Here is a 57,671-nt window from a genome sequence, read left to right on the forward strand (position 1 = left end):
TCATTGTAAAAAACCGGAGCCACCAAAACTCCATCACATCCTTCTTTTAAAATCTGCTTTGCATTATATGTAAAACTTACTTCTTTGAATGAGTTAAACAAATAAATACTCACATTGATGCCCAAAGAGGAAAGCTCATCAATTGTCTTTTCAACACCATCAATAGCTCTTTTCCAATACATATCTTCAGATCCATCAGGCACCAGAACGGCAATTTTAAACAACTCACCTTTTCGTAATGATCGTGCAACCAAATTGGGTTGATATTCAATTTTATCCAGGATCAACTTAATTTTATCGGAAGTTTCTTTTGACACAACACCACGCCCATGAATAACTCTTCCTACTGTCGCTCTTGAAACTCCTGCCATTTCGGCAATATCTTTTAAAGTATAATTTGATTTCGATTTCATTACGTAATCCCCGGATGCAATATTTATTTAGACAAATCTCTGTAAAAAAATCCAGAATTGGCAATATAGAATTGAAACAAATTTAGTTTAAGCGACATAATTGACTCATACAGCATTATGTCGGCGGCATTTCACTTAATATATGAGATACTAATAACCTGTTTTTTGTAACGTCCCAACCCTAATAGCGTCATAAACACAAAACCATTTTAAATTATATTGATTTATGAAGACTTTAATTTTCGTACTTGTTGCAACTATTATGGCAAACTATTCTTTTCAAAACAACAAAACATTAGAAAAAATTCTAGATTCCTCGCTCAGGGTTTACCAAATATCTGGATACCGCGGCCCCAAAATCGATATCAAGCAAGATAGTCTCGCGCAGTTTCTAACTGCCCTTCATTATAACATTCCGCTTTCTGAAATTGAAAATGAATTGAAATGGAGTACCGAAACAACAAAGAAAAACATCAATGCCCTTATTGAAAACAAGTTGCTTACAAAAAAGGGGAATTACTATCAACCAACTCTTGGAATACTCACTTTGGAACGAGGGAATTTATTAGAAGAAAAATCTCAAAAAGTGGCAAATGAAATAGCAGACAGTATATGCAACTGGTTACCCAAAATAAAAGATATACATAAGCAAACAAATATTTCTCAGCAATATGATTTCCACGAATTGTCTCTTTTTTATCTGAGCAATGTAATACTCGATAATTTTCAAATCCAACGGATGGAAGAAGAATTCCTAAACAAAGAGCGACCTTTGAGAAATGGAAGCCGATATTACCTTGCCATTGTTGAAGATAATCAAGCAAACAAAACCGAACCTTTCGGAATTTATGGCAACCGCGGGCTGCTTTGGAATGACTCAATAGGCGTTTGCGTATATGGCAATAAACGAATCAAATCAAACGTAGGTTGGGATAATTATGAAACCAAGAATATTCATGTCTTTGATAAAAATGATACTCAGTTGATAACCCAAAAAATGCCGGAAATATTTTTCCAATGCCTGCTCGACATCCTGAACAAAAACAAACCATATTTTGAAGCAACATACCACGACCTATATTTTGACAAGGAAGTTTCCTTTGAAGAATTCTTTATCTTTTGGTACCATTTTATTTATACAGAAACGACTGACATTCTCATTGCAAAAAACATTGTTGAGAAACCGCAAAATGAAATGTTTTATTATCAGATTGCGGTGAATTTTTGAACAAATTGATTTTGAAATAATTTCACAAAGAAATAAACACTTCCGATTTCAATACTTAACCTAAAAAAGCTGCCAGGAAAAGGGGAAATGGGTATCTTTTATGATAAAAATCCAAGATCATAGAATGCTTAATATACATTTTTATATATCCCGAAAAATGTCCGTTTTTTGCACCTTGTCCGGCACGTGTATCCGCACATCCAATCAAAACTAAAAACTCGATTGTAAATAAATAACAACGAAAGTTTGGTCTATCGGAAAGATTAAGTTGAAAAAAGCTTGAGGCTGGGAGTAAAACACTCCAGCCTTTTTAGCTACTCCCATTATCCGCCATATCCAATTGTTGCTGCGTGTTAGAAATCAGATTCTGGCATTACATATCATAAATATCCACTCAGTAAACCAACACATATTTATTTAGTAAACCGGTATAAAAACTGGCTCTATTTAATAAACTATCTAACAATACATTACCCACAACAAGTGTAAAATTAACTTTTAAGATTTGCATATAACAAAGCTTACCGCTACATTTGAATTGTACAAAACGAGTTCATTGAGAGAGAAAAAATATTTTCCGCATTGATCATTAAATTGGTAAACTCAACAGAAAAAAATTAACCGAGTAAGCTCTTTATGGTTGTAAAAACAGGCCTTGTAGTCCCGATTTATCGGGGTGAGTCTTCGGACCAGTGGAAGTTTGATCAGCCGGGCGCTCAAATCCTGTTATACAGGGGTTTTACACAATGGATTAATGCGGATTTTTTTTGTCCTTACGTGAACCGCTTCACAAACACCATCAACACCATCAATACACTTATAAAAACAGCAGATCGGGCAATAAAATCGCCATGTTTTACATAGTATGTAAGCGTTTTATTTTTATTAATTTCTCCGGTAATTGCAGCTTCTTCCCACCACCTGGTTGCTTGTAAAACGTCACCACGCTGAGTTATAAAACATGAAGTCCCTGTGTTTGCCGACCGTGCAATACTCCTTCGGGTTTCAATGGCCCGCAATTGCGAAAACAATAAATGTTGTTTGTAACCACGCGAGTTCTTCCACCAGCCATCGTTGGTGATCACAAAAATAAGTTCTGCTCCCTTTTTTACATATTCAGTTACGTATTCGCCAAATACTGATTCGAAGCAAATTACCGGTGAAATTACCGCGTTTTGTGCTATCAGATTTGAGGCTTCCTGCTGGCGGCCCAATGATCCGGATGCACCTCCCAAATCAATGTAGTTGTTTTTCAGGAAGGAGAAATACTTTTGAAATGGCACCTTTTCAACTCCGGCAACCAATTTCGATTTATGGTAAACCTGTATTTCACCGGCTTTTGTAAAAAGCATTGCCGTGTTGTAGCGGTCGTAAGTTACGTTATTGTTATGCTGTGCCGTGTACGTAACATCCGCTTTGTTTTCGTACACTTCGATAGACGATACCCCAAAAACCATATCCGCCTTTTCATACTGCTGAAGAAAGTTTTGTAAACGTTTTAAAAATACGTTAGAATCAGGTGTTGCCTCATTCCAAAGGGTCTGATGTTCGAACAAGGTTTCCGGGCCAACAATAAAGTCGGTACTGTCGGTTGTTACTTCGGCGGCCAAACGCAGAAAATCATCCAGTTTTTGTGTTTCTGCTTCCATGTCAAACTTTTCATTATACGGATCAACATTGGGCTGTACGATGGCAACGTTTATTGGATTTTCTTTTTCCTTGTATGAAGAATACAGCTGAAATGAAATGATTAACGGAACGACTAACAACACCAGTAAAACTGTTGAACTGGGAATCGTTTTTTTCAATGGGCTTTTTTGCTGAATATTTCGAAAAACCTGAAACAGCAAAATATTCAGCAGGAGTACCCACAGCGTTCCGCCAAAAGTTCCGGTGTATTCGTACCATTGAATGATCTTTACTTTATTGGCTAATACACTTCCCAGTTGCAAACAGGGCCATTCAATATCCCATTTAAATTGCAGGTATTCTAATGAAACTATAAAAACAACCAGTGAAATATAACCCAGCTGCGATGAAAAATTTCTTCGGATGGAATGTGCGGCCCACCACACCAGCGACATTAAAAAGGCGTTGAAAATCATAGCCGCCCCCACTCCCACCAGTGCAACTTTCGCCATCCACCACGAAGCCAGAACATTCCAAATTATTGCGGCAAGAAAAACATGCCCCCACAACGAAACGGCAGGAAAACCTTCTTTATGGTTAAAAAAGAAATTCTCGAGGTAGAGTAAGGGAACGAAAGCAAAAAACAGCACCCACCCGGGAAATCCCAGCCAGGACAAACTCAACAACGCTCCTGCACTAACAGAAAGTAATAGCCTGTGAAATCGTTTCATAGGCAGCGGTTATTATAGCAAGTCGGAATAAACAGCTTTTTTATTCCTTTTTGATTTTTCAAAAACAAAATCAACCTTCCCAACCACAAGACCGCCCCACCAGGCCTGGTTTACAATTACGGGCTGTCCGAGCTTGTTCTTTTCTTCCAGTGGCTTTTCCAGATACGAATGCGTGTGTCCTCCAATTATCAGGTCGGTGTGAGAAGTTTCTGCGGCAAGATTCATGTCGCTTACTTTATCATGCCGGTATCGTAATCCTAGGTGAGATAGACAAATTACAAGATCGCAGTTCTTATCGTTTTTTAGGAAACTTTCCATTTCGCGAGCAACAAGCAGTGGGTCGTTGTATACGGTTTCACCATAGTTAACTTTACCAACCAGGTTTTCCAGTTCGATACCCAGACCGTAAAGACCAATTTTAATTCCTGAGCGTTTAAAAATCTTAAACTTTGGGAAACTTCCTGCTAAAATGGTATCCGAAAAATCATAATTCGATGTTATTAACGGAAACTCAGCATTTGGTAACGGATCCTTAATTCCCTGTAAACCGTTATCAAATTCATGGTTGCCAATGGTACTTGCATCATAACCGGCCTCACTCATTACCTGTAACATCAACTCGCCTTTAAAGTAATTAAAATAGGGTGTTCCCTGGAACATATCGCCGGCATCAAGTAACAATGTGTTTGGATTGTGTTGCCTCTGCAGATCTGCAAGCCTGGCAATTCGGGCCAAACCACCTTTGTTGGCATAACGCTCATTCGTTCCGGTAAATGGCTCTATATGGCAGTGTATATCGTTGGTATGCAGAATAGATATCGTAGTAAAATCTTCGTGTGCAAATAATTCGTAGGGCACAGCACCTAATGATATTCCTGCGGTACCAGCCGCCACATTTCTAATAAATCGTCTTCTATCCATACAATTAAAGTTGCTTATTTATATGATATTGCAAGGAACTATTACTAATATTTCCATTCATTATAGGAAACTTACAGGCTAGTTTCATAACTTATCCTCCCATCCAATTGCGGGGCAACATGCTGCTTTTTATTACCCAGGTCTTCCAGGTAAGCAATTATTGCATCACGTATTTTCTCACCACTGTTTATGTACTGCTGATTTTCTTCTAACATCTCAAGGCCATCGCCACCCGCTGCCACATAATCGTTAGTTACCAAGCAGTAATTTCTATTATAATCTATTTTCTCTCCACCTATTTTTACCTCGGTTGCTTTATCGTTAGCTATAATCATTTTCACTCCGCCTACACTTCCTCCGCCATGATTGGCTATATAATCCAGAAATGCCTGCATCTGTTCTCCTTTTAGTTCCAGCAAAACCATTTCATTCTCAAAAGGCATTAACTCAAAAATATTTCCAACGGTAATTTCTCCTTTTGGAAGTGTCGATCGTATTCCCCCATAATTAAAGAAAGATACATCGGGAGTAAGCTTCAGGTTCTGATCCCTCGCAACATTTGCTCCCTGCTCAAGTAATAAATCAGCCAAAAAGTTAGTTAGCAGACTTTCCGGCTTATCTTTTACCAACTCATTGTCAGAAATTACAAGTACCCGATTCATATCTTTTTCAAGGATCTTTTTGTAAGGAGCGTAAAGCTTAACAATTGTACTATCCATTGCTCCAACTTCTTCAGATACAGGAACATTATCAGTTTCATAACTTTTTTGAACAAACTGTGTTTTACATGAAAAAACGAAGATTGCACAAGTTATTAACAACACATAGCTGATAGATTGTCGCATAAATAAATTATAATTTTTTTCGTTAATCCTATTTTAGCATTATTGTTGTATAAGCAAACAAAATAGTATTAAACATGTTCGTGTCAAACTTACATATAAAATCAGTTATCAAAATAATTTTAATATTTTTTTTAGTAACATTTCTGCTTCCCGTAAACAGCTGGTCGCAATCAAAAGAAGTTGTTGCACTAAAGGGGGATGGAATTTACCGTTTACTCACCCGGCACGGCTTGTCGTCGGTTGAATATATGGATGATTTTATTGCCTTAAACAAAAGCAGTCTGGGAAGGAATAATTCCTTGCTGGCTGGTGTAAAATACAAACTTCCTGATTCAGAGGATTCAAGCGGAATGACCAAATCAGCAGCGGCACCATCAAAAGGCACCGGAAAAATAATGCATTACAACATATTTGGAAATAATTATGCTGATGTTGAGATTGAAAGCAATGACCTGAAAGGAGCTGTATATTACATTGTAGGAGGCCATGGAGGTCCTGATCCTGGTGCTGTTGGGAAATACAACGGACAAATAGTTTGTGAAGATGAATATGCCTACGATGTTTCATTACGCCTTGCACGTAATTTAATTGCGCAAGGCGCCACTGTTTACCTGATTACCCGCGATAAAAATGATGGCATTCGCGATGCTTTAAACCTGAAAGCCGATAAAGACGAAGTTTGTTATCCGAACCTAACAATCCCACTAAACCAAACAAGACGTCTTCGGCAACGGACAGATGCAGTCAATCAGTTATACAAAAAACACAAAGGTTCTTTTCAACGCATGATAGCTTTGCATATTGATTCCAGGAGCAAAAGAGAAAATATCGATATATTTTTCTATCACGACAGACGAAGTAAAACGGGAGAAAAAGCATCAGAGATACTTCGGAATACCATTGAAGCAAAATACCGCGAGAATCAACCCAGCCGGGGCTACACTGGTACTGTTTCGTCAAGAAATTTATATATTGTTCGAAACACCTGGCCTACTGCAATATTTATTGAGTTAGGGAACATGAATCACCAGCGCGATGTAAAACGTTTGGTGATTCCCAATAACAGGCAGGCCGTAGCCAACTGGTTAACACTTGGTTTAAAAACCGATTTCAAAACAAATAAATAGCCCACGCCTTATTCGCTCAACCTAAAACCACACCGTTTGTTATGCTTGTGTGAAACAAAAACAAATGATAATACTTTTTGATGGTGTTTGTAATCTCTGCAATTCTGCCGTTGATCTTATACTAAAAAAAGCGCGTGAGAGCGATTTTAAGCTTATTGCTCTGCAATCGAAAGAAGGTCAAAAGCTATTAAAAGAATTTGATTTGCAGCTTCAGGTAAACACCGTACTACTCATTCAAAACAATCAGGTATTAGCTGAATCTGATGCGATTCTTGAAATCTGCAAACACCTTCGCCCACCATGGAGCTGGCTGAGGATATTTAAAATTCTACCGAAAACAGTCCGAGACTCACTGTATCGTTGGGTAGCAAATAACCGCTACAAATGGTTTGGCAAAAGAACGACCTGTCGTAGCTTTTAAAACCTCCCTTTATCAAGTATTCACCTACGAGCTACTAATATTTATATACGAGTAGGGATTATTTTGCACTCGCAAGTGCTTTTTACCACCTCGCAGCTATATATCTATGGTAGCATCAATAAAAATCACAGAGAGGGTATCTGGAAAATCATATCTGACCGAAAACAAAGTTTTGGAGAGTTAGGCTAAATCTTGACTAGAAGACGAAATCGCCACTTTCAAAATCACGGTACAGTTTCGACAGATCGCCCAGCCATTTGCTAATGCGCTTTATGGCTTCGAGGGTGTCAACAGATATTTCTTTTTGTTGCATTTTAAGCAGCAGAAATCCATAAACGGCAGTAATGCCCACGTCTACATCGTTTTTGGCCTCCGGATTTTTTTCTTTCAACTCCATTACCAACCCTGCAACAGTTTTGTAAGTTTGCACATACATACCGTCTTTCGAGGTTTCCATCAGCTTTAAATGAAAATCGTTTACATCCGCAACCAGGTTCGTTAGAAATTGGAAATGCCCTTTTTCCCGAATTTGCTCTTTATCCATCATCAGTACCAAATTAGCATACCAATCGGTAATGGCTGCTTTTGTTGTATCATCAGCCTGATAACCGGAAACTAAACGCTCTTCAATAAGCTCCATGTCCAGTTTAAAAGCCCTAATCATATCTTCAATTTGATACAAATACAGGATGTATTCAGCAATATTCTCTTTTCGTTTTTGTTTTGCTACAAGCATATTTTCTGTTTTATGTTTTCTTCTCAGTGAAAGGGAAATTCAAGTCAAACGGAATAGTTACAAATTCGATCTCAAACTCAATCTTGCTTCAATCTCGAAGTCTCGCCCTCTCAGTGCTCACATTCTGTCACATAATCCTTCAATCTTCCGTCACTCATTCTACCAATCGAAAAAGTCATCCAAATCGCGTCGGTCTTTTTTGGTCGGTCGCCCGGTACCTTTTTCTCTTGCACTCCAGCGCATGTGTTTTTGCATCTCGAGCAACTCAATCTCTTCCAGTGGTGTTACATCCTCCAAAAAATCGGATACCAATTTGGCGCCCATCCTTTTACCTGACAGCGCCAGCACTTTAAAACTCTTGGTAATGGGTGATTTCCGTACTTTTATTACCTCCCCAACATGAACTTCGCGAGAGGCTTTTACTGCCACGTCATCGATAGTTATGTGGCCTTTTTTACAAGCTTCGGTAGCCTGACTGCGGGTCTTAAAAATCCGCACGACCCACAACCATTTATCTATGCGAACTCCCTGTGTCATCTATCGTTTGTTATGAAAATTCATGGTACGGTCGACACCAATTGTACCAAAACTTTTTATAATCTCAATAGAATCGTCAATCTTAAAAGGCAATTCCTTTTGCTCAACTTTTGACCACTCGCCTAGTACATAATTTACCTGGTGCCCTTTATGGAATTCGTCGCCAATGCCAAAACGCAAGCGTGCATAATCGTTTCGTCCCAGCACCTGGTTAATGTTTTCAAGCCCGTTATGACCGCCAGCTCCACCTTTTGCACGTACTCTGAGCGTACCAAATGGCAATGCCAGGTCGTCAACCAGAACCAGCATGTTTTTAACGTCGATCTTTTCTTTTTGCAACCAGTAATTTACTGCCCGCCCACTCAGATTCATGTAGGTGGTTGGCTTGAGTAAAATAAACGTTCGGCCTTTGAATTTATATTCGGCAACAAAACCGTAACGCTTATCGCTAAAACTAATATTGGACGCCTCAGCGAGTGCGTCCAATATTTGAAAGCCAATATTATGGCGAGTATTTTTATATTCTGGTCCTATATTACCGAGTCCGGCAATTAAGTATTTCATACGATCTATTTTATGATTATGGTATCGTATGAAATTCGCCTTGCTTAAACAAGACGTATTTCATTTGAATATAATTTATTCTTCAGTTGATTCTGATGCTTCAGCTTCAGCTCCTTCTTCTCCTTCTCCTTCTCCTTCTCCTTCTTCTTCAGCACCACCTGCAGCAGATTTTGCTGCCCTGGTAATACTTACGCTAACAATAACATTCGATTTAGGGTCTAAGAGCTCAACTCCCGGTAGATTTAAATCTCCTACTTTAATCGTTTCACCGATATCGAGTTTTGTTACATCAATATCAATTGTATCAGGCAAATTCGCTGCCAATGCTCTTACACTAAGACGACGAAGCGTAGTATTTAACTTACCACCTTTCTTTATACCTTTTGCAAAACCTTCAACTTTTACAGGAACATTGATTTTGATCGATTTATCATCATTAATTTGAAGAAAATCTACATGAAGTACAACCTCATCAACCGGGTGCCATTGAATGTCCTGCATAAGTGCTTTATATACAGTTCCGTCAATGTCAAGGTCAATCAGGTATACACTTGGGGTATAAACCAATTGTCTTAACTCGGCAAAAGAAACCGAAAAGTGAACCGGCTCATCACTACCATACAATACTGCAGGTGCTTTTTCTTCTAAGCGAAGTTTTTTAGCATCCTTCTTTCCAAGAGATTTTCTTAACTCTCCTTTAATTACTACTGATTTCATTTTAAATAATTTACGTTAATAAATATGGTACTCAGTCCTCCCTTCCTTTTTGGTCGGGCAAACAGCATGCACATTATTACTGCGTCTGCTTATGGAAAAAGCGGTGCAAAAATAGAAATTATTTATAATATAACGAACTTATTGACTGATTTTTATATACCCTGCGAATGGCTTCGCCAAAAGCCTCGGCTGTAGAGATGTATTTAATTTTATCGCAGCCCGTTTTTGGCTTTATCGAATCAGTAAAATACACTTCTTCCAATTCCGATTTTTCAATCCTTTCCACTGCCGGCCCCGACAATACACCGTGTGCAGCAAAAGCACGAACACTTCTAGCTCCCTTTTTCTTCATCAGGTTGGCAGCTTTAGTTATTGTTCCCGCCGTATCAATCATATCGTCAACTATAATCACGTCTTTATTTTCTACATCACCAATAACAGTCATGTTACCCACTTCATTCGGACGCGCTCTTGTTTTATGGCAAATTACAATACCGGTATTCAACATTTTTGCATAAGTATTGGCACGTTTTGTCCCCCCCACATCGGGCGATGCAATAATCACATTGTCCAGCCCCATTTTTTCTATGAACGGAACAAAAAGTGTTGACGCATATAAATGGTCAACCGGAACATTAAAGAATCCCTGAATCTGATCAGCGTGTAAATCCATAGTAATAAGTCGATCAACTCCGGAAACTGAAAGCAGGTCAGCAATCAGTTTGGCACCTATTGAAACCCTGGGTTTATCTTTACGATCCTGACGCGCATAACCAAAATAAGGTATTACTGCGATTACTTTATAAGCACTGGCACGTTTTGCTGCATCAACCATAAGCAGCAGCTCCAAAAGGTTATCGGCCGATGGAGGTGTTGATTGCACAATAAAAATATGCGAGCCACGAATGGTCTCTTCGTAGCATGGTTCAAATTCGCCATCAGCAAAAACCGGGCACGAAGAATGCCCCAGATCAACGTCCAGACTATCGCAAATTTTTTCAGTTAAATATCTGGTTGCCCGTCCGGTAAAAATTTTAAGTGGGTTCGTTTTCATCTCCATTTATTTAATTATTTTTATTTCGACACAATGATTTGGAGGGTACATGGCGAAATTGCGGGTGTATTTTTCAGTAGTAAAATTCAGCATTACTTTGTGTTTCGCCATTTTTGTTTCATTGAATATTACAGATATACCGCAAAGTTAACAACTTTACAGGTATCTTAAATTATTGTGGCTTATTTACGTTGTTCAAATCAACGAAAAATCATTCTCCTTTATTCACATCGGCTATCAAACCAAGAATTTCGTCTTTACCAGTTCCCTTTTCAGCCGAAGATATAAAATAACCGGGCATCGTTTCCCAAATTGCAAACATCTTTTCTTCGTATGCTTTTAATTTATTTTCCAGTTCTTTTGGTTTCAGCTTATCGGTTTTTGTAAAAACAATATTGAAGGGAATTTCACTAATACCCAGCCATTCCATAAATTCAAGATCTACTTTTTGTGCTTCATGGCGCGAGTCGATTAACACAAACAGGCAGTACAGGTTTTCTCTTTTCAGAATATAGTTCTTGAGCATTTTCTCCCATTTCAATCGTTCGGCTTTAGGCACTTGTGCATAACCATAACCAGGCAAATCAACCAGGTACCATTCTTTGTTAATTAGAAAATGATTGATTAAACGGGTTTTCCCGGGTCTGCCTGAAATTTTCGCCAACGATCTTTTGTTGGTGAGCATATTTATTAACGATGATTTGCCCACATTCGACCGGCCTATAAAAGCATACTCCGGCCGATCGGGTGCCGGACATTTATCAACTTCAGTATTGCTCATCACAAACTGAGCTTCCTTTATCTCCATAAAAGGTGCGTTTTTAGAATGATTTCTTAAGGTAAGAATTATTCTTTTATTTAATAAAAACCTCGAGTATTTTTACCGATTCACTTTTTGGTTTCAACTGAACTGACTCCAGACTGGCCGGCAAAAGAACCGTCTCTCCCATCGTCACTTTTTCTGTGCCACCTTCAGTTACAATTTCAAAATCGCCTTCCAACGTCATATAAATAACAAACGAATCGAGCTGGTTGTAATCTTTATCCAACTCTTTATTGAATTCGATAATATTGGTGGTGAAATACGGGCAGTTTACAATTTCTACCGCTTTATTTTCCTCGGTGCTATAGTCTGTTTTATACCGACTCGAGTACGAAAAATCAATGGCATCAAGTGCCAAATCGGTATGTAATTCCCGTTCGTTTCCTTTATCGTCTTTGCGGTTGTAATCGAAAATGCGGTATGTTACATCCGAAGTTTGCTGAATTTCGGCCACCAAACATCCTTTACCAATAGCATGAACACGACCTGCCGGGATAAAGTAAACATCACCCACTTCGGCCTCATCGTAATGCAGCAAATCAGTTAATTTTCCTGCATTAAGATATTCAAGGTATTTCTCGCGATCAACTTCCTGGTTAAAACCCGAATTAATAAGTGCGCCTTTTTCGGCTCCGGCCACATACCACATTTCTGTTTTCCCGTAGGCATTGTGCCTTTCTTTCGATAGATTATCATCGGGATGCACCTGAATAGACAAATCGTCCTGCGCATCGATAAACTTAATAAGCAGCGGAAATTCCTCTCCAAATTTTTTGTAGACCTTATCACCTACCAAATCTCCCATGTAGATTTCGATCAGTTCATTCAAGTCGTTGCCGGCCAAAAAACCGTTGCTCACCATCGAAATATTTCCATTTACTCCTGAAAGTTCCCAACTTTCGCCACAGTTAGGCATATCGCCAAAATCTTTGTTCAGAATGGTTTTCATTCGATTTCCACCCCAAATCTTTTCATGAAAGATTGGTTTAAACTTTATGGGATAAAGGTTACTCATAATTCGTACGGATTATCGATAAATATTTATAAAAATTAAAAGTTAAAATCTACAGCAGCACGAGCATCGGTAGTTTCGCCAATGCGTTTTACTACTTTTAAATGCTCGGGATGCACCCGATATACATCAAGGTCTTCAACACTTTCGAAATGCGAAAGCAAAGCCATATCGTAGCTTTTTGAATCTAATTCGTAATTTTCGCCTACTTCAATGTGCTTTAGTTCAGCGATTTTATCCTTTAAACCCAATAGCATTGCTTTTAGTTCGGCAATTATTTCCGTTTTTTCTTCGGACGGATAATCCTTCAATTTAAAAAGAACGACGTGATTAATCATTGCTGTCTATTTTTTGTAACTTGTGCTTTTATGGCTGCGAAAATAGTGTTTTCTTAGCGTTTAATTTTAATCTTCAATTATCATTTAACAAATAAATTGAACAGTATGCTGGTAATTGGCATTGCAGGCGGCACCGGATCGGGAAAAACCACAGTTGTAAATAAAATCAGCGAAAAGTTTTTTGATAACGAGGTTGCCATACTTTCGCACGACTCGTATTATTACGACAACAGTAACCTTTCGCTGGAAGAACGAAGGCAAAAAAATTTCGACCACCCCGATGCAATTGAATTTGATCTTATGATTGATCACGTGAAGAAACTAAAAAATGGTGACGCTATTAACGAACCTGTTTATTCGTTTATAAGTTGTACACGGCAAACTGAAACCAATAGTGTTGAGCCCAAAAAAGTATTAATTATTGAAGGAATATTGTGTCTTACAAATAAAATGCTTCGCGATTTAATGGACATAAAAGTTTATGTTGACTGCGACTCGGATGTTCGACTGGCACGAGTTATACAACGGGATATTCAAGAGCGCGGAAGAGACGTTGAGCAGGTACTTAAACGATACAATAAAACCGTTCGCCCTAGTCACATTCAGTTTATCGAGCCAACAAAACGTTTTGCCGATATTATAATCCCTCAGGGAGGTAAGAACAAAATTGCCATCCAGATTTTAACCAACCACATACTACAAACATTAAACAAAACCTGATGCTTAAAAATTTAAACATCGAAGAGATTCTTTTTCTCGACATTGAAACCGTGCCACTAGCACCGGAATATACCGAGTTAAATGAAAAATGGCAGCAACTTTGGGAGCGCAAAATGCAATTCCAGATTAACGATGGCAAGCTACCAGACGAGCTGTACGAGCGGGCAGGAATTTATGCAGAGTTTGGTAAAATAGCATGTATTTCTGCTGGTTACGTGGTCCAGAAAAAAGGAGAACCCTTTTTCCGTGTAAAATCGTTTTATGATGACGACGAAAAAACGTTGATCCAGAATTTCTTTAATGCGCTGGATGGTTTTGGTCGGGCCGGAAAACGCAGGTTATGTGCACATAATGGTCAAGAATTTGACTTCCCCTATATCTCAAGAAGAGCTTTAGTGAATAATTTAACGCTTCCCAAAGTACTCGACATTGCCGGAGCGAAACCCTGGGAAGTAAAAGATATTTTGATAGACACATTGCAGCTATGGAAATTTGGTGATTACAAACACTACACCTCTTTGTCGCTCCTGTGCGAACTGTTTAATATTCCCACTCCAAAAGACGACATTGACGGCAGCCAGGTTGCCAAAGTTTATTGGGAAGAAAATGATATCGACCGTATAGTAAAATACTGCGAAAAAGATACAATGGCTGTTGCCAACCTGCTGTTAAAATACAAAGGCGATAAGATTATTCCTTTTGAAAATTTGGAAAGTGTTTAGGTTGAGGAAGAGATGGCGAGCACTGAGATAGTTAGACATTGAGATTGAGGAAGATTGATTCTGACATTGAATCTGAAACTTTCTTTTGCTCCCGACGCTTCGGGCGGGATTTCGCCCAGCGTTGCTGTTCTCAACTTTCTACTTTTGCCTTGAGATTACGCGGCGTTAAAACTTCATCACCCGATCCATCTCGCGTTTGGCATCTTTGCTTTTTAGCGTCTCGCGTTTGTCGTATGTTTTTTTACCGCGGGCCAAAGCGATCTCCAGTTTTGCTAATCCGCGGTCATTCACAAACAATTTTGTGGGCACAATTGTAAGTCCCGATTCTTTTAACTTCTTATCGAGCTTTTCAATTTCTTTTTTGTTGAGTAATAACTTCCGGTCGCGTTTGGCGATATGGTTATTTACCGTACCCATTTCGTATTCAGCAATGTGCAGATTTATCACATACATTTCGCCTTTTATCAAGGTACAGAAAGAATCGGTAAGGTTAACCTTTCCGTTACGAATGGATTTAATTTCTGTTCCTACCAATTTTATTCCGGCCACAAAACGTTCGATAAGCTCATAGTTAAAAGAGGCTTTACGATTTTTAAGGCTAATATTTTGTTGTGGTTTGTGTGACATATTTCCGGTAAATGTATTAAAAACTGAGTAGTAGTTTCGATAAGAAAATACTTAAAAAACTAAATATAAAAAAGTTAACCACAATTGTGATTAAAATATAACTGTGCTCCTTGCCGTCGGGGAAAGTTAATAATTCCTTTGCGCCAATCCAAAACAGATAAAAACTGTACATCCCTATAATATCAACCACATACAAAAAAGGAAACAAACCGGTAATTACCGAAACCAAAAGCATTGGTGTCATCGAATAAACCACCAGTTTACGGGCAACATCAACATTCTTTTCAGTACCAAAAGTCTTCATCAACTCTTTGGTAAAAAATACGCTGATGAAGTATTGCAATACAAAAAGTAAAACTTCGCGGGAGGCTTTAAACAGCGGGAACTGAACAAAAAAATCGCTACGCTGAAAAAACTCGCCAATAAAAACAGCCACTGCCCCTGCCAATGCAATTGGCAATAAGTAGGTCAACCAAAGTTTTTGGTCGTCAGCCGTTTCCTTTTGCTCCACCCAAAATCCTTTCGGATTTACAATTATAAATTTGACTTCTCCAATAAGTTTTGAAAATGAAAACTCCATCACTCACAATTTTGCCGCAAAAATACACTTTTTTAAAGAACATACTATTTATGCTGGATGAGAGTTCCTTGTAAAAGTTATTAAACGAACAGGGAGGGTGAGACTGTGAGACTGTGAGATGGTGAGGCGGTGAGGCGGTGAGCGCTGAGACTTTGAGCACTGGGATTCTGAACTCCAAACTTTCACCGCGTTCCTAACGCTATTTTTTATTCTGCTTTCGTTCCTGGATAAGTGCTTGCAATGCAAACATCTCGTCTCGCAAACGGGCAGCCTCAATAAAATCGAGATCTTTAGCGGATGCCTGCATTTGTTTTTTCGTTTTTTCAACAGCTTTTTCCAATCCTTCAACACTCATGTATTGAACAACCGGATCTGCGGCAATATCGGGTTGGCCCATTCCTCCTTCATATTCCTTATTCTTATCGCTACGGTACTTGTATCCAATAATTTCGCGGGTTGGTTTTACAATTGCTGTTGGTACAATGTTGTGCTCTTCATTGTATTTCAGCTGCTTTTCGCGGCGGTAGTTGGTCGAGTCGATGGTTTTCTGCATGGATTTGGTAACTTTATCGGCATACATAATTACCATGCCGTTAAGATTACGTGCTGCCCTACCAGCCGTTTGTGTAAGCGATCGTTCAGAGCGTAAAAAACCTTCTTTATCAGCATCCAGAATTGCTACCAGCGACACTTCGGGTAAATCCAGCCCTTCCCGCAACAAGTTGATACCCACCAGCACATCAAAGTCTCCTCTTCGCAATTGCTCCATTATTTCCACACGCTCCATCGTATCTACATCAGAGTGAATATACCGGGTTTTTACGCCCATATTCACCAGGTATTTCGATAATTCTTCCGCCATTCTTTTGGTTAGCGTAGTAACTAATACCCGCTCGTTTTTATCAATCCGAATATGAATTTCGTGCAACAAATCATCGATTTGATTGGCACTTGGCCGTACATCAATTATTGGATCCAGCAATCCGGTTGGGCGAATAATCTGCTCAACCACAACTCCTTCGCATTTTTCCAGCTCATAATCGGACGGCGTGGCACTTACATAAACCACCTGATTTACGAGCTTCTCAAATTCTTCAAATTTTAGCGGGCGGTTATCAATAGCTGCGGGCAATCGAAATCCGTATTCTACCAGATTTACTTTCCTAGAGTTATCGCCACCATACATGGCTCTAATTTGTCCAATGGTAACATGGCTTTCGTCAATCACCACCAAAAAATCATCAGGAAAATAGTCCATCAAACAGAATGGTCTTGTTCCGGGTGAGCGCCCATCAAAATAACGCGAATAGTTTTCTACTCCCGGGCAATAGCCCAATTCACGCATCATTTCCATATCGTATTCGGTACGCTCCAAAATGCGTTTTGCTTCGAGGGGTTTTCCAATTTCTTTAAAAAACTCCACCTGTTTCACCAAATCATCCTGAATTTGATGAATGGCAGTTTTCATGCGGTCTTTTGTGGTAACAAAAATATTGGCCGGATAAATTACAATTTCATCCATTGTTTCAATCGTCAGGCCGTCTTCCGGATCAAAACTTGCCAGTTCTTCAATTTCATCGCCCCAAAAAGTAATCCGATAGGCCACATCTGCATAAGCCGGAAAAATATCAACCGTATCTCCTTTAACCCTAAAATTTCCTCGTTTGAACTCCACCTCACTCCTGCTGTACAGAGCTTCAACAAAACTGTACAGCAAGGCGTTTCGCGAAACTTCGTCGCCAACACTCACCTTTGTTACGTTTGCGTGAAAGTCCTCCGGGTTTCCAATTCCGTATAAACACGAAACTGAAGAAACCACCACAACATCGCGTCTTCCGGAAAGCAAAGCCGATGTCGTACTCAAGCGTAGTTTTTCAATATCCTCATTAATGGATAAGTCTTTTTCGATATAGGTATCGGTGGTTGGCAAATAAGCTTCCGGCTGGTAATAATCATAGTATGAAACAAAATACTCCACGGCGTTCTCCGGAAAAAACTGCTTCATTTCGCTGTACAATTGCGCAGCTAGTGTTTTATTATGGCTCAACACCAATGTGGGGCGTTGTACTTCTTTAATAACATTGGCCATGGTAAATGTTTTCCCCGAACCTGTTACGCCAAGCAAGGTTTGAAAACGCTCTCCACTCTTCACTCCTTCAGTTAGTTGCCTTATTGCCTCCGGCTGATCTCCGGTAGGTTTATAATCCGATACTACGTTAAAATCCATTAGGCTTTTCTAAGTATTATTCACTCCAAATTTAGTCCTAATATAACGACCTCCACCTACTTTTTTCCCTATTTTTGCCCGCGATCATTAAAAATTGGTGATTTGGTTGGACCCAAATTGCTTCATAACGTACTAAATATGAATTGGATAAAACACATGTGTTTCATTGTGCTTTTTTTTGGAATTTCTGCCTTAACATTAGCACAAAACGAAACTGTAACTCCAAGCTTCCAGACATCGAAACCCAATGGGCTATATATTGGCGGGCAAATCTCTACCAATGGATTTGGCGGAAATTTACGCTATGCGCTAAACGATAAGTTCTCGTTTAGAGCCGGATACGAAACCCTGTCGTTAAGCTATGATTTTAATTTTGACGAAAACGACATTAGTTACAATGCTAATATGGATTTTAAAACCGGAGGCCTGCTTGCCCTGGTAGATTTTGCCTATACAAAGAACCTCTATATTTCGGCAGGAGCCGTATTCAGCTCGTTCAACACGGAAGTTACAGGTTACGCGATTAGCGACTTTGAATATGGAGATATTATTATTCCATCGGAAGAAATTGGAGATTTTTTAATTACTGCAAAACCAGGCCTGAGTGTTTCGCCCTATGGCGGTGCCGGATATCGTTCTTTTTGGGGGAAACGCGAAGGAATTGTTTTTAGTTTTGAAACAGGCTTGTATTACATGGGGCCTCCGGATATTGAAATTGAAGCTACCGGTTTGTTGGCTCCTACTGCCGATCCCGCTTTCGGACAGGCAGAATACCTGGAATACCAGTTTGATGCGTACAAAATTTACCCGGTTATAAAACTAGGGCTCGCAGTAAAACTATTTTAATAGCAAAAACACAACTGTATGAAAAACAAAGTATCACACTTTTCCAAAATAATAGTTGGGCTTTTTTTAGCAGCGGCAATTTTTGGTTGCGGAAAAATGTTAGATGATCCGACAATCGATAAAGACACGGGTGAAGATATAAACCTTCTGATCGTTGATTTCAATTTTTTTACCAGCCGTGTGGATTTCAGACTGGTAGATGCCAACGACAATTCGTTGATTACCAAGTCGGCTAAAATATGGTTTACAGGAAAGAACGCAAACGACATTGTAAATTTTGCCGGTGAAAAAAACAGCGAATACATCACTCCGCAAGGGCAAATGGAGCTTACTATTGATCCAAATGTTCCGGTTTCAGCAACAAATCCGTTTACTTTCGGAATTCATGTTGAGGTTGATGGTTACCAGGCTTTTTCTCAGGGAATTGAACTACTATCAGAAGGGAAAAAAACCTTCGAACTACAGCTTGTTAAAGAATCGGGCGAAGATGATACACTTACCGGAACGGAAAATGATGATTCATTTATTTTCTCCTACCTCGTTGAAAAATCAGGATCAGTAGAAGAAAAACCGCATAAAATTCAGTTCAGCATAACAAAAGCTGATATGATTCAATTCACTGATTCATTCGGAAATCAGCTATTCAACAGTGTTGAAGAACTGGAAACGGCCTATGCAAACAGCAACAAAGAAAATTTTCTGCAATTAACAATAGACAATAAAAAAACCGATTATAATGCCGGCATTGACCTTGTACATGTTGATGGACAAACGAAATCGGCTCTATTTCACAAACTGGAATCAGGAAGTTTTGGCTCGTTAGTAATTGACGGACGTTTGGTCACCAACTTTCAGAATGGTGGAATAACAGCAACCTGCTCTTATCTGTATTCTTCGGAGCCGGACATGTTTGGATTTACCAATTTTGAAACCGCCAGCTGGAGTTTCTCGGGAAAAAGTAAATGGTTCACTTCAACCGACTTCTCGTACCTGGTTGCGGAGGCTTCTCTTGATATTTGTTCCACTGGTGCCGAAATAAAATTCACGTCAAACGTTCAATCCAGCTTTTCAATTGATGCTGATATTTATGATGCCAATGGATTAATGATTAAAAGCACCAACTTTAAGGGTAAATTTCCTGAGACTTTTAAAATGGAGAATGTTCCCTCAGGTGCAGCAACTTTTATTTTCAGAAATAACAATCCGGCCTTTGCACCAATTAGCGATTTATCGGTTTCAGACCTTTGCAGCGGAACATACGATGTAGATGTTGAAATGACTGATGGTTACGAAGAATACCAGATTGTTTTAAAAGCTATTTGCCCCGATAATCCTACAATTGCAATTGCGCCAACTTACAGTGGCCAGATTCGGATAAAAAATAGCAACGATGACTGGCAGGGAATAGATATGGAAGGAGGAATTGTAAATGTGCTGGCTAAACCCGACGAAGTTTACGTCTTACGATTATTATGGGAAGATGAATGGGAAACAGCAGATTTTTCAACTAAATTTGATGCCAACGGAAATTACATTAACAAAACCAACTCGAAAGTTGAAGCCGAACAATTGGAAGACGGTCGGACAAGGTTTATAATTGATCATGAGTTTAAGCAGAATATTTGCAATGATATGGGGTGGTAAAACCTTAACCTAATTTTAAAAAGGATTCAGAATTTAGTTATATTCACTAAATCTTGAATCCTTTTTTTTTATGCCTTAAAAACATCGTAATAATCGATTACCAGAGTGGCCATCATGCCTGCCGAATGAGCAGCTTTCATTCCGGGCTCTCCATCTTCAAAAACCTGGCAGTCTGCAGGAGCAACTCCCATTTGTTCGGCGCAGCGTAAAAAAGTTTCGGGATGTGGTTTTGGATTTTTAACATCATCAGCAGAAACCAAAATTTCGATATAATCTTTTAATCCAATTATTTCAAGCGCTTTCCAGGAGAGACGGGTACAACCACCGGTTCCCACAGCAATTGGCAGCTTTCCATGGTATTGTTTTACCAGATCAATTACCGGATCAATTGGTTTAATTTTGTGCATCATACGTTCGTATTCTGCCTCTTTTTCATTCCCCACTTCCTCGGGATTAAGCGATGAGCCATAAACCTCGTTAATTTTAACAATGGTTTCAACAACCGGAACTCCTGCCAATGCCAAAAACATTTTTGCTGAATAATCAATACCATACTTTCCCAGGATCTTTTGGTAAGCAACAAAATGTACGGGCATGGTATCGGCCAGTGTTCCATCCAAATCAAATATTAAACCTTTTGCTTTTGAATTTATTTCTAATTTTTGCATTGTTTCTATTTTATTATTGGCAAAAGTAAGCTTTTACTACCTGAATATTGAAAGGGCTTTTTACATTTAAGAAAAATGTTAACCTTTGTTTCCGGTAATTTAATAATCGATGACAGAAGTATTTCTTTACACATTTCCCCAGTGGTTTGTTTTCGCTGCACTTTTTGGCATAGTTTACGGCTGGGTAGAAAACAAAAAAGCTTTTCGTTTAATTGGCCTGACTGCCTTTATCGCATTGGGCTTCTTTTCGCTATACGTAATTTTGGGCGATTACCTTGCGCCCGGCCAATTTCTAACACCCGAAGAGGTAATGCAAGAAGAGCTAAACGACCTAATTATAAATGAAGCGCCCATTGAAGCACAACTATTACCTGCCTACCTGGGTTTTATTGCATCATCCGTATTGGCTATGGCAGCCCTTATTCTCGATTGGCTGAATAAGAAGTATTATCGATTATTTGTTGTACTTGCCAGCCTTGTTGCTTTGCTCGGATTTTTTATTGTGGTAGGAGCAGTACGTTCGGTATAGTTTTGCTTAGTTTTTTAAGCCAATGTAATTTATCCCTCAAGCCTCTACTTTCAATATGTTAGCTATTTATAAAAAATGAATTCAACTTGTTAACAAAACTTCGGTTTTCATTAGGGGTTTTCCTATCTTGCACCAAAATAATAACAGACAAATTTATTGATTATGAATCCACAGGCTGCTGAACTTAACAGCATAATTCAAGCAAAAAGCACCCCCGTTTTTGAACTACTTTCGGAGAGAGGAAAGAATATTTTCTTTCCAAAAAAAGGAATTCTGGGACAAACAGCTGAAGCGAAAGGCACAAAGATAAATGCAACCATTGGAGCCGCAATTGAAGATGACGGAACACCCATGCGACTGGAAGCTGTGGCTTCAAAGATCAATATGGATCCATCGTTGGTTTTTCCGTATGCTCCTAGTTTTGGTCGGCCCGATATCAGGGCAAAATGGAAAAGCATGATCTACGGTAAAAATCCATCGCTCGATGGGGTTGAGCTAAGTCTGCCGGTAGTTACTAACGCGCTTACGCACGGTATTAGCATGGCCGGTTATATGTTTGCAAATCCGGAAGATGAAATTATCGTTCCCGATCTTTTTTGGGGAAACTATAATCTGACTCTAACAAATGCATACGGCTGCTCGTTAAGCAAATTCAACTTGTTTAAAGAGGGAGGTTTCGATCTTGAAGCTTTTGAAACCAAACTTAATGAAGGTGAAATTGGCAAAAAAATCGTTGTCCTGAATTTTCCGAATAATCCATCGGGTTACACACCAACAATAGAAGAGCAAGATGCAATTGTAGCCATTATAGCAAAAGCAGCCGAAGCGGGCAATAAAATCGTTACCATTACCGATGATGCTTACTTCGGATTGGTTTATGAAGAAGGGATTGCTACGGAAAGTATTTTTTCGCCACTCAGTCAGTTACACGAAAACGTGTTGGCCGTAAAAGTTGATGGGGCTACAAAAGAAGATTACGTTTGGGGATTCCGCGTTGGATTTATAACCTACGGAATAAAAGGTGGGGATGCCGAATTATACACTGCGCTTGAAGCAAAAACAGCCGGTGCCATTCGTGGAAATATTTCGAATGCCGCCAATATTTCGCAATCGCTACTACTTTCAGCTTTCGAAAGTATTGAATATACGCAGCAAAAAGAAGCGAAATACCACATCATGCAAAAACGTTACGATGCGGTAAAAGAGGCATTAACCGAAGAAAAATATACAGAATGTTTTAAGGCCATTCCGTATAACTCGGGTTACTTTATGTGTATCCAGTTGGCCGACGGGCTGGTTGGTGATGAAGTACGCCAGGTATTGATAAAAAAATACGGAATAGGATTAATCGCGTTGGGTAACGTACTACGAATTGCATTCTCGGCAGTAGCGGCCACTCATGTAAAAGAATTGTTCGACGGTATTTACAAGGCTTGTAAAGACTGCAAGAAATAACAACTGTGTTCAGTCACAGCCCGGAAAAGCTGCTTCATTTTTTTGATGCGGCTTTTTTTATGTCATTCGAACAACGTGAGAAATCTTTTCCATCAAGAATGCTGCAGATTTCTCAGTCGTTCCTCCTTCGAAATGACAGTTTAAAGTTTAGCTGCTAAATCCTCGAAAGTCATCATTTCAACGCCCAATTTTTCCCATTCTTCAAACGGCAAAGGAATATTGGGAAGTTCTTTAATTGCATCTTCTATCACAATAACGCGCTCCACCCTTTTCGACAGCCCAACAACCGCATCGTTTACACAAACATTGGTTGTAACACCATAAACCACCACGATTTCAGGATTGATATTTTCCAATATATTATCGGTAAATGGATTTCCGGCAAACACATCAAAAGCATCTTTCCGAATGACAATATTCCTTGCCGATTGAACCGCTTCAAAATTATTATAGTCATAATTCCAATCAAATATCACCGGCTCTTCAGGTTGCGTTTCGGCAACATATTCTGCCCCGGGCGTGTTAGCCATACAGTGTTGCGGGAAAGTATTTACAAAGTCAGGAGTATCTGATAGCTCGGCCGATTCAGAATAATGAAAATCAGCGGTATTTACTACACAAATATTTTTTTGCTTTGCAAAATCAGTAATTTGCTGCCAAAGTGGTTTTATTTTTTCAGCACCTTCGACATATAACTTGCCTTCGGGCTCTACAAAATCTACTTGGGTGTCGACGTTCCAAAATATTAGTTTCTCGTTTTCCATTTCTTTATCATTTAAATGCAGCATGAAATTTTAGCCTCAACTTCGCTGTTAAAATCTTTTAAAATTACTAAAACAAAAAAATTAATCACTATTTTCATGCCTTCTGTAATTTCAGATGTTAATAGAATACTCACAAAGTAATACTTAAATTCAAACACAGTTCAACAACGAACTACAAAAAAGAAAATATGAAAAAATTTGTTTTTACCATGCTGGCATTTTTAGTAATTGCCCCAATTTTGGTGTCGGCACAAGACATGCTCAAACAGGCAGTACCAGTTGATCCTGCTATCAGAACAGGAAAACTGGAGAATGGGATGACCTATTTTATTCGTCATAACGAAGAACCCAAAGAACGGGTAAGCTTTTATATGATACAAAATGTTGGTGCCCTGCTCGAAAACGACAATCAGAACGGTCTTGCTCACTTTTTAGAGCACATGGCTTTTAACGGTACCCAACACTATCCTGGAAAAGGATTTCTGGATTATCTGGAAAAAAACGGTGTAGCTTTTGGGCGAAATATTAACGCCTACACATCATTCAACGAAACAGTTTATAACCTTAGTGATGTACCAGCTACTCGCGAAGGACTAATTGATTCATGCCTTTTGGTATTGAACGACTGGTCGAACTACCTGTTGCTAAGCGATGAAGAAATTGAGAACGAACGTGGTGTAATTTCAGAAGAGTGGAGAACACGGCGTAATGCAGGTTTCAGAATGCGCAATCAGTGGTTCCCTGTAGTTTTTGAAGGTTCCAAATGGGCCGAGCGCGATGTGATTGGCGATTTGAACATCATTAAAACCTTTGAACCGGAAACTTTACGCAGTTTCTACCACGACTGGTACCGCACCGATTTGCAGGCCATTGCAATTGTTGGCGATATTGATGTTGACCAGGTTGAAGCAAAAGTAAAAGACTTGTTCTCGAAAATACCGGCGGTTGAAAATCCGCAACCTCGTCCACATTTTGAAATCCCGGAGCACGATGAAACAAAGTTTGTTTTGGCAACTGATGAAGAAGCAACAAATTCAAGCATTTCAATCTATATAAAACACAAAGGAGTCTCACGCGACGATAAAAATATTGGGTATTTGCGCGACGATTATATCGCCACCCTTTTTAATCAAATGAGTCGCGAACGAATTTCGGAACTGCTTCAAAAAGGAAATCCTCCATTTATTAGCGGAAGTGTCCAGATAAGTGGATTTGTAAGAGGCTACGATGCTGCTTTCATTACAGCTACTGCTAATCCCGATAAAGAAGATGAAGGATTGAAAGCGATTTACACGGAAGCACAGCGCATTGTTCATCACGGATTTACCGATGGCGAATTGAACCGCGCTAAGGTAAACCTGCTTACCTCCATGGAAAGTGCCTACAAACAGCGCGACAAAATTAGCAACGACCAATATGTTAGTGGCATTACAAACTACTTCCTTGAAGGCGAACCGCTGACTGATGCTGAGTTCGATTGGCAATTTGGTCAAGCTATTATGCAGACAATTACCTTGGCCGATGTGAACAAACTGGCCACCGATATGATTGTTGACAAAAATCGGGCAATAGTTATTACCGGTCCGGATGGTGGAGCAAAACACCTCACGGAAGAAGAAGCTCTGGCTATTTTGGATGAAGTGGAGAATTCAACCATCGAACCATACGAAGATACAGCCGAAGCTGCCTCACTAATTGAAGGTGAATTACCGGGAGCGGACGTTGTTTCAACAAAACAACTGGACGAACTGGATGCAGTAGAGTGGAAACTGAGCAATAATGCCACAGTGGTGTTTAAACATGCCGACTACGAAAAAGATGAAGTTTCGTTACGCGCATACAGCCCAGGTGGAAATTCATTGCTGGATGCAGAGGACCTGCAGGCTGCAAGTATGCTTCCACAGTTTATTGGATCGTTTGGTGTTGGAGAATTCGATGCCATTGCTTTGCGCAAAGTATTGACCGGAAAAACGGCAGCAGTGGCAACCAGCCTCGGTCGATTAACAGAAGGCTTTAACGGCAGCAGTACACCTAAAGATTTTGAGGTAATGATGCAGTTGCTGTATTTGCAGTTTAACAATCCGCGTTTCGATAAAGAAGCCTACGAAGCATTAAAAACAAGGTATGTGGCCTTCCTGCAAAACATGGCAAATAATCCGCAAAAGATTATGAGCGATTCCCTTACGTTGATTGCAACCGACTACAACGAGCGCACGAAACTCATGTCTGCCTCCATGTTCGATGAGATCAACTTTGCACAAATGGAAGAGGTTTACAACGACCGTTTTAAAGATGCCGGTGATTTCACCTTTTTTATTGTAGGAAATATAGAAGAAAATGTGGCAAAAGAAATGGCCGTAAAGTATATCGGATCTTTGAAAGACCTGCCGGGAGAAGAAAAATGGATTGACCACAAGATAAGAATACCAAGTGGTACTACCGAAAAGAAAATTGATGTACCATTACAAACTGAAAAAGGAACAGTTAATATTCTTGTCCGTACCGAACTGGCTTATACTCCTGAGAGCAATATTAAACTTGATGTATTACAAGGCATTCTACGTTTACGTTACACCGAAGAGGTACGTGAAAAAGAAGGTGGCACCTATGGCGTTGGAGTTGGATCATCGTCGAACCAATACCCATACGAAAGAAAAACACTGCAAATTAATTTCGATACCGATCCTGAAAAAGCTGATCATCTGAAATCGATCATTTTCCGCGAAATTGACAAAATTGTTGCAGAAGGCCCAACACAGGATGATCTGGACAAAGTTATTCTGAACATGAAAAAAGAGCGTGCACAAGCCAAAGAACATAACAGTTACTGGATGAATGCTCTTTACAACAAGTATTACCACGGATTTAATACTGATGCTGAAGAAAATTTCGATGCTATTTTGGAAGGCTTAACAACTGCGCAAATTCAAAAATTCACCAAAGCATTTTATTCTGATGCTGATGTTGTAGATGTGGTTTTCTTACCGAAAAAAGCAGAATAGATAAGTCCTTAACAACGATAAAAGAAAGTCCATGGTTTTGAAATCATGGACTTTTTTATTGCAGAACTAATTTGATTAAATGTTTAAAGAAAAAAACATTTCCGAAGCTTAAACTTTTGTTTAAAAGCAGTAGGTACAAGCTTTCACGCCTGAAAGTTCGTTTAAACGCCGGCGGGAAAGATTTTGCAGTTTAAACGTTAGTTTACGCCCTGCGACGTAAAAAAAATATTCATGATTCCAAGGAATCGCCAACAGCTAACCCAGAGCGACGTAATTCGTTGAATTACTCTGCTCTGGGCTAAAATAACACGCACTTTCAGCGCTCTTTCTTTTTCTGACAAAAGGAGATAAAAAAAATAAAGGGCTGAAAGTCCGTAATAATTCAGCCCCAGGCAAACGACCCGCCGGATGGCGGAAAGTATCACCCGGGTTATTGAAAAGTTTTAAAAAAGGCGCAAATGCGAAAACTGATTGAAAATGAAGCCTGCCATGCGCCTTACATAGAAACCTTTTTTCAGAGATTGAGCGTAAAATAGTTAAGCATAAAGGGTAGCTACTCTTAGGGAGGGACGATTGTGTCGAAGGCAGAATCAGTGTGAGTTTTTAAATTTTAAAGCAGATTTTACCATTAATTTTTATTGGACTTTCAGAAAAAAGACCGGAAACTTTCGCTTCCAGCCTTAGTGCAGTTTTTATTTTAAAAATATCTGAACAGTTAACGATTATACCGATGAGTTTTACTATCGGCCTAAACAATTGTAATTTCAGAGTTTCGCCTAAAGCTCACTCTCTAAAACAATTGGCTTACTCGATCACAAACTCAAATTCTTCATCGGTTGGAGGCGTGCACATTTCATCATTGCAACTCATCCATTGGATATAGCCCGTAACTTTTGCAGGCTTTTCTGTCACCCACACTTTGTGCGAAATAACCGCCTTGTCTTTAAAATAAGTTACTTCCATATCGAAGATTTTGTCTTGCATCTTTTTTGAAGGCGTAACCTCCACAGCTTTTCCAAAATCTTTACAATTTTCCAGCGTCTCGAAATTAAACGACGTTTTTACCGGGCCACCATCCTCCATATTTACACCATATAGTTTAAAACCCATATCGATATTTGCAGTAGCAACAATCTCGTATTGGTTACCACCTTTCAACGGCTTTATTTCAATATCCCATTTTACGGGTTCCATCAATTGTGCCTGAGCCAATGCTGCAAGAGCAATAAATCCCAGTGCGAAAACTAGCTTCTTCATCAGTCCGTATTTTTAATTTTTAAATTCTTCTAATCCGCTATTCAGCCACTCAATAAAATCATCAGCATCAGGATCGTATCCGTAACCTTCAACCAATTCTTTTTCATTGTTATCTACTATCACATAATAAGGCTGCGTATTTCTGTTGTATCTCGAAATCTGGAAATCCGTCCATTTATTTCCGATTGACCTTACTTTTCTTCCGGTTGTTTCGGAAACATATTGTTCTTCTTCCGGTAATTTAGTTTTCAAATCAACATACAGCGAAACCACCACAAAATCTTCAATGAACATTCGTTTTACTTGTTGATTCACCCACACGTTATCCTCCATTTTCCGGCAATTTGTACATCCTTTACCCGTAAAATCTATCAACAAAGGTTTTCCGGTTTCACGGGCGTGCGCTAAAGCGTCGTAGTAATCGTCAAATAATGGAATTCCGTGCGGCCCGATGTGCATACCCGAAGTCATTTCACCAGACGAATTACCTGAAGCATAAGCTCCGGCAGGCATCGTACGGCCCACACCAAGTGGAGATTCGGCATAATCAACCGGAGGCGGGAACCCACTTATCAGTTTTACCGGTGCTCCCCATAAACCGGGGATCATATAAATTACAAAGGCAAATACCATTGTTCCGGTAATAAATCGTGAGACCGGCAAATGATTCATTGGCGAATCGTGCGGCAACTTAATTTTTCCCCAGAGATACAGCGCCAGCCCCATAAAAATGGCAATCCATATGGCGATATAAACTTCGCGTTCAAGAATATGCAAATCAAGCACCATGTCGGCAATGGATAAGAACTTAAAGGCAAATGCAAATTCCAGAAATCCTAACACAACTTTAACTGAATTCAGCCATCCGCCCGATTTGGGTAACGAATTTAACCATCCCGGGAACGCGGCAAACAAGGCAAAAGGAATGGCCAGTGCCAGAGAAAATCCCAGCATACCAATTACCGGCGCCATTCCACCGCTACGGGCTGCTTCAACAATTAATGCACCTACAATTGGCCCGGTACACGAGAATGAAACCAGTGCAAGAGCAAAAGCCATAAAGAAAATTCCCAGCAATCCGCCTTTGTCAGCCTTCTTATCTACTGCATTTACCCAACTGCTGGGCAGTACAATCTCGAAAGCTCCCATAAACGAGAAAGCAAATACAAAAAGCAGCAAAGCAAAAAACAGGTTAAACCACGGATTGGTAGAAAGACTGTTTAAACTTTCTGCACCAAACACTGCGGTAACAACCGTACCCAATATCACATAAATAAGAATGATAGATAGTCCGTACCATAGTCCGTTGCGAATACCGATGGCTTTTGTTTTACTTTGTTTGGTAAAAAAGCTTACCGTCATTGGTATCATCGGGAAAACACAAGGCGTTAATAGGGCTGCCAATCCTCCCAAGAAAGCCAAAAAGAAAATACTCCAATAATTTCTTGTATCACTATTATCTGTTGTGTTTGAATCTGCTGTTTCCGTGACGAGTTGGCTGTCACCGTCCAATTCAAAAGAAAATTCAGCCTGAATGGGAGGCGTACACATTTCGTCGTCGCAACTCATAAACTCAATGTATCCGCTTACAGCGCCGGTTCCATTAGTTTTAACTTTCTGGGTAAACGAAACTTCATCCTCGAACCATTTCAAATCCATTTGAAAGGATTGGTCAAACTTTTCCACTGCCACTTTATTCGCGGTTGGTTCTCCCAACAATTCGGTATTTTTAAGATCTTCAAAATAGAAGCTGGTTTTAATAGGTCCACCTTCCGGCAAATCGGTTGAATACATGTGCCAGCCTTCGTCAATTGTAGCTGTAAAAACCAGTTCAAACTCGTTATCCGAAATTTTGTTTTGCGAAAAATTCCATTTTACCGGTTCAACAATTTGTGATGAAGCCAGCAAAGCGGCAGTAAGTAAGAAGACAGTAAACAGTATGCGTTTCATTCCTTTTTGGTTTTATTAAATAAACTTTGATCTATTTTTTCAAATGTGTTAACCGTATTTTTACGATTGATACAAATTTATGATGAAAACAACTAAATACCCTAAACTGTTTTACAAAAGAAGTATGTACAGGGATTGAAATAGGGTCTAGACCCCCTGTATTTACTTTTTAATGGAATGATAAAAATCGACAGCATCTTTACGCGTTGACACATTTAACTGCCTGTATATATTGTTAATATGGGTTTTAACAGTACTTAATTCTACAAAAAGTTCCTGTGCAATTTCTTTATTGCTTCTTCCAGCGGCTAAAAGGCTTAATATTTCCTGTTGTTTTAAAGTTAATCCATCGTAAACAGGTTTCAGATTGTTTGTAGTAACATTTTCCCGGCTACGCATTTTATTAAATTTACGGGACAGACTGATCAGAAAGAGAATGAGCACTAAAATAATAAGGGCTTCAACAAGCATTAACCAATCTTTCCATTTGGGCTGCACACCAGGCATTTCACACACGAATTCTCGAAACCCAATCAGTTCATCCAACAATTCAGAATAGGCTTCAGTATAAGGAGTAACCGGAAGTTCGTCTTCCAGCCTCTTCTGAAAATTAAAATAAAAATCACTGTTTCTTAAAAAATCGGTTTCTTTATCATCAATGTGGTACAGTGCATAAAGCCCAACATACGGATTTTCAGCACCGGCAACAATGGTATGGATGAAGTTTTCGAGCTCTTGAGACAAGAAAGTACTTTTTGCTTTTGGCAATTCACGACTCAATTCACCTCTCTGCTCCGCGAATTTCTCCCCAAAATCAAAAATCGCTTTACTGGCTTCACTACCTCTCAACTCCATTACTTCAAGCGAGTTGTTTTGAGTAGTTGCCGTTAATATAATTTCCGACTGCCTGTCCAAAAGCAAATGAAAATAATTTTTGTTTTGAGTTGCGCTAAACTCTACCGATGCATTATCGCCCTGTACAAGGTACAGCCGGTAAAAGCGTTCGTCGTCAGGAACAGATTGTGTGTTGATCTCAAAACTACCATCGGGGTTAATAAATGTTTCGGCAATAATAAAATCGGGTGATGCAACAAAAATGTCATCTGGAGAATTTAGCAAAGCCAGAAATACCTTTGGCTGCCACCGCTCGGACAAATTGATAGTACCTTTTATTTCGAGTGCAGACGAAGAACTAACAATAAAAAGGAGAGAAACTATATAGCACAGTTTTTTCAATAACATCAGAATTATTTTGCTTACTGCGAAAATAAAAAAAGCCGTTCAATATTGAACGGCTTTCCTTTATAAAATAATTTCTTCCTCATTCTCGTCAAAAAAATGATATTCCAGATAGGAATATGAATTTACAGCTTCTACGTTTACCCATTTCAGGTTTTTAAAGAACCACTTGTTTTGTGGACTTTTCCAACCTTTTGTAAGATAAGCAGCTGTATAAGGATGAACTTTCAGATTCAGTTTCTTCTTGTTCAGTTCCTTTAGCGCGTAGTTCACTTTACCGTCAATTTCGTCGGCAAATAAAACAGTAGGCACAACATTTCCACTTCCTTTACAGGTCGGACAGCTCTCGGCAGTCTCAACCTTTTCTTCCATGCGTACTCTTTGCCTGGTAATTTGCATCAGGCAAAACTTACTCAGCGGAAGAATGTTATGCTTGGTCCGGTCGTCGGCCATAATCGCTTTCATGTGATCATTCACTTTCTGGCGATTAGCCGCGACATGCATGTCGATGAAATCAATTACTATGATTCCTCCCATGTCTCGCAACCGTAATTGTCTTGCTATTTCGTCGCAGGCAGCCAGGTTTACTTCCAGAGCATTTTTTTCCTGGTCGTTTCCGGCTCTTGCGCGATTCCCGCTGTTTACATCAATAACATGAAACGCTTCGGTGTGTTCTACGATTAAATAGGCACCATCTTTAAATGATACTGTTTTTCCGAACGAGGCTTTTATTTGTTTATCAATGCCGTAATGTTCGAAAATTGGCTGACGTCCTTTGTAGTGTTTAACTATCTTTTTCTTGTCGGCCTGAATGCTACCTATGTAATCGGCAATTTCTGACGCTACCGATTGGTCGTTTACAATAATGCTGTTGAAGTCGGGATGATAAATATCGCGCAGCAGGGCTGTTGTTCGGTCTATTTCGCCAATAATTAGCGATGGAGCCTGTGCCCTGCGAAGCTTTTGAAAAGAAGTTTCCCACTTTTCTACCAAACGTCGAAGCTCTTTATCAAGTTCTGCTACTTTTTTACCTTCAGCTACAGTGCGGATTATTACTCCATATTTGCGCGGTTTAATGCTTTGGATCAGTTTTTTCAACCTGTTCTTTTCTTCGGTTGATCTGATTTTTTGCGACACTGAAATTTTGTCGCTAAACGGCATTAAAACCAAATTCCTTCCTGCAATGGAGATCTCTGATGTTAACCGCGGGCCTTTTGTATTTATTGGCTCTTTTGCAACCTGAACCAATATTTTCTGACCAACTTTTAATAGCTCGTTTACTTTACCTTCTTTGTTAATGTCGGGTTCTGAATGAATCCGCGAGATGGAAGAAATTCTGTTTTTTCTTGATGAGGCAATTCGCAGGAATTTATTTAGCGTTGCGAATTGTGGCCCCATGTCGAGGTAATGTAAAAAAGCATCTTTGCTGTAGCCTACATCGATAAAAGCAGCGTTTAAACTGGGCATAGTTTTCTTTACTTTGCCGAGATAGATATCTCCGACAGCGAATTTTGCCCCGCTTCTTTCTCTGGATAGTTCTGCAAGCTTCTTCTTTTCCTGTAAGGCAATAACAATTTCGGATGGAGTTACATCAATTATTAAATCGCTACTCACAACCTTTTAATCATCTACTTCTTTTGGTTAATACTAATCGTTATAACAGATTAAACCTAAAGCATAATTATGCTTTAGGTTTAATCATTAACTATAAGAAATTAAATCAATAAAATCTTATTTTTTCTTTTTGTGCCTGTTTTTACGCAATCTTTTTTTGCGCTTATGAGTGGCCATCTTGTGTCTCTTTCTTTTTTTACCGCTTGGCATAACTCTATTGTTTTACTTGATTTTTAACTTCTGATACAAATGTTTTCGCTGGTTTAAACGAAGGAATATTGTGTGCAGGAATGATAATGGTTGTATTTTTAGAAATATTACGGGCAGTTTTTTCTGCTCTTTTCTTAACAACAAAACTACCAAAACCTCTTAAGTAAACATTTTTTCCATCAACCAATGAATCTTTTACGGTTTCCATAAAAGCTTCAACTGTTTTCTGAACAGTTACCTTTTCAATTCCCGTTTCTTTCGAAATTTCATTTACAATATCTGCCTTAGTCATCTCTTAAAATATTTAATTTTCAATATATTAATCGTTTTTAATCGAGGATGCAAAAATAAAAAATAATATAAAACCGGAAAGCATTTCAATTAAATTATTTTTGTTTTTCTGTAAGATTTTTAAACAGTTAGCATAAAATGGACAATTTTCTGACGAACATTTACAAATGGTACAATATAAATAGGCGGGATTTACCGTGGCGAAAAGACCGCGATCCATATAAGATTTGGCTCTCGGAAATAATTCTCCAGCAAACGCGGGTTGAGCAAGGCAAAAATTACTTTAACCGCTTTGTAAAGAACTATCCTACGGTAAATCATTTGGCTAATGCGCACGAAGACGAGGTGCTAAAACTCTGGCAAGGACTGGGTTACTATTCCCGCGCACGTAATCTTCACGCTACGGCAAAGATTATAGACGCGCAATACAACGGAATATTCCCAAACGATTACAAAAGCATTTTGGCTTTAAAAGGGGTTGGACCATACACAGCTGCTGCTGTTGCGTCCATCGCTTTTAATTTGCCCTACCCGGCAGTGGATGGTAATATATATAGGGTACTATCGAGGTATTATGGAATTCAGACTCCGATTGACTCCTCAAAAGGCAAAAAAGAATTTCAGGAGCTGGCCGGGGAACTGATTCGGGGGCAAAATCCCGGTATGCATAACCAGTCGCTTATGGAATTCGGGGCTCTGCAGTGCGTACCGAAGTCGCCGCAATGCTCGAATTGTCCGCTTGTAGATTCCTGTTTTGCCTTTAAAAACCGACTTGTTACCCATCTTCCGGTAAAAGAAAAGAAGACCAAACAGCGACATCGCTATTTTTACTATTATTTATATGATATGGGCGATTCAATTCTTCTGGATAAAAGATTGGGCAACGACATCTGGCAAAATTTGTATCAGCTACCATTGCTTGAACGCGAGAAAGCACTTTCTGATTCCGAATTATTAAAGTCTGATCCACCAATTAAGTATCCGGAGGTTAATATTAAATATATAAGTGGGCAGAAAAAACACATTTTGAGCCACCAAATCATTCACGCAAAATTGATATACCTTGAAGTTCAACCCAATTTTAATAATCCGTTGCCTCTAATTCGGGTAAATAAAAAAGATATTTCTAAATTTGCTGTATCCCGACTGGTAGAACAGTTTTTACATGAGGCCGGATTGGGACTAGAATAAAAACCGATGAATAATTACAGAATAGTAAATATCTGAAAATGTTAACCATATAAATTTAAAATTATGTCAGTAAATAAAGTAATTCTTGTTGGAAACGTAGGAAAAGACCCTGAAGTACGTCACCTTGATTCGGGTGTTGCAGTAGCTAACTTCCCTTTGGCAACATCAGAAAGTTATAATTCAAAAAGTGGTGAACGCGTTACCACTACCGAGTGGCACAATATTGTATTGTGGAGAGGATTAGCAGAAGTGGCTGAAAAATACGTAACCAAAGGACGTCAGTTGTATATAGAGGGAAGAATAAGAACCCGCTCGTACGACGACAAAGACGGCAACAAACGCTACATTACTGAGATTTATGGCGATCAGATGACAATGCTCGGCACCCGTGCTGACAACCAGGGTTCATCAGAACAAGGGGGAGCCACCCAAAACTCTGGCTCTAAATCCACTCCGCAGGTTTCCGAACCTGATATTGAAGAACCGGAGGGAGACGAAGATCTTCCTTTCTAACCAAAACTTTAAAACTTGGATACAGAACCGCTTTTAAGTTTAGCCGCTATCGGCTCCTGGCAAATTCAACTACACCCTATCAGTCCTGAAATTATAGTTTCAATAGTAATTGTATTGTTTTTACTATTTACCTCGGCATTGATAAGTGGCTCAGAAGTAGCTTATTTTTCGTTATCGGCCAGTGAAAAACAAAAATTAAGAAAGAAGGGCAAAAACAACGAGCGCGTATTACACAACCTGAAGAGTCCGGAAAAATTATTGGCTACAATTTTGGTGACGAATAACTTTGTAAACATTGGCATTGTTATTCTAACCGCCTTTATTTTTAATAATTTAATCTCGTTTGAGAATTCGCCAACCTTACAGTTCCTATTTCAGGTTGTGCTCATCACTTTTTTCCTCTTGCTTTTTGGCGAGATCTTTCCAAAAGTTTATGCCACCCACTTTGCATTGCAATTTGCCCGTTTTATGGCCTTGCCACTACAAACTTTAGAGAAAATATTCCGTCCTGTGAATGCCATCCTAATCTATTCCACTGGGTTTGTAAACCGCCGGCTAATGAAACACAAAAAGAACATCTCGATGGATGAAATTTCGCAGGCACTTGAATTAACATCAGATCAAGAGCTTTCAGACGAAAAAGATATTCTGGAGGGGATTGTTAAGTTTGGAAACAAAAGCGTGGAAGAAATTATGACTCCCCGCGTTGATGTTGTTTCCATCGATATAAAAACAAATTTTGAGGAAGTACTGGAGATTATAAACGACTCGGGGTATTCAAGAATCCCTGTTTATACCGATTCATTCGACGAAATAAGCGGGCTGCTTTATATAAAAGATATACTTCAACACAGTCACAAAAACAAATCGTTTAAATGGCAAACATTGATACGACCGCCATTTTATGTTCCCGACACCAAAAAGATTAGCTCGCTTCTGGAAGAGTTTCAGAAAGCCAAAGTACACATTGCCATTGTGGTTGATGAGTATGGAGGGACCTCCGGCATTGTATCGCTGGAAGATATTCTGGAGGAAATTGTTGGCGACATTACTGATGAGTTTGATGATGAGGAAAGCTTCTTTACAAGATTGTCGGAAAATTCTTACATCTTCGATGCTAAGGTTTTACTAGGTGATTTTTACAAAGTTCTAAATTGCGACGACACCATTTTTGACGACGTAAAAGGTGATGCCGATACACTCGCCGGTCTTATTCTTGAAATAAAAGGCGAGATTCCTTCGTTAAAAGAAGAAGTAAAATGTAAGCCCTTCACATTTACTATTGAAGAGGCAGATAACCGTCGTATTAAACAAATAAAGGTGGTTCTTAATCAATAAATGTGACTAAAAATTTAAGGGAATGAGATTCGCGTATATACTTTTATTACTTGTTTTTTTATTGGGATGCAAAGAGGACTACACCCCCAAGCCGCGAGGCTATTACCGCATTGCCTTTCCCGAAAAAAGCTACACCCCACTGAATCGCTCTTTTCCTTATGATTTTGAAATACCGGAGTACGCACAAATAGAAAAAGACACAAGAAACCGGAACGAACCTTACTGGATAAACATTGCTGTGCCCGAAAATAAAGTGGAAATACACATTTCGTATTACGACCTGAACAGCAAACAAGACGACAAGAAGTTATTGATGGAACTGATGGAAGAAACGCGAACACTAGCCTATAAACATTCGATAAAAGCAGATGCAATAGACGAACGTTTATTTTTAAATCCTGCAAAAAAGGTGTACGGAACGATTTACGCCATTGATGGAAATGCCGCTTCGCCCATGCAGTTTTTTTTAACCGACAGCACCCGCCATTTCTTACGGGGCGCCTTTTACATTCGCGAAGTTCCCGACATAGATTCCTTGAGTCCGGTAATTAACTTTATAGAACCCGATATTATACACATTATTGAAACCACAAGCTGGAACTAATGCCGCTCACTCAGAAAATAACAATACAAAACGGCACCATTGGGGTATGGAATTTAAAAGAAACAGCTGATGATTTATTAAAGATCTGCAAATTAAATCCTTCGGATACCGGGCGTTTAGAATCTTTCAAGGCCGAAAAGCGTCGTAAAGAATTTCTGGCCAGCCGATTGTTACTACAAACACTTTTACCCCAATGCCCTGAAATTATTTACCAGGAAAAATCAGGAAAGCCTTCGTTAAACAATTCTAACTTAAATATTAGTATCACGCATTCCGCCAACCTGGCAGCAATAATTTTATCCGAAAAAAGTATTGGAATCGATATTGAACAACTCGACCGAAACATAGATAAAGTGGTTACGCGTTTTGCCAATCCTTCAGAAATCAGTTTTATTGAAAAAAGTAATGATCCCCAATTACTAAAAATATTACTTTGGTCGGCAAAAGAAGCTATTTTTAAATGTTCCGGAATTCAAGGTGTTCAATTTAACGAGCATATTAACATCGCTTCGTTCGACTATTCGGCACAACCGCATTTTAACGGGAGTTTAAGCCACGCTACAGGAAAATTCTACTACGATTTATTTTTTCGAATAATTGAAAACAATGTTCTGGTTTATTGCGTTCAACACTAAAATTCAATCATGAAGAAAGCAGACGATCAAATACTCATTATATTCGGTGCATCGGGAGATCTCACAAAACGTAAATTAATTCCGGCACTTTTCGAACTTTTCAAGCAAAATCTGTTACCTGAAAATTTTGCCGTACTTGGCGCTTCGCGATCAGCACTATCTGATGATGAATTCAGAAAACGAGCCGATGAATTTATTCCTGACAATCAGGAGCGGGAAGCATTTAAAAAGCTGCTATTTTATCAACCGGTTCAGAATAAGGAAGTTGATGATTTTATCCCGTTAAAGGAGCGGCTTAAAGAATTGTCCGACTCATTGGGCATTGCAACTAACTATGTGTTTTATTTGTCAACTCCCCCATCGTTGTACCCGGTAATTCCAAAAATGCTTTGCCTGAATGGCCTGTCTAAATCAGAGAATAATTTCAGACGATTGATTGTTGAAAAACCTTTTGGAACTGATTTAAAGTCGGCGAAAGAATTAAACAAGCAGCTACTCAATTATTTCGAAGAGGAACAGATTTATCGTATCGATCATTACCTGGGCAAAGAAACGGTGCAGAACATGCTTGTAACACGCTTCTCAAACGGAATTTTTGAGCCACTCTGGAATCGCCGCTATATTAAACGCGTAGAAATCACATCGGCTGAAAGTTTGGGAGTTGAAGGACGCGGCGGATATTACGATAGCTCCGGAGCATTGCGCGATATGCTGCAAAATCACCTGTTACAGGTGGCCGGGTTTGTTGCCATGGAACCACCCGTTGTTGTAGAAGCCGATGCCATTAGAAATGAGACACTAAAAGTATTTCAGTCTTTACGACCGATTCACGAAAATGAAGTGTCGCGTTACGTAATTCGGGGCCAATACACGGCCTCAACTATTGGAGGCAAAAAAGCAGCAGGTTACCGCGAAGAGCCTGGTGTGGAAAAGTTTTCACGAACCGAAACATTTGCAGCACTAAAAATTTTTATTGATAACTGGCGCTGGGCCGGCGTGCCATTTTATATTCGCACAGGGAAAAAACTACCTACACGTGTAACCGAGATTGTTATTCATTTCAGAAAAGTACCACACCATTTGTTTGGCAATGCAAGTTCGGATAGTAACAACCAGCTTATTATCCGTATTCAGCCCGACGAAGGAATTTTGCTGAAATTTGGGATGAAAACACCGGGAGCCGGATTTAAAGTACAAACCGTAAACATGGATTTCCATTACTCTGATCTGGCCGACAAAAAGGTTCCGGCGGCTTACGAACGCCTGTTACTGGATTGTATGCAAGGCGATCCAACACTCTATTCTCGCGGCGATGCCGTTGAAGCTGCCTGGGAGTTCGTTCAGCCGATACTTAACGCATGGGAAACCAATCCTGAAATTCCGATTTACGGTTATCCGGCCGGAAGTTGGGGACCGGAAGATTCTGCAAAATTAATCGCTAACGGAGATTGGCGCTATCCGTGTAAAAATTTATCGAACGATGGCTTGTATTGTGAACTTTAATCTGCATATTGTACATCTATTTGTGAATAAGCTATAAACGAACCGACATGGAAACTTTTACAGAGGTCAAAATCTTTTCGAAACCGAAAAATGTTTACAAAGCCATTGCGAAGGAAATTATCCGAATGGTACAAAATTCAAACCAGGAAGTTTTCGATATTGCACTGTCCGGAGGGAATTCACCAAAGGGGCTTTTCAAAAAGATCAGTAAAAAATATGCCGATCGGATTCCATGGGAACGTATTCATTTGTGGTGGGGCGACGAGCGCTGTGTACCTCCAACCGACGAGCAAAGCAATTACAAAATGACGGTTGACTATCTGCTGTCGAATATTTCAATACCAAAAGATAATATCCACCGAATAAAAGGCGAAGAAGATCCGATACAGGAAGCACTGCGCTACTCTGAAGAAATGGAGCGATGCTTAAACTCGCGAGGAGTTGATCCGGTTTTCGACCTGATTATTCTTGGACTTGGCGACGATGGACATACCGCCTCAATTTTTCCCGACCAGTTGGAACTTTTTGAACACAAACAGAGCTGTGCAGTAGCCGTTCATCCGCTTACCGGGCAAAAACGTATTACCATTACAGGTAACGTGCTTAACAATGCTAACCAGATTTTTTTCATGGTAACCGGGTCAAATAAAGCATTGCGTGTTTCAGAAATTATGAATGATAACGACGCCGCACAATTGCTGCCGGCGTACTATATTTCGCCAGCCAACGGTACTTTAACCTGGTTTTTAGATGTTGAGGCAGCGGCCCAGATTCAGTAGAAATTGAACGCTGAGGACACTGATTTTGCAGATTCTCACTGATTTTATCCTCGATAATCCAGTTATCTGCGTTCTAAATTCAGAACATCCTCGCCAAAACGAATGGTTTCGGCAATTACCTCTTCCACACTACCCGATGTTAACTCGCAGGCAATTACGTGGTCGCCGGCTTCAGGAAATGCTTTTTTCACTTTTTTATTTGGTACGGTTCCCAGCTCATTAAACATATCTAACATCGCATCAACGCTAACTGTCTGATCCTGATGCTCATCATCTTTATAGTAGTAGCCAAGAAATACCGGTACATGTACCCGGTTGAAAGTCTCGCTAGTCATTGTAGCTTCAACCAACTGTTGTAAATATACCAGTGCCTCTACCCTGTACTTACAGTTCCAGTATTTGCAATCTACCGAATCAAAATCATCGTTAGTAATACGATATTTACCACCCATTACATTCCGGGCAATTTGCAGTCCCCAGGGTTTCGACAACAAAAACATGCTACTGTTATTTACTTTAATGTTTGGCGAATAAAGAATCAAACCATCTATGTATTCCGGGAAGTCGGCTGCCAGTTTTAATCCAAGTGTGCCACCGGTCGATGTACTCATTATTATTACTTTCTGCCCCAGGGTGCGTGCCACCATCATGGCTTCTTTTGCCGAAGCATACAATTTATCTGGTGTCATATCAATCAACGGATCTTCGGTAACCAATCCATGATTGTGCAAACGTGGTATGTATAAATTGGCTCCTAAATGCTGGGCAAAACGTTCATGTGCAGGGTGGCCTTCGTACCACGACGCCGAAAATCCGTGCAAATACAACACGCAATAATTTGTACGTTCCTTTATCGAATCATTAGCCCAAACTATTCGCGACTCATTATCCGGTTTTACAGAAAATGAAGCCTCTTTTTTTTCTATATAACTCTCGATGTTAGCAATACTTGCCGAAAGTGATGGCAGGTCTTTATTCAACTCGGGTTTTGGTGGTTTTGGCCCTAACAGGTAAGCAATTATCACTAAAACTATGGCTATCAGTAAAAAGCGCTTTATTCTTTTCATATTGAAATTGAATGTCCACATTACGAAATTTAATACACTTTATCAATCGACATGCGGTGGTTTTATTTTAGCGGAAAGATACAAGAGTTAGAGGAAATTTAGTAGTTCAAAATATAATTTTCTTGTTTGCTTATTAAAATTCAATCACCAGTTGCACTGCTTCATTTTCTTCCTTTTTAAATAAAAAATTGGAAAGCGTAAGACCGAGCAATCGAATTCCTTTTAGAAACCCACCTTCCGATTTCATCAATTTCAGGCTTTCGGAAATAAAACTTTCCTTTGAATTAATGTATGGCTCAATGGTTTTACTGCGTGTATGTTGCTCAAAGTCGGCATATTTAAACTTTAGCGTTACCGTTTTTGCTTTTACTTCTGACCGTTCTGCCCTCTCCCAAACTTTTTCGGCAAGTACCAGTAGTTCCTTTTTCAGCTCCTCCTCTAAAAACAGATCTTTCGAAAACGTATTTTCCGCACCTACCGATTTTCTTTCGCGCGATGGCTGCACCTCGCGGTTATCAATTCCGCGGCAGATACCGTAATAATAATTACCGGCTTTGCCACACATACGGGTGAGCTCCAGTCTGTCAATCAGTTTCAGGTCGCGACCATATCGCACACCAATATCATTTAGCTTTTTGGCCGTCACTTTTCCAATTCCAAAAAATTTTCTGATCTCCAGCTGATCAATAAAATCCTGCGCCTTAGCGGGCGTTACCACAAACATTCCGTTGGGTTTATTAACATCGGAAGCCACTTTTGCCAGAAATTTATTATACGACACTCCTGCCGAAGCAGTTAAGCCGGTATCTTCAAATATCTGTTGCCGGATCTCTTTGGCGATTAATGTTGCAGAGGGCAGGCCTTTTTTAGCATACGTAACATCAAGGTAAGCCTCATCGAGTGAGAGCGGTTCTACTAAGTCGGTGTACGCTAAAAAAATACTTCTGATTTGTGAAGATATCTCCTTATAGCGATCGAAACGATGTTTTACAAAAATTAGATCGGGACACTTTCGTTTGGCCACTTTCGACGACATAGCCGAGCGCACCCCGTATCTCCGGGCTTCGTAACTGGCAGCAGCAACAACACCCCGATCGCTGGTTCCTCCAACTGCTATGGGTTTTCCACGCAGCTCGGGATGATCCAATTGTTCTACTGATGCAAAGAAGGCATCCATATCAACATGTATTATTTTACGATGTTTCGCTATCTGCATTTTAAGTCAGTCCTACTACTTTACGAAAATAGTGAAGTTGTGGATTTAATTGAACCTTTAGTAATTTATTCATCGCTCCGAGAAATACCCCCTCTAATTAATTCTTAATATATTAGCAAAAATTTTTGTGACAAAGAGAAGAGAATGGAAACAAGAGATATTTTAATTAAAATCCGGAAAATAGTTCGTTCAGTAGACATCGAATCAAAGAAAATTCAAAAAGAACATGGCGTAAGTATTCCCCAGGTTCTGTGTTTAAACTTCCTGCGGGAATCGGATACGTATCAGACAACACAGGGAGAATTACGAAAATTTCTGAATCTGAATGCAAGTACAGTTAGCGGCATAATAAACCGCCTTGAGAAAAAAGGATACCTTGCCCGACTTCCCAAATCGGGCGATAAACGCGTTGTAAATATTGCGCTCACCTCGGCAGGCGATAAACTATTAAGCGCTATGCCTTCGCTTCTTCATGAACAACTATCAGAAAAACTTTTACAACTTAGCGATGAGGAATTTGAGATTGTTGAAGCCGGTTTGAATACGCTGGTTAAAATACTCGATATCGAAAAAATAGAAGCCTCTCCATTAATCACCCTCGATTCGGACCTGGGCGAACAATAGCAATTCTATGTTCCATTATTACCGGGACGAGAATTCTCCGAATAAAAAAACTGATCTAAATATATTTCCCAATTGCATGATTTAACCGGCTACAGGAGTAATCCTGGCAAATTATTTCGGGAGTTAATGCTTTGTTTTTAAGCGTTAAAACTATGAAGCTTCAACCTCTCCTGCCTCAACAACTTCAAAGTCTTTATTGATTAGAAGATCTGCCTTTGGTTTTAAGGCCAGCATACTCTGGTGTTCCATTTCCAATACCTGAAACCTAAAATCATTGACATCTTCTTTTCCACGACCACCACGTTTTGTTTTAGTATCGTGGTAGGTTAAACCAATATAAACTCGCAAATCAACTTCCTTAATCTTAATCGCATACAGCCCGTCAACAACGAGAATGTCAATATCTTTGAAATTTGTAATAAGTTTGTCAATTTGTTTCGACACAATATCAACGCAAGGCATTAACGCTTCACGGCCTTCTTTAAACTCTTTGATATTACGTTTTAGTAAAGTCCAATCATACTCTTTAATTCCAACCTTTCCAATACCTTTTTCTTTGCGCCAATCATTTCTCAAATTAGGCGGAATTTTATAATAGTTGTCGGTGTGTAAAATTTTCACCCGAGCTCCTCCCTTTTTCAGCAGTAAAGCCAGGGAATGAGAAAGTTCAGATTTCCCTGCACCCGATTCACCTGATATTGCAACAATAAAACGGTACCCCTTTTTCTTCGCACTCAGCTTTTCCTGAAGGCGAACATTAATAGATTCCGCAGCTTCTTTGTGTTTGTCCTGAATTAATAATACATCCCCCAGCATCAGATAAAACCTTTTTGTTAATAGTTAAACACTTCTTTTTTATTGGCGTACAAAAGTATTTTTTTATCCATTAAAATAAAGTGAATTTGGTCAGAAATTTCACTTTTTACTCTAATTGCCAATTTGTTTCTTGTTAAATCAACAAAGTATTGATTTTGTTTAAACCAAAAGCTAAATTTTAGTTTCTCCCATTTGGATGGCAGCGATGGATTGATTTCAAGAATTTCTTTTTTGAAATTAATTCCGGCAAAAGTTTTCATGATCATTAAAACCGTAGCTCCCATCACACCGGCATGGATACCTTCGGCTGTTGTACCTCCCTGAATATCGCTGAAATCACTTTGTAATGCGTCAAGATAAAGTTGGTCACCATCTTCTTTTATTCCACATTTATTGGCTAAATAGGCATGCACTACCCTACTTAAGGTTGACCCGTGCGAAGTTCGTTTCAGGTAATATTCATAATTCTTACTAAGAAAATCATCGGGCAAATGCCGGCCCGATTTCTCGACGATACTTTTCACATCTTTCTCATCAATCGTATAAAAAGTCATTAGTGTGTCGGCCTGTTTAGCCAATTTAAAATCATCGGGCGATTTTCCTTCAGCTTTTAATATGCGGTCGAGACGATAAATATTGTTATACTTTTTTCGGTAAGCTTCCCAATCCAATTCCTTTAGTTTGAAATAACCATCGAACTGCTCGATTATGCCATTATCAGACACAGGAATATGCAGTTTTTCTTCTATTGTATTCCAATAATCAAGTTCCTTTTCTTCGAATTTAATGGATGTAAAAACTGATTGTTGTGCAGCTTCTGGCAGTTTATTCAGAATTTCGCGCGACTTTTCGAAAAGCCAGGCCACCATAATATTCGTATAGGCATTATCTGTTAGTCCTCCACCCTTTGTATTTGTATTGGTTTCATGGAATTCATCGGGTCCCATCACATTGGCAATACTGTACTGGTTGTTTGTATCTTTTTTGGCTTTGCTGGCCCAAAATCTGCAAATCTCGAGGAACATTTCTGCTCCGTATTTCTTCATAAACTCTGTATCGCCGGTAACATGAAAATAATACCAGACGTTGTATGCTATGGCTATTGAAACATGACGCTGCAGCGAACTGTAATCATCGCCCCACTCACCTGATACGGGATTTAAATGGATAACCTGCGTTTCTTCGCGACCGTCGCTTCCGCTTTGCCACGGGAACATGGCCCCTGAATAGCCGTGTTGTTTGGCATTGGCACGTGCTTCATTCAGTCGACGATAACGATACATTAAAACCGACTTTGCCACATTGGGCAACAATAGGTTGTAGAGTGGCAGAATATACAATTCGTCCCAAAAAATATGTCCGCGGTAAGCTTCGCCATGCAGCCCCCGCGCTGCAATACTGGCATCAATATTTGTGTTGTTGGGCGATGCGGCAACCATAAGATGAAACAGGTGCAAACGAACCAGCATTTGCGATTTTGAATCGCCTTCGATTACAATATCAATCTTTTGCCAGAGCTTTTTCCATGCGGCTTTACTTTCATCCAAAACCTCGGAATAACAACCGGCTCTCTCTAATGTGTCCAAACTACTCTGCAATGCGTCTGCAACATCGTCTTTTTTCGATGTATAAATCGAAACTATTTTTTCAATTTTAACTTCTTCATTCTGCCGAAGTTCACAGTTAAATTCGGTAATCAGTTTTCCTTCCTCAGTTCTTGAATTCAGTTCAGCCAACTTCTCTCCTTCGATTTTGACGGTATGTTTTACGGCTTCTGCTATTTCTATTTTCGATTGCGAAGTGCGGACTTTTAACCAACCACCATTTTTTGTTGTCTTCTGGTCAACCGGTTCGATATGCTTTTGGTTGAGGTCGCGGTAACGTGTTACACCGTCATTAATAATTTGGCCATCGAGTGCTGATTGAAAAGAGATTTTTGCGGAGTAATTAAGAGGTTTTAATCGATAGTCCATTGCCACAAGGTGCGGATTGTGCATGCTCGCAAATCTTTTGCTGCTTATGGCTGTCTGTCGGCCCTTTTCGTCTTCCACAACCAAATATTTATGCAATTGACCACTGCAAAAATCGAGTTTCCTATTTATTGAAATCAGTTTACAATTATTTACATCGAACCACTCACCGCCATTAATTTTAAAATTCAGGTATAACCAGTTTGGGACATTAACAAAATCTTCATTTTCAATGTCTTTATCGGCAATTTTTGAAGTTGATCGATTGTATAATCCTGCAATGTAAGTTCCCGGGTAATTGGTGTCTGAAGCGTTTGCTTCTTCCATTGCTCCACGCGATCCGAGGTAACCGTTTCCGATGGTTAAAAGTGATTCGCGCGATTTTTCTTTTTTAGCATCGTAGTCGCTGTATTCCAGCGACCAGCTGTGAAAGGTTTCCGGTTTATCTGACATAAAATTATTGGGTTTTCATTTATTAAATTGGGTAAATATTTTGTTCAAACCATCGATGCCACTAATCTCCTCTATATCCTCAACAACAATATGAGCTCCTGCTTCCTTCAATTCTTTTACATTGTTTTCGCGGGCAATGCCAATGGTTAATCCGAACTTCCCTTTGATTCCGGCTTGAACACCAGAAACTGCATCTTCAACAACAATCGATTTATTGTATGCTTTATTAACTATATCACAAGCTGAAGTAAAAATATCGGGTTCGGGTTTTCCGTGCAAACCGAGCTCAGCGGATACTACACCGTCAACTCTGGCATCAAAAACGTCCAACAAATTAACACGCTCCAATACCGGTTTACAATTTTTGCTCGACGATGCTACTCCCAGTTTAATTCCTGCCGATTTTAATTCATAGATTAATGCTTCTGTTGATGGGTAAACTTCGGCGCCTTCTTTCTCCAGGACTTCGTTAAACGCTATGTTTTTTCGGTTACCTAATCCGCAAACTGTTTCCATATCAGGAGTATCAGAAGCGTCTCCAAAAGGGATATCGATGCCGCGTGATTCCAGAAAAGACGCAACGCCTTTGTATCTTGGTTTTCCATCAACGTAAGGCAGATAATCCGCTTCATGAGTGAATTCAACAAATTTTTCGCCGTGTTCTTGTACCCGCTTTTGAAGGTACTCGTCAAACATTTTTTTCCAGGCGGCAGCATGTGTTAATGCGGTTTTGGTTATAACCCCATCCATGTCGAAAATTACTGCTTCAAAACTCAGATTTTTATTCATTTTGCTATTTATTCTGTAACAACAAAAAATTGTTACTAGTGTTTATAGTAATCTGTAATAACTTCGATTATTTGAAGTGTTGCAAAATAAACGGTATATTCGTTTCTGAACAAAAATATTCGAACTCAAATTCAAAAAAAAGATACAATGAAACGTTTATTCATGATTTCAAACAGGTTGCCTTTGGTAGTAAATGATAATAACGGGGACAAAGAGCTGATTCCGTATGGTGATAGATTTGATACAGGATTGCGTAATTTTTACCGTTCGTTTGACATAAAATGGGTGGGCCGTGCAGGTATAAACATCGATGAGATTAACGAATCGGAGAAACAATATATCGACAACAAATTCAGATCAGAAAACTGCATACCTATTTATCTGGATCGGCAATTAAACAGTGAATTTATTGAAGGTTTTTGCGACAATACAATCTGGCCCGTTTTTAACTATTTTATCGAAACATCACGTTATAATCCCGATTTCTGGGAATCGTACAAAGAAGTGAACCAAATTTATGCTGATGCAATTGTAAAGTACATCACCGAAGACGATATTATTTGGGTACACGACTATCATTTAATGCTGTTACCAAAACTAATAAGGGAGAAAATGCCCAATGTTTCTATTGGTTATTTTCAACACATCCCATTTCCATCGTTTGAAGTTTTCAGGTTGTTACCGTGGCGAATGGAGTTACTGGAAGGAATTCTGGAAGCCGATCTTGTTGGGTTTCACACCTACGATTATCAGCGACATTTCATGAGTTGTGTTAGACGGCTACTCGGCCTCGAAACCATTTTTAACCGTATTCGCCTTGATGAGCGTGTGGTAAAAGTTGATGCTTTTCCAAAAGGTGTTGATTTCGAATTCTTTAATAACACGGCTCAGGAATTGGCTACCAACAAAGAAGCTCAGCATTCTGACATTAGAATGGAGCTGCAGGAGTTTTTAAAAAGAGACAAAGAGCGAAAAATTATACTATCGATTGACAGACTGGACTACACCAAAGGAATTCCGGACAGGATAAAAGCTTTTGAATTATTCCTCAACAAGTACCCGGAATATAAGGAAAAAGTAAGCTTGTTTTTATTTGTGAGACCATCGCGCGAAAATGTGCTTGATTACCGCGAACTAAAAAAACAAATGGACGAGCTGGTTGGCCGAATAAATGGTATGTACGGCTCGATAAGCTGGATGCCTATCTGGTATTTTTATCGTACCACCGACCGCATGGAAGCTCTGGAGTTATATTCCAGTGCCGATATTGCATTAATAACGCCTACCAGAGATGGTATGAATTTGGTTGCAAAAGAATACCTGGCAAGCAGATACGATAAAACCGGCGTTTTAATATTGAGCGAAATGGCAGGGGCAGCAAAAGAATTGGGAGAGTCTCTTATCGTAAACCCGAATAGCCGTGTTGATGTAGCTGAAGCCATTTACCAAGCTTTAAACATGAGCAAGTCGGAGCAGGTAGAACGTAACTCGGCACTGCAAAAAAGATTGAAAATCTACAATGAGGAACGGTGGGCCAACGATTTTATTAATAGCCTTGAAGGAGTAAAGAAACTGCAGGAATCGAATTACACCCGGAAAGTTACCAATCAATTTATTAAAAAGTTGGTTGAAAAATATAAAAGCAGCAAAAAGCGAATCATTTTCCTGGATTACGATGGCACATTGACCGGATTTCATAACGACCCGCAAAAAGCCATGCCCGACGAAGAACTGTATGGAATTATGGAGAAGCTGACGTCGAATAAAAATAATACGATTGTTGTTATTAGTGGTCGCGATAAAGAAACTTTATCAAAATGGTTTAAGAAATACTATGATAATCTGGCATTTATTGCCGAACATGGAGTTTGGAATAAGAATCCCGGATCGGAGTGGACCATGAGCAGCCAGATTGATAAAGAATGGATGGACATTATTGAACCGGTATTGCAAAATTTTGTAGATCGTACTCCACGATCGTTTATCGAATATAAAAACTATTCGATAGTGTGGCACTATCGGCATGCCGACCCTGACATGGGCCAACAAAGAGCCTGGGAGCTGAAAGATGATCTGAAAAATTACATCGCCAACCTAAATCTTGAAATTATGGACGGTGATATGGTAATTGAAATAAAAAATGCCGGCATCAATAAAGGGATGGCAGCATTAAACAAACTTGGGAAAGAAAACTTTGATTTTATACTCGCCCTTGGCGACGACTGGACGGATGAATATACATTTAATTCCATGCCCGATTCGGCTTATACCATCAAAGTAGGCACAAAAACCACAGCAGCTCATTATTACATAAACGATGTAAAAAGTGTTAGAAGTTTATTGAAACACCTTGAGAGTTAAGCAAATGGCAAATAATTCCGGGATTGATGCTTTTAATGTAGAATCGATCCCAGAATTTCTTCTTTTTCGGTTAATTCTCCTTCCGAAAGATTGATGGCCGTTTCAATTAAAGCCAAATGTGAATAAGCCTGCGGAAAATTACCAAGTAGTTCCTTGGTTTTAAAATCCAGATCTTCGCTAAATAAACCTACATGATTACTATATTTCAACAGCTGATCAAACATCTTTTTGGCTTTATCGCGCTCACCAATAGAATTTAAGGCATTGATAAACCAAAAAGTACAAATGGTGAAGGAAGATGTTGGCAGCCCAAAATCATCTTCATTTTTATAACGGTACAGTAATCCGTTATAGCACAATTCTTTTTCTGTTTGTTTTACTGTTTCAATATATCTTTTGTCTTTCGCATCAATAAATCCATAAGATGCCATTAACAGGTTTGCAGCATCCATATAACTGGAACCATAAGACTGAGTAAACGCCTGTCTCTCTTCATTCCACGCATTCTCAAGGATGTTGTCTTTAATTGTATCGGCTAGTTTTTGCCAGTCGTTTAGGTATTTTTTTTTGTGAATGACTTTTGCAATTTTAATAGCACGGTTGATAGCAACCCAACACAACACTTTTGAAAATGTGAAATGCTTTTCTTCTGTCCGTATTTCCCAGATTCCCTTATCGGGCTTGTGCCAATTGTTTTCTACAATTCGCACGATGCCTCTTACTATAGTCCACAAAGCTTCGCTGGTCTCCAGGGTGATTTTGAAGCGTATAAATTGTTGATAGATTACATCAACCAACACACCATAAATATCGTTTTGTTTTTGAAGATACGCAGCGTTTCCTATCCGAACAGGTGCTGAGTTTTTATAGCCTTTTAAATGATCAAGCTCTTCTTCTTGTAACTGTTTTTCGCGGTTTATACCGTACATGATCTGTATTTTCTCATCCTTGTCGGGAATGATATCTATAATAAACTTCATGAAACGTTTTACCGTGTTCAAATGCCCCAACTTCGACATTATATGAATGGCCATTGAAGCATCACGAATCCAACAGAAACGGTAATCCCAGTTACGTTCTTCGCCAAGCGATTCAGGCAACGACGTGGTTACAGCAGCTAAAAAAGCACCGGTTTTTTGGTAACTTAAAAGTTTCAACACCAAAGCGCTTCTTTTTATTTCTTCATTATACATGGCATAAGATGTCAGGTTATAGGTCCAGTCTAACCAATACACCTCCGTTTTTTGTAATTTGAAATATTGCCTTTCGAGCGTTTGATTCAGGATTTTTTCATCGTACGAAAGCATTAGAAAAGCATCTTCTTTTAGTTGAATTTGCCTTTGCTCAATAATGTCCTCGAAATTTAAATCGCTGTACAGGTATATTGAGTCGTAATCGCCCTTGGTTGTAAAGCTTTTTATGTATTCGCCTTCATCAACAATTTTTGTGGGTTGCTTGGCATAATCCAATCTCGGATTAAACCGGACAGTAAAAACCGGGGTACCAGAAATAAACCTAATATACCGAACTATTTCTGAAGGAATATGATAAGTGTTGTCGGTATTTTTGAAGCGAGGAATAAAATCCAACACTTCAAAACTATTGTCACCACTTCTAAAAACAGTTGAAACAATATTGGTATTTTTCACATACTGTTGAGTGATTTCGTAGCTTTCATCGGTAACAATATCAAAACTCCCCCCGATCTCATCATCAAGCAATTTTGCAAATACCGAAGGCGAATTAAAATCAGGAATGCATAACCAATCGATCGAACCTTTCACGGAAATCAAAGCTGCCGTTTTACAATTTCCTATAACGGCATAATTTAAATTGTCCATTTCAAAATAATTTATGTATTTATTTTGAAGGATTAAACCTCCTTCTCAGTTATTTTAGAAGGTCCTTTAAGAAATTACGCACCTCTTTGTAATTAGCCACGTAATAATCTGCAATAGAGTTTTCGGATCCAACTTTTACGGCATAAGAATTCTCAGGAAGCACTTTAAACAAAAATTCATCGGTAGTTCCGTCACCGAAAGCGAGGACAAAATCTGCCGATTTGCCTTTAAGAAATTCCAGAGCTGCAGTACCTTTGTTAATACCACTTGCCTTTATTTCAATGAGTTTTTTCCCTTCAATTATTTCAACTTCCTGGTTAAGAATTAGGTTCGATAAGGTATGACGTAATTCCAGTGCTCGTAATACTCCCAATTCAATGTCGGCTTTTCGGTAGTGCCATACCAGTGAATAATCCTTTTCTTCAATCAAACTTCCGGCAGTACTATCAACAAAAGACTCAAGAATCGGGTGGATCTTTTCTTTCCAGTCTGAGTCCAGTGTTTTTTTATCCAGCCAGTTTTCACCGGTTTTTCGTTCCCACGCACCATGCTCGGCAATAAGATTATAATTTTTATTACCAAACCATGATTCTATGGTATTGCGGTCGCGTCCGCTAACAAGAACCAAATGGACATTCTCCATTTTCACGATTTGGTCGAGTAGATTGTACAATTCATTATCAGGTGCTGCGGCTTGCGGCTTGTCGAAATAACGTTGTAAAGTGCCATCGTAATCCAAAAACAAAACTTTCGACTTGGCTTTCTTGAAATCCTTCACGATTTTATTGTGTAAGCTCTCGGATATTTTTCTTGCCTGATAACTGGATTGTTTTGCAATCGTTGAGTCCAGAGTTTTCATAAATTCCGATGCCCATTTATGAATATCATATCGCTTAATCCGGCGTTGCATGGCGCGCATTTTATTTATCCGGTCTTCATCGGGCATTTTTAGTGCGGTATAAATGGCTTCGGCGGTATCGGCAAAGTTGTTTGGATTAACCGAAATCGCTTCGCCAAGTTCTTTTGCTGCCCCGGCCATTTCGCTCAAAACAAGCATTCCTTTCTGATTTACTTTGGCAGCAATGTACTCCTTCGCTACAAGGTTCATTCCATCTCTTAAAGGTGTTAACAATGCCACATCGGCCGAACTGTACAACTCAATAAGATTTTCGAAAGGCATTGATCGGTAAAAGTATATTACCGGCGTCCAGTTCATTGTACCAAACTCTCCATTAATATTTCCTACCAGAATATCTACTTCATTCTTCAGATTCTGATATTGCTCCACATCAATTCTCGATGGAACAGTAAGCATAATCAGTGATACTTTTTCAACAAACTCCGGATGTGTTTTTAAAAAATGACGATATGCTTTCAAACGGTGCGGAATTCCTTTGGTATAATCAAGCCTGTCAATCGACAAGATCAGTTTTCTGTCGGGCATCCGCATTAAAAACTGGTCGATATCCTGATGAACTTTTGAACGCTCCTGAATAGACTTACTTTGTACTTCGTTCGCCAGATTTTCGAATTTTTCATAATCAATTCCCATTGGAAACACGTCAATAAAAACCTGACGATTTTCCAGTTTTATCTGGTTAAATTCGACATCGTAGCCAACCAGCCTTTTTACCGAACTAATAAAGTGTCGGGCATAATCGTAAGTATGAAATCCGATGAGATCGGCACCCAGCAAACCTGAAATAATCTCTTCTCGTTGGGGCAATGTGCGAATGATCTCGTAAGATGGGAATGGAATGTGCAGAAAAAACCCGATTTTAAGATCAGGGCGTCGCTGCCGCAGAATGTTCGGAACCAGCAATAACTGGTAATCGTGTACCCAAACTCTATCGTTTTCCTGAGCGTTTTCAATAATAGCTTCAGCAAACATTTCATTTACCTTTAAATAGGCATCCCAATATGTGCTCTTAAACTCGGCAAACTCGGTAAAATAATGAAATAAAGGCCACAACGTAGAATTGCTATAACCTTCGTAATACATTGATATAAGCTCTTCATTCAAAAATACCGGGAGGCACTGTTCGGTTTCAAGCAAACCGGTCACTTCTTTCTCTTCTTTTTTGTGTTGGGCATCAGGCCCGGCCAGCCAATCCATACGCTGTCACTATCTTTGTGATATGATTTTAAACCTGTTGCTAAACCACCGGCACTAGGAGTTATTGTCATTCCATCCGCACTTCTGTTTATCATTACAGGCAACCTGTTTGAGGCTATAATTAATCTACTCATAGTATATTGTTTCTATAGAAATTAAATCTAATTTACAAATATATTATTATTTGCACTAATTTTTGTTACAACTATGTAAATTCAATATTAACAATGAATTTAAAACATGCATGAATTTGCATGCCGGCTTTTTTTTGTATTTTTGTTCGCATAGAAACTTTTTTAAAAATGAATATAACTTCATTAACAAAACAACAGGTAGCAAAATCAATTGTTCCCCAGTTAGAGGAACAGGCATATGATATGTCTTTAAAAACCGGGTTGATACAAAATTACGCACCTTGTTCTCCTTTAAGAACACAATCGGCGCATAATGGTTTTATACCTGATATTATAACCACCGAAAAAAATGGTGAAACCAACATTTACGAAATACAACTAAACAATAATATTAATACAGAAAAATGGAATTTTTTCGCGCATTTTACAAAAGAAAGACACGGAAAACTTCACATCATAGTACCTGAACCCAATTTAAGTGCAGCTGAAAAAGTAATTATTGAGAACGATATCCGCAATATAAAGCTGATGTATGTTCCTAACTGATTTACAAGTTACAATAAACACGATCAAAATTTTAGTTCATAACATGCTCAATGTTTTTTTGAGTTAATAAATAATTATGATTTATAATAACAGACAACAGACAATTGCCCACAAAATTGAAACAAAAGCACAACTTTCGAAATGGAAAGATTGGAGGTGGCAATTACGGCACTCCATAAAAACATTGGAAAAGTTTGAAGAACTCTTAGGCGTTAAATTTGAAGACGAAGAAAGGGAAAAACTGGAAGAAACATTTGAAAAATTCCCTTTGTCGATAACGCCTTATTATCTTTCACTTATTAATAAACAAGATTTTAAAAACGATCCTGTTTTTAAACAATCGTTTGGCGGAATTGAAGAACTTACTACTCTAAAATCAGAATTGGAAGATCCGTTATCAGAAGATAGTGATAGTCCGGTTGAAGGAATAACCCATCGTTATCCCGACCGCGTATTATTCCACGTAAGTAATATTTGCTCGATGTATTGCCGCCACTGCACCCGTAAACGAAAAGTTGGCGATATCGATTATGTTCCATCAAAGGAACAACTGCAAAAAGGGCTTGACTATATTGCCAATACCCCGCATGTAAGAGATGTATTACTATCAGGAGGCGACCCATTTATGTTGCCAGATGATAAAATCGACTGGTTATTATCCGAAATTACTAAAATTCCACATGTGGAAATCGTTAGGATTGGAACAAGAATGCCGGTGGTACTTCCTTATCGTATTACCGATAACCTGGTTTCGATTTTGAAGAAATACCAGCCGCTTTGGATTAATACACACTTTAATCATCCGAAAGAAATTACAGCTTCATCAAAAGAAGCTTTGGCAAAATTGGCCGATGGCGGATTTCCTTTGGGCAACCAATCGGTTCTTTTGGCCGATGTGAACGACTGTCCGAGAATTATGAAATCACTGCTTCATAAGCTTGTAGAAAACAGGGTGAGACCTTATTACCTATACCAGTGCGACCTTTCAGAAGGATTATCACATTTCAGAACTCCGATTGGAAAAGGTATTGAAATAATGGAAAGCCTTATTGGGCATACCAGCGGTTTTGCCCGCCCAACCTATGTGGTTGACGCACCGGGTGGCGGAGGTAAAATTCCGGTAATGCCAAATTATATTATTTCATGGTCGACCAATAAAGTAGTATTACGTAACTACGAAGGAGTAATAACAACATATAAAGAACCCGATTCGTACGAAGCAAAATTGTGCGACAGGGATTGTGAAAATTGCAACCTCGACCTAAAAGTTGAAGAAGGAGTAGAGGAAGATATAATTGGAATTGAAAAATTATTATCGGATACCGACGATGCAATATCGTTGATACCCGAAGACAATGAACGAATGACAAGAAGGGATGAAGATGCAGGATAAGATTGAAAAACTAGGAAACGGAAGCATAATTCAACACGGGCAGCTAAACGACCGTGTTTATCTGATGAAATTAGATAGCACGGATTGCCCATCAACAATTCTTGAGGAAATTAACAACCTGGCAAGAAAAAACAAGTACTCTAAAATAATATGCAAAATACCGGATCATGCAGCTCCGGTATTTCTATCCGGTGGTTTTTTGCCCGAGGCGCAAATACCAGCGTTTTACAACGACAGTGTAGCAGCATTTTTTGTTTCGAAATTCTTAAACTCCGACAGGCTTTTGGATATTGAAACAGATCAGCTTAACGACTTAAGTGAAATGCTAAAAACACAAGATTCTATTACGCCACGAAACGGAAAAAATAATGCTGACATAACAGTGCGGAAATTGGAAAAGGAAGACTATGAACAGATTACGGACATTTACCGCGAGGTATTTGTCACCTATCCATTTCCTATTTACAATCCAGGATATATTCTAAAAACATTTCAGAACGGTACGCAGTATTTCGGAGCAGAATCAGGAGGAAAACTAATTGCACTTGCTTCGGCCGAAGTTGACGAAGAAGGTAAAAATGCAGAAATGACTGATTTTGCCACACTTCCCAACCAACGCGGAAAAAATCTATCAGTGCTTTTGCTAAATACCCTTGAGAAGTCGATGAAAAAGCAGGGAATCAACACCTTGTACACAATGGCCCGGTTAAACTCAGTTGGGATGACAAGAACCTTCCTGAAAATGGATTATTGCTATTCGGGAACCCTGATAAAGAACACACACATTGCAGGGAAAATTGAAAGTATGAACATTTTATATAAACATATCTGATATGAATCTGGGATACCGATGTCATTTTGCCAACACCTGCCCCATTTATAAAGGAAAAGAAAAAATAAACGATATGCCTTTGCCTCTTTATAGAAACGTGTTTTGTAACCGTGGACTAAAAGGATGGAAAAACTGTAGCAGGTACAACAAACTGACTAGCCAAAACAATCAGAAAGATTAATTAGTACGGAAACATATGAGTAAAAAAACAATTGATATTCACGAAGTTAACAATCAATTTGAAAAAGACATTTTAAAGCTTTTAGACGAAAAAGAAAAATGTGTTTATGGTGATATAATCAAAGACCTTAAAGTGTCGGCAAGGAGAGGCCAGGAAGCGATATTTTCCCTTATTGATAAAGGTTTTGTGAAACATGTCGATCAATCTTCGTACCTCAAACTTAATGTCGATCTTAAATAATGGGATGGATTGATCTCTCTATCTTTTGCGTATACCTGCTGGCAATGCTTGGGGTAGGTGTTTATTTTCTGCGCAAAAATAAAAACACAGATGATTATTTTGTTGGAGGACGTAAGCTCAGTAGTGTCCACATTGGCCTGTCAGTAGTAGCTACCGATGTTGGTGGAGGTTTCTCCATCGGCTTGGGAGGATTGGGCTTTACCATGGGTTTATCGGGGAGTTGGCTTCTATTTACCGGTTTACTTGGAGCCTGGCTTAGCGGTGTCTTTCTCATTCCTAAAGTTTCGGGGCTGGCACGACGAAAAGGATTTTTGTCGTTTCCACAGTTCCTGGAATTTGTTTTCGACAAAAAAGTAGCACTAATAGCCGGACTGATATCGGCTATCGGTTACCTGGGTTTTACCAGTTCCCAAATACTGGCGGGTGCCAAACTTGCATCTTCTACTTTTGACGGGCTGACCATCGAGAATGCTTTGCTAATAATGGGTACAATTGCCATTGTATATACCGTACTTGGAGGTTTAAAGGCAGTAATTTACACCGATACTATTCAATGGATAATTCTTATGGCAGGGTTACTATTTGTTGGACTGCCCTTTGCATATACCAGTATTGGAGGCTACGAAGCCATTTCAAGTACACTTCCTGCCGAATTTTTGTCGCTCACCAATGTAAGCTGGCAACAAATTATTAACTGGATGTTTACCATTATACCGATTTGGTTTATCGGGATGACCCTTTATCAACGGATTTACGCAGCTAAAAATACGCAGGCAGCACAAAGAGGCTGGTTTATAGCCGGCCTGTTTGAATATCCACTGATGGCGTTTATCGGTGTAATATTAGGCATGTTTGCACGCGTGGCAATGGAAAATCAATTACTCCCGGGTTATAACGCCGCAAACCTAGATGCAGAAATGGGACTTCCTGTTTTACTAAAGACCGTACTTCCTGTTGGTTTTCTGGGTATTGTATTATCCGCCTACTTTTCGGCGATCATGTCAACCGCCGACAGTTGTTTAATGGCTGCATCGGGTAATTTGTTAACCGATGTTTTTCGCCTGCATAACGGAAAACGAAGTTTGCTT

At 39.2% G+C, this 57,671-nt stretch carries 54 protein-coding genes (2 of these 54 cut by a window edge); 24 read left to right on the forward strand and 30 right to left on the reverse strand.

What is annotated here, in order from left to right; translation table 11 throughout:
* Window positions 1–413, reverse strand: the start of a protein-coding gene (locus G0Q07_RS14900; RefSeq protein WP_262887969.1) for a LacI family DNA-binding transcriptional regulator. 637 nt of this gene lie to the left of the window's left edge; 413 of the gene's 1,050 nt are visible here — the first part of the coding sequence; the start codon lies at window positions 411–413; its stop codon lies off the left edge, out of view.
* Window positions 414–639: 226 nt separating this feature from the next.
* Between G0Q07_RS14900 and G0Q07_RS14905 the strand changes: the two genes are divergently transcribed.
* Window positions 640–1,641 (forward strand): hypothetical protein, encoded by a 1,002-nt coding sequence (locus tag G0Q07_RS14905; protein WP_163347561.1) that lies wholly within the window; start codon window positions 640–642, stop codon window positions 1,639–1,641.
* 773 nt (window positions 1,642–2,414) lie between these two features.
* On the opposite strand, the gene lnt is transcribed toward G0Q07_RS14905, so the two are convergent.
* From lnt to G0Q07_RS14920, 3 genes are all read right to left on the reverse strand, one after another.
* On the reverse strand, window positions 2,415–4,001 hold the full coding sequence (lnt, locus tag G0Q07_RS14910; protein ID WP_163347563.1) for an apolipoprotein N-acyltransferase: 1,587 nt from the start codon (window positions 3,999–4,001) through the stop codon (window positions 2,415–2,417).
* A 12-nt stretch (window positions 4,002–4,013) separates the two neighbouring features.
* Window positions 4,014–4,922, reverse strand: coding sequence for a bifunctional metallophosphatase/5'-nucleotidase (locus G0Q07_RS14915; protein WP_163347565.1), 909 nt, complete (start codon window positions 4,920–4,922; stop codon window positions 4,014–4,016).
* Window positions 4,923–4,993: 71 nt separating this feature from the next.
* Entirely contained in the window at window positions 4,994–5,767 is a 774-nt protein-coding gene (locus G0Q07_RS14920) for a 5'-nucleotidase C-terminal domain-containing protein (protein ID WP_163347567.1), read from the reverse strand.
* A gap of 74 nt (window positions 5,768–5,841) precedes the next feature.
* Here G0Q07_RS14920 and G0Q07_RS14925 point away from each other — a divergent pair, with 74 nt between their 5' ends.
* Complete coding sequence (locus tag G0Q07_RS14925) at window positions 5,842–6,894, forward strand: N-acetylmuramoyl-L-alanine amidase family protein (RefSeq protein WP_163347569.1); 1,053 nt, start codon at window positions 5,842–5,844, stop codon at window positions 6,892–6,894.
* 64 nt (window positions 6,895–6,958) lie between these two features.
* Window positions 6,959–7,315: a thiol-disulfide oxidoreductase DCC family protein gene (locus G0Q07_RS14930; protein ID WP_163347571.1), complete on the forward strand. Its 357-nt coding sequence runs from the start codon at window positions 6,959–6,961 to the stop codon at window positions 7,313–7,315.
* A 196-nt stretch (window positions 7,316–7,511) separates the two neighbouring features.
* Here the strand turns inward: G0Q07_RS14930 and G0Q07_RS14935 are convergent, their stop codons facing one another.
* The 8 genes from G0Q07_RS14935 to G0Q07_RS14970 form a co-directional block, all read right to left on the reverse strand.
* Window positions 7,512–8,051, reverse strand: a complete 540-nt coding sequence (locus G0Q07_RS14935) for a DUF4924 family protein (protein ID WP_163347573.1) — start codon at window positions 8,049–8,051, stop codon at window positions 7,512–7,514.
* A gap of 159 nt (window positions 8,052–8,210) precedes the next feature.
* A complete protein-coding gene (locus G0Q07_RS14940; RefSeq protein WP_163347575.1) occupies window positions 8,211–8,588 on the reverse strand; it encodes an RNA-binding S4 domain-containing protein in 378 nt (125 codons plus the stop codon).
* On the reverse strand, window positions 8,589–9,152 hold the full coding sequence (gene pth, locus G0Q07_RS14945) for an aminoacyl-tRNA hydrolase (protein WP_163347577.1): 564 nt from the start codon (window positions 9,150–9,152) through the stop codon (window positions 8,589–8,591). It abuts the gene before it with no gap.
* A 75-nt stretch (window positions 9,153–9,227) separates the two neighbouring features.
* Window positions 9,228–9,869 (reverse strand): 50S ribosomal protein L25/general stress protein Ctc, encoded by a 642-nt coding sequence (locus G0Q07_RS14950; protein ID WP_163347579.1) that lies wholly within the window; start codon window positions 9,867–9,869, stop codon window positions 9,228–9,230.
* A gap of 118 nt (window positions 9,870–9,987) precedes the next feature.
* Entirely contained in the window at window positions 9,988–10,923 is a 936-nt protein-coding gene (locus G0Q07_RS14955) for a ribose-phosphate pyrophosphokinase (RefSeq protein WP_246222909.1), read from the reverse strand.
* Between the two features lie 211 nt (window positions 10,924–11,134).
* Window positions 11,135–11,731, reverse strand: coding sequence for a ribosome biogenesis GTP-binding protein YihA/YsxC (yihA, locus tag G0Q07_RS14960; protein ID WP_163347583.1), 597 nt, complete (start codon window positions 11,729–11,731; stop codon window positions 11,135–11,137).
* A gap of 46 nt (window positions 11,732–11,777) precedes the next feature.
* On the reverse strand, window positions 11,778–12,761 hold the full coding sequence (locus G0Q07_RS14965; protein ID WP_163347585.1) for a type I phosphomannose isomerase catalytic subunit: 984 nt from the start codon (window positions 12,759–12,761) through the stop codon (window positions 11,778–11,780).
* A 35-nt stretch (window positions 12,762–12,796) separates the two neighbouring features.
* A complete protein-coding gene (locus G0Q07_RS14970) occupies window positions 12,797–13,096 on the reverse strand; it encodes a Dabb family protein (RefSeq protein ID WP_163347587.1) in 300 nt (99 codons plus the stop codon).
* A gap of 105 nt (window positions 13,097–13,201) precedes the next feature.
* On the opposite strand from G0Q07_RS14970, the gene udk reads away from it, so the two are divergent.
* Together udk and G0Q07_RS14980 are read left to right on the forward strand one after the other, a co-directional pair.
* On the forward strand, window positions 13,202–13,816 hold the full coding sequence (gene udk / locus G0Q07_RS14975; RefSeq protein WP_163347590.1) for a uridine kinase: 615 nt from the start codon (window positions 13,202–13,204) through the stop codon (window positions 13,814–13,816).
* Window positions 13,816–14,538, forward strand: coding sequence for a 3'-5' exonuclease (locus tag G0Q07_RS14980; RefSeq protein ID WP_163347592.1), 723 nt, complete (start codon window positions 13,816–13,818; stop codon window positions 14,536–14,538). The genes udk and G0Q07_RS14980 overlap by 1 nt, the downstream gene beginning before the upstream one ends.
* Before the next feature lie 165 nt (window positions 14,539–14,703).
* Here the strand turns inward: G0Q07_RS14980 and smpB are convergent, their stop codons facing one another.
* The 3 genes from smpB to uvrB all read right to left on the reverse strand — a co-directional run bounded on the left by smpB (window position 14,704) and on the right by uvrB (window position 17,972).
* Window positions 14,704–15,165, reverse strand: a complete 462-nt coding sequence (gene smpB, locus G0Q07_RS14985) for an SsrA-binding protein SmpB (RefSeq protein WP_163347601.1) — start codon at window positions 15,163–15,165, stop codon at window positions 14,704–14,706.
* A 16-nt stretch (window positions 15,166–15,181) separates the two neighbouring features.
* Window positions 15,182–15,745 (reverse strand): Yip1 family protein, encoded by a 564-nt coding sequence (locus G0Q07_RS14990; protein ID WP_163347603.1) that lies wholly within the window; start codon window positions 15,743–15,745, stop codon window positions 15,182–15,184.
* A 199-nt stretch (window positions 15,746–15,944) separates the two neighbouring features.
* Window positions 15,945–17,972, reverse strand: a complete 2,028-nt coding sequence (gene uvrB / locus G0Q07_RS14995; protein ID WP_163347605.1) for an excinuclease ABC subunit UvrB — start codon at window positions 17,970–17,972, stop codon at window positions 15,945–15,947.
* Window positions 17,973–18,110: 138 nt separating this feature from the next.
* On the opposite strand from uvrB, the gene G0Q07_RS15000 reads away from it, so the two are divergent.
* A complete protein-coding gene (locus tag G0Q07_RS15000; RefSeq protein ID WP_163347607.1) occupies window positions 18,111–18,818 on the forward strand; it encodes a hypothetical protein in 708 nt (235 codons plus the stop codon).
* Between the two features lie 18 nt (window positions 18,819–18,836).
* Entirely contained in the window at window positions 18,837–20,462 is a 1,626-nt protein-coding gene (locus tag G0Q07_RS15005) for a hypothetical protein (RefSeq protein WP_163347609.1), read from the forward strand.
* A gap of 68 nt (window positions 20,463–20,530) precedes the next feature.
* Here G0Q07_RS15005 and G0Q07_RS15010 read toward each other — a convergent pair whose 3' ends face one another.
* The gene (locus tag G0Q07_RS15010; RefSeq protein ID WP_163347612.1) at window positions 20,531–21,130 is read right to left on the reverse strand and encodes an HAD family hydrolase; all 600 of its coding nucleotides are present in this window, start codon (window positions 21,128–21,130) and stop codon (window positions 20,531–20,533) included.
* A 109-nt stretch (window positions 21,131–21,239) separates the two neighbouring features.
* Here G0Q07_RS15010 and G0Q07_RS15015 point away from each other — a divergent pair, with 109 nt between their 5' ends.
* The gene (locus G0Q07_RS15015) at window positions 21,240–21,659 is read left to right on the forward strand and encodes a hypothetical protein (RefSeq protein ID WP_163347614.1); all 420 of its coding nucleotides are present in this window, start codon (window positions 21,240–21,242) and stop codon (window positions 21,657–21,659) included.
* 162 nt (window positions 21,660–21,821) lie between these two features.
* The gene (locus G0Q07_RS15020) at window positions 21,822–23,114 is read left to right on the forward strand and encodes an aminotransferase class I/II-fold pyridoxal phosphate-dependent enzyme (protein ID WP_163347622.1); all 1,293 of its coding nucleotides are present in this window, start codon (window positions 21,822–21,824) and stop codon (window positions 23,112–23,114) included.
* Between the two features lie 140 nt (window positions 23,115–23,254).
* Here G0Q07_RS15020 and G0Q07_RS15025 read toward each other — a convergent pair whose 3' ends face one another.
* Window positions 23,255–23,878, reverse strand: coding sequence for a cysteine hydrolase family protein (locus G0Q07_RS15025; protein WP_163347624.1), 624 nt, complete (start codon window positions 23,876–23,878; stop codon window positions 23,255–23,257).
* Between the two features lie 188 nt (window positions 23,879–24,066).
* On the opposite strand from G0Q07_RS15025, the gene G0Q07_RS15030 reads away from it, so the two are divergent.
* A complete protein-coding gene (locus G0Q07_RS15030) occupies window positions 24,067–26,880 on the forward strand; it encodes a M16 family metallopeptidase (RefSeq protein ID WP_163347626.1) in 2,814 nt (937 codons plus the stop codon).
* 804 nt (window positions 26,881–27,684) lie between these two features.
* On the opposite strand, the gene G0Q07_RS15035 is transcribed toward G0Q07_RS15030, so the two are convergent.
* The 5 genes from G0Q07_RS15035 to G0Q07_RS15055 form a co-directional block, all read right to left on the reverse strand.
* Window positions 27,685–28,137, reverse strand: a complete 453-nt coding sequence (locus G0Q07_RS15035) for a protein-disulfide reductase DsbD domain-containing protein (RefSeq protein WP_163347628.1) — start codon at window positions 28,135–28,137, stop codon at window positions 27,685–27,687.
* Window positions 28,138–28,149: 12 nt separating this feature from the next.
* The gene (locus G0Q07_RS15040) at window positions 28,150–30,087 is read right to left on the reverse strand and encodes a protein-disulfide reductase DsbD family protein (protein ID WP_163347630.1); all 1,938 of its coding nucleotides are present in this window, start codon (window positions 30,085–30,087) and stop codon (window positions 28,150–28,152) included.
* 162 nt (window positions 30,088–30,249) lie between these two features.
* A complete protein-coding gene (locus tag G0Q07_RS15045; protein ID WP_163347632.1) occupies window positions 30,250–31,329 on the reverse strand; it encodes a helix-turn-helix domain-containing protein in 1,080 nt (359 codons plus the stop codon).
* 60 nt (window positions 31,330–31,389) lie between these two features.
* Window positions 31,390–32,940, reverse strand: coding sequence for an Rne/Rng family ribonuclease (locus G0Q07_RS15050; RefSeq protein ID WP_163347635.1), 1,551 nt, complete (start codon window positions 32,938–32,940; stop codon window positions 31,390–31,392).
* Window positions 32,941–33,154: 214 nt separating this feature from the next.
* The gene (locus tag G0Q07_RS15055; protein ID WP_163323374.1) at window positions 33,155–33,442 is read right to left on the reverse strand and encodes an HU family DNA-binding protein; all 288 of its coding nucleotides are present in this window, start codon (window positions 33,440–33,442) and stop codon (window positions 33,155–33,157) included.
* A 137-nt stretch (window positions 33,443–33,579) separates the two neighbouring features.
* Between G0Q07_RS15055 and mutY the strand changes: the two genes are divergently transcribed.
* The 7 genes from mutY to pgl all read left to right on the forward strand — a co-directional run bounded on the left by mutY (window position 33,580) and on the right by pgl (window position 40,004).
* Window positions 33,580–34,632, forward strand: coding sequence for an A/G-specific adenine glycosylase (gene mutY, locus G0Q07_RS15060; protein ID WP_163347637.1), 1,053 nt, complete (start codon window positions 33,580–33,582; stop codon window positions 34,630–34,632).
* Window positions 34,633–34,695: 63 nt separating this feature from the next.
* On the forward strand, window positions 34,696–35,145 hold the full coding sequence (locus G0Q07_RS15065) for a single-stranded DNA-binding protein (RefSeq protein ID WP_163347639.1): 450 nt from the start codon (window positions 34,696–34,698) through the stop codon (window positions 35,143–35,145).
* Window positions 35,146–35,160: 15 nt separating this feature from the next.
* A complete protein-coding gene (gene gldE, locus G0Q07_RS15070) occupies window positions 35,161–36,483 on the forward strand; it encodes a gliding motility-associated protein GldE (protein ID WP_163347641.1) in 1,323 nt (440 codons plus the stop codon).
* A 22-nt stretch (window positions 36,484–36,505) separates the two neighbouring features.
* Complete coding sequence (gene gldD / locus G0Q07_RS15075) at window positions 36,506–37,087, forward strand: gliding motility lipoprotein GldD (protein WP_163347643.1); 582 nt, start codon at window positions 36,506–36,508, stop codon at window positions 37,085–37,087.
* Window positions 37,087–37,722 carry a 4'-phosphopantetheinyl transferase family protein gene (locus G0Q07_RS15080; protein WP_163347645.1) on the forward strand — a complete coding sequence of 212 codons (636 nt, stop codon included), beginning with the start codon at window positions 37,087–37,089 and terminating at the stop codon, window positions 37,720–37,722. The genes gldD and G0Q07_RS15080 overlap by 1 nt, the downstream gene beginning before the upstream one ends.
* Before the next feature lie 9 nt (window positions 37,723–37,731).
* A complete protein-coding gene (gene zwf / locus G0Q07_RS15085; RefSeq protein ID WP_163347647.1) occupies window positions 37,732–39,225 on the forward strand; it encodes a glucose-6-phosphate dehydrogenase in 1,494 nt (497 codons plus the stop codon).
* Window positions 39,226–39,272: 47 nt separating this feature from the next.
* Window positions 39,273–40,004: a 6-phosphogluconolactonase gene (gene pgl / locus G0Q07_RS15090; RefSeq protein WP_163347649.1), complete on the forward strand. Its 732-nt coding sequence runs from the start codon at window positions 39,273–39,275 to the stop codon at window positions 40,002–40,004.
* 62 nt (window positions 40,005–40,066) lie between these two features.
* Here the strand turns inward: pgl and G0Q07_RS15095 are convergent, their stop codons facing one another.
* Both G0Q07_RS15095 and dinB read right to left on the reverse strand, forming a co-directional pair.
* Window positions 40,067–41,071, reverse strand: a complete 1,005-nt coding sequence (locus G0Q07_RS15095; RefSeq protein WP_163347651.1) for an alpha/beta hydrolase — start codon at window positions 41,069–41,071, stop codon at window positions 40,067–40,069.
* Window positions 41,072–41,204: 133 nt separating this feature from the next.
* Entirely contained in the window at window positions 41,205–42,287 is a 1,083-nt protein-coding gene (dinB, locus tag G0Q07_RS15100) for a DNA polymerase IV (RefSeq protein ID WP_163347659.1), read from the reverse strand.
* Window positions 42,288–42,431: 144 nt separating this feature from the next.
* Here dinB and G0Q07_RS15105 point away from each other — a divergent pair, with 144 nt between their 5' ends.
* The gene (locus tag G0Q07_RS15105; protein WP_163347662.1) at window positions 42,432–42,911 is read left to right on the forward strand and encodes a MarR family winged helix-turn-helix transcriptional regulator; all 480 of its coding nucleotides are present in this window, start codon (window positions 42,432–42,434) and stop codon (window positions 42,909–42,911) included.
* Between the two features lie 150 nt (window positions 42,912–43,061).
* Here the strand turns inward: G0Q07_RS15105 and G0Q07_RS15110 are convergent, their stop codons facing one another.
* The 3 genes from G0Q07_RS15110 to G0Q07_RS15120 are packed head-to-tail and all read right to left on the reverse strand — an operon-like array spanning window position 43,062 to window position 46,939.
* Window positions 43,062–43,727: a uridine kinase family protein gene (locus tag G0Q07_RS15110; RefSeq protein WP_163347664.1), complete on the reverse strand. Its 666-nt coding sequence runs from the start codon at window positions 43,725–43,727 to the stop codon at window positions 43,062–43,064.
* A 17-nt stretch (window positions 43,728–43,744) separates the two neighbouring features.
* A complete protein-coding gene (locus tag G0Q07_RS15115) occupies window positions 43,745–46,150 on the reverse strand; it encodes a glycoside hydrolase family 65 protein (RefSeq protein WP_163347666.1) in 2,406 nt (801 codons plus the stop codon).
* 15 nt (window positions 46,151–46,165) lie between these two features.
* Entirely contained in the window at window positions 46,166–46,939 is a 774-nt protein-coding gene (locus G0Q07_RS15120; RefSeq protein ID WP_203532566.1) for a beta-phosphoglucomutase family hydrolase, read from the reverse strand.
* Window positions 46,940–47,086: 147 nt separating this feature from the next.
* On the opposite strand from G0Q07_RS15120, the gene G0Q07_RS15125 reads away from it, so the two are divergent.
* Window positions 47,087–49,300, forward strand: coding sequence for a bifunctional alpha,alpha-trehalose-phosphate synthase (UDP-forming)/trehalose-phosphatase (locus G0Q07_RS15125; RefSeq protein WP_163347669.1), 2,214 nt, complete (start codon window positions 47,087–47,089; stop codon window positions 49,298–49,300).
* 32 nt (window positions 49,301–49,332) lie between these two features.
* Here G0Q07_RS15125 and G0Q07_RS15130 read toward each other — a convergent pair whose 3' ends face one another.
* The 3 genes from G0Q07_RS15130 to G0Q07_RS20830 are packed head-to-tail and all read right to left on the reverse strand — an operon-like array spanning window position 49,333 to window position 53,391.
* Window positions 49,333–51,141 (reverse strand): glycoside hydrolase family 15 protein, encoded by a 1,809-nt coding sequence (locus G0Q07_RS15130; RefSeq protein WP_163347671.1) that lies wholly within the window; start codon window positions 51,139–51,141, stop codon window positions 49,333–49,335.
* 49 nt (window positions 51,142–51,190) lie between these two features.
* Complete coding sequence (locus G0Q07_RS15135; RefSeq protein ID WP_246222910.1) at window positions 51,191–53,257, reverse strand: bifunctional alpha,alpha-trehalose-phosphate synthase (UDP-forming)/trehalose-phosphatase; 2,067 nt, start codon at window positions 53,255–53,257, stop codon at window positions 51,191–51,193.
* Window positions 53,203–53,391, reverse strand: a complete 189-nt coding sequence (locus G0Q07_RS20830) for a hypothetical protein (protein ID WP_246222911.1) — start codon at window positions 53,389–53,391, stop codon at window positions 53,203–53,205. Before G0Q07_RS20830 ends, G0Q07_RS15135 begins: the two co-directional genes overlap by 55 nt.
* A 168-nt stretch (window positions 53,392–53,559) precedes the next feature.
* On the opposite strand from G0Q07_RS20830, the gene G0Q07_RS15140 reads away from it, so the two are divergent.
* The 5 genes from G0Q07_RS15140 to G0Q07_RS15160 form a co-directional block, all read left to right on the forward strand.
* Window positions 53,560–53,937 carry a hypothetical protein gene (locus G0Q07_RS15140; RefSeq protein ID WP_163347673.1) on the forward strand — a complete coding sequence of 126 codons (378 nt, stop codon included), beginning with the start codon at window positions 53,560–53,562 and terminating at the stop codon, window positions 53,935–53,937.
* Between the two features lie 76 nt (window positions 53,938–54,013).
* Window positions 54,014–55,330: a lysine 2,3-aminomutase gene (gene kamA / locus G0Q07_RS15145; protein WP_163347675.1), complete on the forward strand. Its 1,317-nt coding sequence runs from the start codon at window positions 54,014–54,016 to the stop codon at window positions 55,328–55,330.
* On the forward strand, window positions 55,320–56,162 hold the full coding sequence (ablB, locus tag G0Q07_RS15150) for a putative beta-lysine N-acetyltransferase (protein ID WP_163347683.1): 843 nt from the start codon (window positions 55,320–55,322) through the stop codon (window positions 56,160–56,162). The genes kamA and ablB overlap by 11 nt, the downstream gene beginning before the upstream one ends.
* A gap of 196 nt (window positions 56,163–56,358) precedes the next feature.
* The gene (locus G0Q07_RS15155) at window positions 56,359–56,583 is read left to right on the forward strand and encodes a hypothetical protein (RefSeq protein WP_163347685.1); all 225 of its coding nucleotides are present in this window, start codon (window positions 56,359–56,361) and stop codon (window positions 56,581–56,583) included.
* On the forward strand, window positions 56,583–57,671 hold the 5' portion of the coding sequence (locus G0Q07_RS15160; protein ID WP_163347687.1) for a sodium:solute symporter family protein. It continues 330 nt past the right edge of the window; the window shows 1,089 of its 1,419 coding nt (coding positions 1–1,089); the start codon lies at window positions 56,583–56,585; its stop codon lies off the right edge, out of view. The genes G0Q07_RS15155 and G0Q07_RS15160 overlap by 1 nt, the downstream gene beginning before the upstream one ends.

The organism is Draconibacterium halophilum (assembly GCF_010448835.1).
GTDB lineage: Bacteria > Bacteroidota > Bacteroidia > Bacteroidales > Prolixibacteraceae > Draconibacterium > Draconibacterium halophilum.

Bases quoted from the DNA above. Each gene is read 5' to 3' on its own strand.
- G0Q07_RS15030 (WP_163347626.1), top strand. From the start codon at position 24,067: ATGAAAAAATTTGTTTTTACCATGCTGGCATTTTTAGTAATTGCCCCA.
- G0Q07_RS15055 (WP_163323374.1), bottom strand. From the start codon at position 33,442: ATGACTAAGGCAGATATTGTAAATGAAATTTCGAAAGAAACGGGAATT.
- G0Q07_RS15105 (WP_163347662.1), top strand. From the start codon at position 42,432: ATGGAAACAAGAGATATTTTAATTAAAATCCGGAAAATAGTTCGTTCA.
- G0Q07_RS14920 (WP_163347567.1), bottom strand. From the start codon at position 5,767: ATGCGACAATCTATCAGCTATGTGTTGTTAATAACTTGTGCAATCTTC.
- G0Q07_RS14925 (WP_163347569.1), top strand. From the start codon at position 5,842: ATGTTCGTGTCAAACTTACATATAAAATCAGTTATCAAAATAATTTTA.
- gldD (WP_163347643.1), top strand. From the start codon at position 36,506: ATGAGATTCGCGTATATACTTTTATTACTTGTTTTTTTATTGGGATGC.
- G0Q07_RS14970 (WP_163347587.1), bottom strand. From the start codon at position 13,096: ATGATTAATCACGTCGTTCTTTTTAAATTGAAGGATTATCCGTCCGAA.
- G0Q07_RS15020 (WP_163347622.1), top strand. From the start codon at position 21,822: ATGAATCCACAGGCTGCTGAACTTAACAGCATAATTCAAGCAAAAAGC.
- G0Q07_RS15095 (WP_163347651.1), bottom strand. From the start codon at position 41,071: ATGAAAAGAATAAAGCGCTTTTTACTGATAGCCATAGTTTTAGTGATA.
- G0Q07_RS15065 (WP_163347639.1), top strand. From the start codon at position 34,696: ATGTCAGTAAATAAAGTAATTCTTGTTGGAAACGTAGGAAAAGACCCT.
- G0Q07_RS15015 (WP_163347614.1), top strand. From the start codon at position 21,240: ATGACAGAAGTATTTCTTTACACATTTCCCCAGTGGTTTGTTTTCGCT.
- G0Q07_RS15080 (WP_163347645.1), top strand. From the start codon at position 37,087: ATGCCGCTCACTCAGAAAATAACAATACAAAACGGCACCATTGGGGTA.
- kamA (WP_163347675.1), top strand. From the start codon at position 54,014: ATGATTTATAATAACAGACAACAGACAATTGCCCACAAAATTGAAACA.
- G0Q07_RS14905 (WP_163347561.1), top strand. From the start codon at position 640: ATGAAGACTTTAATTTTCGTACTTGTTGCAACTATTATGGCAAACTAT.
- G0Q07_RS14940 (WP_163347575.1), bottom strand. From the start codon at position 8,588: ATGACACAGGGAGTTCGCATAGATAAATGGTTGTGGGTCGTGCGGATT.
- uvrB (WP_163347605.1), bottom strand. From the start codon at position 17,972: ATGGATTTTAACGTAGTATCGGATTATAAACCTACCGGAGATCAGCCG.
- ablB (WP_163347683.1), top strand. From the start codon at position 55,320: ATGCAGGATAAGATTGAAAAACTAGGAAACGGAAGCATAATTCAACAC.
- G0Q07_RS15120 (WP_203532566.1), bottom strand. From the start codon at position 46,939: ATGAATAAAAATCTGAGTTTTGAAGCAGTAATTTTCGACATGGATGGG.
- G0Q07_RS14990 (WP_163347603.1), bottom strand. From the start codon at position 15,745: ATGGAGTTTTCATTTTCAAAACTTATTGGAGAAGTCAAATTTATAATT.
- yihA (WP_163347583.1), bottom strand. From the start codon at position 11,731: ATGGAGATAAAGGAAGCTCAGTTTGTGATGAGCAATACTGAAGTTGAT.
- G0Q07_RS15010 (WP_163347612.1), bottom strand. From the start codon at position 21,130: ATGCAAAAATTAGAAATAAATTCAAAAGCAAAAGGTTTAATATTTGAT.
- zwf (WP_163347647.1), top strand. From the start codon at position 37,732: ATGAAGAAAGCAGACGATCAAATACTCATTATATTCGGTGCATCGGGA.
- dinB (WP_163347659.1), bottom strand. From the start codon at position 42,287: ATGCAGATAGCGAAACATCGTAAAATAATACATGTTGATATGGATGCC.
- G0Q07_RS15125 (WP_163347669.1), top strand. From the start codon at position 47,087: ATGAAACGTTTATTCATGATTTCAAACAGGTTGCCTTTGGTAGTAAAT.
- G0Q07_RS14980 (WP_163347592.1), top strand. From the start codon at position 13,816: ATGCTTAAAAATTTAAACATCGAAGAGATTCTTTTTCTCGACATTGAA.
- G0Q07_RS15155 (WP_163347685.1), top strand. From the start codon at position 56,359: ATGAGTAAAAAAACAATTGATATTCACGAAGTTAACAATCAATTTGAA.
- G0Q07_RS15025 (WP_163347624.1), bottom strand. From the start codon at position 23,878: ATGGAAAACGAGAAACTAATATTTTGGAACGTCGACACCCAAGTAGAT.
- pth (WP_163347577.1), bottom strand. From the start codon at position 9,152: ATGAAATACTTAATTGCCGGACTCGGTAATATAGGACCAGAATATAAA.
- smpB (WP_163347601.1), bottom strand. From the start codon at position 15,165: ATGTCACACAAACCACAACAAAATATTAGCCTTAAAAATCGTAAAGCC.
- G0Q07_RS15110 (WP_163347664.1), bottom strand. From the start codon at position 43,727: ATGCTGGGGGATGTATTATTAATTCAGGACAAACACAAAGAAGCTGCG.
- lnt (WP_163347563.1), bottom strand. From the start codon at position 4,001: ATGAAACGATTTCACAGGCTATTACTTTCTGTTAGTGCAGGAGCGTTG.
- G0Q07_RS15005 (WP_163347609.1), top strand. From the start codon at position 18,837: ATGAAAAACAAAGTATCACACTTTTCCAAAATAATAGTTGGGCTTTTT.
- udk (WP_163347590.1), top strand. From the start codon at position 13,202: ATGCTGGTAATTGGCATTGCAGGCGGCACCGGATCGGGAAAAACCACA.
- G0Q07_RS15000 (WP_163347607.1), top strand. From the start codon at position 18,111: ATGAATTGGATAAAACACATGTGTTTCATTGTGCTTTTTTTTGGAATT.
- G0Q07_RS14915 (WP_163347565.1), bottom strand. From the start codon at position 4,922: ATGGATAGAAGACGATTTATTAGAAATGTGGCGGCTGGTACCGCAGGA.
- G0Q07_RS20830 (WP_246222911.1), bottom strand. From the start codon at position 53,391: ATGAGTAGATTAATTATAGCCTCAAACAGGTTGCCTGTAATGATAAAC.
- G0Q07_RS15140 (WP_163347673.1), top strand. From the start codon at position 53,560: ATGAATATAACTTCATTAACAAAACAACAGGTAGCAAAATCAATTGTT.
- G0Q07_RS14930 (WP_163347571.1), top strand. From the start codon at position 6,959: ATGATAATACTTTTTGATGGTGTTTGTAATCTCTGCAATTCTGCCGTT.
- mutY (WP_163347637.1), top strand. From the start codon at position 33,580: ATGGACAATTTTCTGACGAACATTTACAAATGGTACAATATAAATAGG.
- G0Q07_RS15040 (WP_163347630.1), bottom strand. From the start codon at position 30,087: ATGAAACGCATACTGTTTACTGTCTTCTTACTTACTGCCGCTTTGCTG.
- G0Q07_RS15130 (WP_163347671.1), bottom strand. From the start codon at position 51,141: ATGGACAATTTAAATTATGCCGTTATAGGAAATTGTAAAACGGCAGCT.
- G0Q07_RS15135 (WP_246222910.1), bottom strand. From the start codon at position 53,257: ATGGATTGGCTGGCCGGGCCTGATGCCCAACACAAAAAAGAAGAGAAA.
- G0Q07_RS14965 (WP_163347585.1), bottom strand. From the start codon at position 12,761: ATGAGTAACCTTTATCCCATAAAGTTTAAACCAATCTTTCATGAAAAG.
- G0Q07_RS14955 (WP_246222909.1), bottom strand. From the start codon at position 10,923: ATGAAAACGAACCCACTTAAAATTTTTACCGGACGGGCAACCAGATAT.
- G0Q07_RS14935 (WP_163347573.1), bottom strand. From the start codon at position 8,051: ATGCTTGTAGCAAAACAAAAACGAAAAGAGAATATTGCTGAATACATC.
- G0Q07_RS15045 (WP_163347632.1), bottom strand. From the start codon at position 31,329: ATGTTATTGAAAAAACTGTGCTATATAGTTTCTCTCCTTTTTATTGTT.
- pgl (WP_163347649.1), top strand. From the start codon at position 39,273: ATGGAAACTTTTACAGAGGTCAAAATCTTTTCGAAACCGAAAAATGTT.
- G0Q07_RS15115 (WP_163347666.1), bottom strand. From the start codon at position 46,150: ATGTCAGATAAACCGGAAACCTTTCACAGCTGGTCGCTGGAATACAGC.
- G0Q07_RS15035 (WP_163347628.1), bottom strand. From the start codon at position 28,137: ATGAAGAAGCTAGTTTTCGCACTGGGATTTATTGCTCTTGCAGCATTG.
- G0Q07_RS14950 (WP_163347579.1), bottom strand. From the start codon at position 9,869: ATGAAATCAGTAGTAATTAAAGGAGAGTTAAGAAAATCTCTTGGAAAG.